Below are 56,883 nucleotides of genomic sequence, written 5' to 3'. Positions count from 1 at the left end.
GCGCTGCTCGCGCTTGGCCCCCAGGTGCCGGCGGCGTAGGGGCGGGGGCCGCTGTCGTTCTGCCAGGCCTCGATCAGCGGCTCGACCCAGCGCCAGGCCTCTTCCTGCTCGTCGCTGCGCACGAAGAGGTTGAGCCGGCCGTCGATCACGTCCAGCAGCAGCCGCTCGTAGGCGCCGACACGCTCGGTGCCGAAGCGCTGGCCGAAGTCCAGGTCCAGTTGCACGGTGGCCAGCGGCTGGGTGCCGTCGCCGCTGCGCTTGCGGCTGTTCTGGGCCTGCGCCAGCAGGTGCAGCTCCAGCCCGTCCTTGGGTTGCAGGTTGATCACCAGCTTGTTGGCACTGGCCCCGGCCGGCGCGCGGAAGATGGCGTGCGGCGTGGGCTTGAAGTTGACCTCGATGCGCGCATCGCGCGAGGCCAGGCGCTTGCCGGTGCGGATGTAGAAGGGCACGCCGGCCCAGCGCCAGTTGGCGATCTCGGCGCGCAGGGCGACGAAGGTCTCGGTGCGGCTGGCCGGGTCGATGCCCGGCTCCTGCAGGTAGCCCTGCACCCGCTCGCCGTAGGCGGTGCCGGCGGTGTACTGGCCCCGTACCGCGTGCATGCCGATGGACTCGGGCGTCCAGGGCTTGAGGGAGCGCAGCACCTTGAGCTTCTCGTCGCGCAGCGCGTCCGCATGGGCATTGATGGGCGGCTCCATTGCCACGGCGCATAACAGCTGCAGCGCATGGTTCTGCACCATGTCGCGCAGCGCGCCGGTCTGGTCATAGAAGGCGCCGCGTTTTTCCACGCCCAGGTCCTCGGCGATGGTGATCTCGATGCTGGCGATGTACTCGCGGCGCCACAGCGGCTCGAACAGCGCGTTGCCGAAGCGCATGGCGAACAGGTTCTGCACCGAGGGCTTGCCCAGGTAGTGGTCGATGCGGAAGACCTGCTCTTCCTTCAGCACGCGGCCCACGGCAGCGTTGATGGCGCGGTTGGAGGCGAGGTCATGGCCCAGCGGCTTCTCGAGCACCACGCGGGTCTTGGGGCCGCCCAGGCCGGCGGCGGCGATGCGCTCGACGGTCTGGGTGAAGAGCGAGGGCGCGGTGGCCAGGTACATCACCACCGTGTCGGCATCGCGCTGCTGGAGCGTCTGCGCCAGGCGCTCGTAGTCCGCCGGCTTGGACAAGTCCATGCGCAGGTAATGCAGCAGGTCGGCGAACTTCTCGAATTCCTCCGGGCTGGGCCGCTTGGCGCCTTCGACGGCCTTGAAGCGGGACTGGATGAGTTCGCGGTACTGCGCATCCGACAGGTCATCGCGCGCCACGCCGATGATGCGGCCACCGGCCGGCAGGCTGCCGTGGCGGAAGGCCTGGAAGAGGGCGGGCATCAGCTTGCGCCAGGCCAGGTCGCCGGTGCCGCCGAAAAGAACGAGGTCGAAACTCATGGGGCAGAACATGCGCGCTGCGCGCGCGGTGGATGCGGGGCCCCGACTGTAAGCGGCGCGCCACATGCCGCATCCACGGATGTACGCCGCATGACGGGTCTTGCTGGCTTGCTGGCCAGGGCCTGCAGAGGGCGGACGACAATCGCGCCATGAACCTGGTCTTCGATCTCGGCGGCGTGCTCATCGACTGGCAACCCGCCGATCACCTGAAAAAGCACTTCCCGCAGCGGGCGGCCGACGACGCCTCGGCCCATGCGCTGGTCCGGGCCTTCTTTCACCATCAGGACTGGCTGGATTTCGACGGCGGCTTGCGGGAAGCCGAGGACGTGGCGGCGCGCACCGCCCAGCGACTCCAGCTTCCGCCGGATGCGGTCAGAGAACTGGTCGTGCCCTTGGGCGAGATCCTTCAGCCCGTGGCCGTCACCGTCGACATGCTGGCCCGGCTGGCCGAGCAGCGCGACGCGGGCGCGTCGCTCAAGCTCTATTACCTCTCGAACATGCCGCTGCCCTACGCGCGGGCGCTGGAGCGTCGCCTGCCCGAACTGTTCGGGCGCTTCGACGGCGGCGTGTTCTCGGGCGACGTCAAGCGCATCAAGCCGAATACCGAGATCTTCGAATTGCTGGCGTGGCGTCATGGTCTGGTGCCTGCCGACACCCTGTTCATCGACGACTCGGTGCCGAACGTGGAGTCGGCGATGGCCCTGGGCTGGCAGGCGCTGCACTGCACCTCGCCGGCTGCGCTCGCTGCGCAACTGCCGCGGATGGTGGACAAGGCGCTTGGCACCTGAGCACGTGCCGCGGGCCTGGGCGCTTGCGTGGCCCGCTCAGGCGGGCGCGTCCTGCGCGCCGCTTCGCACGACCTGGTCGATGTCGAAGCCCAGCGTGCGGGCGTAGTCCAGTTCGGTGGCCAGGCTCGCCTCGTCGAGGTGCTGCACGCGCGAGAGCACCCACAGGTAGTCGCGCTTGGGCGTGCCCACCAGCGCCACCTGGTAGTCGCGGTCGAGCTTGAGGATCCAGTAGTCGCCCCACACGACCGGAAGCCAGCGCAGCCATGCGGGTGCGAAGCTCACCGCCAGACGGCCGGCGCCGGGCAGGCCTGCCACGCGCACGGCGTGGGCGATGCCCACCGACTCGTCCACCTGGCCGTCCTGCCGGAGGCAGCGGTTGCGCACCTCGACCGTGCCGTCCGGCAGCGGGGTGTATTCAGCCGACACGGTACCGCCGCAGGCCTTCTCGAAACGGTTGGGCAGCCGGGCCTGCTCGTACCAGACGCCCGCATAGCGCTTGAGGTCCACCGGCGCGACCACCTGGAGCGGTGCGCGCATCAACGGGGCGCCGTCCGCGGGGCCGGCGGGCAACTGCCGGCGGCGGGCCCACTTCAGGCCCGCCATGGCGGCGATTCCGCCCACGCAGAAGGCGGCCGCGAGCAGCGCGATGCGGTGGCTGGTGGCGTGGTCGTTATCGAGGGCCTGGCTCTCGCTCAGGTCGTGGCCGGTACGGCTCATGGGGTCTCCCGGTGAGTGGATCGGAACAGCATGACAACTTAGCGTCCCCGGCGCGCGTGGCCTGTCAGCCACCAGCCAAAAGCCGCGTGCGCACGCGGGTTGCGCCACAGTCGCGCGACATAATCGTTTGCATGAACCAACTCGACGCCCTCCGCCAATGGACCACCGTGGTCGCCGACACCGGTGACTTCCGTCAGCTCGCCCAGTTCAAGCCGCAGGACGCGACCACCAACCCGTCGCTGATCCTGAAGGCGGTGCAGAAGCCCGAGTACCGGCCGCTGCTCGACGAGGCCCTGTCGCGCCATGCCGGCCGGCCGCTGGACGAGATCGTGGACCGGCTGCTGGTGCGCTTCGGCTGCGAGATCCTGGCGCTGGTGCCTGGCCGGGTGTCGACCGAGGTGGACGCGCGCCTTTCCTTCGACACCACGGCCACCGTGGCCCGTGCACTGCGGCTGGTCGATCTGTACAAGGCCGAGGGCATCGACGTCGAGAAGCGGCTGCTGATCAAGATCGCTGCCACCTGGGAGGGCATCGAGGCCGCGCGCGAGCTGGAGGCCCGTGGCATCCACACCAACCTGACGCTCCTGTTCTCCTTCGCCCAGGCCGTGGCCTGCGGTGCGGCGGGCGTCAAGCTCATCTCGCCCTTCGTGGGCCGCATCTACGACTGGTACAAGAAGAGCGCTGGCGGCAGCTGGGACGAGGCCGCCAATGCCGGCGCCAACGACCCAGGCGTGAAGTCCGTGCGCCGCATCTTCGACTACTACAAGCGCCACGGCATCGCCACCGAGGTGATGGGCGCGAGCTTCCGCAACGTGGGCCAGATCGGTGCGCTGGCCGGCTGCGACCTGCTGACCATCAGCCCCGAGCTGCTGGCCGAGCTGGCCGCCAGCGAGGCACCGCTCGCGCTGGCCCTGGACGCCGCCTCGGCGCGCGACCGCGCCGACATCCCCAAGGTCACGCTCGACGAGCCGGCCTTCCGCTTCGCGCTCAACGAAGACGCCATGGCCACCGAGAAGCTGGCCGAGGGCATCCGCGGCTTCACGGCCGATGCGGTCAAGCTCGACAAGCTGATGGGAGCCGCCTGATGCCCGTGCGCTGCGAGCAGACGCCCGCCTGGGCCCGCCTCCAGGCCCTGCGTGCAGAGCGCCAGGGCTTCGACCTGCGCCAGGCCTTCGCCGGCGATGCCAGCCGCGCCGCTGGCCTGAGCCAGGAGGCGCCGAACATCTTCGCGGACCTGTCCAAGAACCTGATCGACGCCGAGGTCGAGCAGGTCCTGCTGCAGCTGGCCGCCGACTGCGGCCTGGAAGCGAAGCGGGCCGCGCTCTTCGCCGGGGAGCCGATCAACAGCACCGAAGGCCGCGCCGTCATGCACTGGCTGCTGCGCACGCCCGCCGGTGCCACGGGCCTGGCCCCGGCTGCCGCAGCCGAGCTGCCGGCGGTGCACGAGACGCTGGACGCCATGCTGACCTACGCCGAGAAGGTGCGGTCCGACCACACCATCACCGACGTGGTCAACATCGGCATTGGCGGCTCCGACCTCGGCCCGCAGATGGCCGTGCTGGCGCTGGCCGAGCAGGTGGCGCCGGGCAAGCATTTCCACTTCGTGTCCAACGTGGATGGGCATGAACTGGCCGGCGTGCTCAAGGGCCTGGCGCCGGAGCACACGCTGTTCCTGATCGCCTCCAAGACCTTCACCACGGCCGAGACCATGGCCAACGCCCAGTCGGCCAAGCGCTGGTACGAGCAGTCCGGCGGCACCGACATCGCCGGCCACTTCGCGGCGCTCACCACCAACGTCGATGCGGCGCGCGCCTTCGGCATCGACACCACCTTCGGCTTCTGGGACTGGGTGGGCGGCCGCTATTCGATGTGGTCGGCCATCGGCCTGCCCGTCGCGCTGGCTGTGGGGGCCGAAGGCTTCCGCCGTCTGCTGGCGGGTGCCCATGCCATGGACGAGCATTTCCGCACCGCGCCGTTGGCCCACAACCTGCCGGTGCGGCTGGGCCTGCTGGATGTCTGGTACCGCAACTTCCTGGGCTTCACCAGCCGCTGCATCGCGCCGTACCACAGCGCGCTGCGCCGCGTGCCGGCCTACCTGCAGCAGCTGGAGATGGAAAGCAACGGCAAGCAGGTGGACCAGGACGGCCGGCCGCTCGCCGTGGGCACCTCGCCCGTGCTGTGGGGCGAGCCGGGCACCAACGGCCAGCATGCCTACTTCCAGATGCTGCACCAGGGCACGGACGTGGTGCCGCTGGAATTCGTGGCCGTCCGCCAGCCGGCGCATTCGCTCGAAGGCCACCATGCCAAGCTGCTCGCCAACGCCCTCGCGCAGGCGCAGGCGCTGATGGTGGGCAAGGCCGACGCGGGCGGGCATCGCAACTTCCCCGGCAACCGGCCGAGCAGCTTCTTCGTGCTGGACGAGCTTACGCCCGAGTCGTTGGGCGCCTTCATCGCCATGTACGAGCACCGGGTGTTCGTCAGCGGCGCGATCTGGGGCATCAACAGCTTCGACCAATGGGGCGTGGAGCTGGGCAAGGTACTGGCCAAGGACCTGGAGCCGCGGCTCGCCAGCGGCGACGTGCAGGGGCTGGACGCCTCCACGGCCCAGTTGCTGGGTCGGCTGAAACAGGGCTGATCACGCCGCTTTCCCTTCCTCGGCCCGGGCCTGGCGTCCGGGCCGAAGTCCGTCTGGCGACGCCTGCGCCGATCAGAGCGAAAATGCCCGCCGGACCCGATTCCGACCATCTTCTCCAAGGACATCCCAGCGCCATGAGCACGACGTCTCCGACCATCATCTACACCCTGACCGACGAAGCGCCCGCGCTCGCCACCGCCTCCTTCCTGCCCATCGTCCGCACCTTCGCGCAGGCCGCAGGCGTCGACGTGCAGACCAGCGACATCTCGGTGGCCGCCCGCATCCTCGGCCAGTTCCCGGAGTGCCTGACCGAAGAGCAGCGCGTGCCGGACAACCTCGCTGCGCTCGGCAAGCTCACGCTCAAGCCCGAAGCCAACATCATCAAGCTGCCCAACATCAGCGCCTCGGTGGCCCAGCTCAAGGCCGCCATCAAGGAGCTGCAGGACAAGGGCTACAAGATCCCCGACTTCCCTGAGAACCCGCAGACCGACGAAGAGAAGGACATCCGCGCGCGCTACAACAAGTGCACCGGTTCTGCCGTCAACCCCGTGCTGCGCGAAGGCAACTCCGACCGCCGCGCGCCCAAGGCCGTCAAGGAATACGCCCGCAAGAACCCGCACAGCATGGCGCCGTGGAGCCAGGCCTCGCGCTCGCATGTGTCGCACATGCACGCCGGCGACTTCTACCACGGCGAAAAGTCGATGACGCTGGACCGCGCCCGCGACGTCAAGATGGAGCTGATCACCAAGAGCGGCAAGACCATCGTGCTCAAGCCGAAGGTGTCGTTGCTCGACCGTGAAGTCATCGACTCGATGTTCATGAGCAAGAAGGCGCTGCTGGCCTTCTACGAGAAGGAGATCGAGGACGCCCGCGAAACCGGCGTGATGTTCTCGCTGCACGTCAAGGCCACCATGATGAAGGTCTCGCACCCCATCGTGTTCGGCCACTGCGTGAAGATCTTCTACAAGGACGCCTTCGAGAAGCACGGCAAGCTGTTCGACGAGCTGGGCGTGAACGTCAACAACGGCATGGTCGACCTCTACAACAAGATCGCGACGCTGCCGACGGCCAAGCAGGACGAGATCAAGCGTGACCTGCATGCCTGCCACGAGCACCGGCCCGAGCTGGCCATGGTGGACTCCGCCAAGGGCATCACCAACTTCCACTCGCCCAACGACATCATCGTGGACGCCTCCATGCCCGCGATGATCCGCAACGGCGGCAAGATGTGGGACGCCAACGGCCGCCTGAAGGACGTCAAGGCCGTGATGCCGGAGTCGACCTTCGCCCGCATCTACCAGGAGATCATCAACTTCTGCAAGTGGCACGGCGCCTTCGACCCCAAGACCATGGGCACCGTGCCCAACGTCGGCCTGATGGCGCAGCAGGCCGAGGAATACGGCTCGCACGACAAGACCTTCGAGATTCCCGAGGACGGCGTCGCCAACATCACCGACCTGGCCACCGGCGAAGTGCTGATGAGCCAGAACGTGGAGCAGGGCGACATCTGGCGCATGTGCCAGGTCAAGGACGCCGCCATCCGCGACTGGGTCAAGCTGGCCGTCACCCGCGCCCGCAATTCCGGCATGCCCGTGGTCTTCTGGCTGGACCAGTACCGCCCGCACGAGGCGCAGCTGATCACCAAGGTCAAGATGTACCTGCATGAGCACAACACGACCGGCCTGGACATCCAGATCATGAGCCAGGTGCGCGCGATGCGTTACACGCTGGAGCGCGTGATCCGCGGCCTGGACACCATCAGCGCCACCGGCAACATCCTGCGCGACTACCTGACCGACCTGTTCCCGATCATGGAACTGGGCACCTCGGCCAAGATGCTGTCGATCGTGCCGCTGATGGCTGGCGGCGGCATGTACGAGACGGGCGCTGGCGGCTCGGCCCCGAAGCACGTTCAGCAATTGGTGGAAGAGAACCACCTGCGCTGGGATTCGCTGGGCGAGTTCCTGGCCCTGGCCGTGAGCCTGGAAGAGCTGGGCATCAAGAACAGCAATGCCAAGGCGAAGGTGCTGGCCAAGGCGCTGGACACCGCCACCGGCAAGCTGCTGGACAACAACAAGGGTCCGAGCCCCAAGACCGGCCAGCTGGACAACCGCGGCAGCCACTTCTACATCGCGCTGTACTGGGCCCAGGCCCTGGCCGAGCAGACCGAGGACGCCGAGCTGGCGGCCAAGTTCAAGCCCCTGGCCGAGAAGCTGGCCGCCGACGAGCAGAAGATCGTCGCCGAACTGGCCGAGGTGCAGGGCAAGCCGGCCGACATCGGCGGCTACTACAAGACCGACCCGGCCAAGACCGAAGCCGTGATGCGCCCCAGCAAGACCTTCAACGAGGACCTGGCCAGCGTCGCTGCCTGATCGGGTTCCGGGCTGCAGTGCAGCCCCGGCCCATCAACGAGAAAGCCGTCGCATGCGACGGCTTTTTTTCGCCCCGCCGAAGCAGCGCGCAGGCGGGCACCCATGAAAAAAGCCGGGCTCTGCCCGGCTTTTTGATCTGACTTGAACAGAGCCAAATCGAGCGCGCAGCAGCGCGCTCGATTTGAATTACATGTCCATGCCGCCCATGCCACCCATGCCACCGGGCATGGCAGGCGCTGCGGACTCGTCCTTCGGCGCTTCGGCGACCATGCACTCGGTCGTCAGCAGCAGGGCAGCCACGGAAGCGGCGTTCTGCAGGGCGGTGCGGGTCACCTTGGTCGGGTCCAGGATGCCCATCTCGATCATGTCGCCATAGGTGTCGTTGGCGGCGTTGAAGCCGTAGTTGCCCTTGCCTTGCAGCACGGCGTTCACGACCACGCTCGGCTCGCCACCGGCGTTGGCAACGATCTCGCGCAGGGGCGCTTCGATGGCCTTCAGGATCAGCTTGATGCCGGCGTCCTGGTCGGCGTTGTCGCCCTTGATGTCACCGACGGCTTGCTTGGCACGCAGCAGGGCCACGCCACCACCGGCCACCACGCCTTCTTCCACCGCGGCACGCGTGGCGTGCAGGGCGTCTTCGACGCGGGCCTTCTTTTCCTTCATTTCGACTTCGGTGGCAGCGCCGACCTTGATCACGGCCACGCCGCCGGCCAGCTTGGCCACGCGCTCTTGCAGCTTCTCGCGGTCGTAGTCGCTGGTGGCTTCCTCGATCTGGATGCGGATCTGCTTGACGCGGGCTTCGATGTCGGCCGCGGCACCGGCGCCATCGATGATGGTGGTGTTTTCCTTGCCCACTTCGATGCGCTTGGCCTGGCCCAGGTCGGCCAGGGTCACCTTCTCGAGCGACAGGCCCACTTCTTCAGCGATGACCTTGCCGCCGGTCAGGATGGCGATGTCTTCCAGCATGGCCTTGCGGCGGTCGCCGAAGCCAGGTGCCTTGACGGCCACGACCTTCAGGATGCCGCGGATGGTGTTGACCACCAGGGTCGCCAGCGCTTCGCCGTCGACTTCTTCGGCAATGATCAGCAGCGGACGGCCGGCCTTGGCCACGGCTTCCAGCGTGGGCAGCAGGTCACGGATGTTGCTGATCTTCTTGTCGAACAGCAGGACAAACGGGTTGTCCAGCAGTGCGGCCTGCTTCTCGGGGTTGTTGATGAAGTAGGGCGACAGGTAGCCGCGGTCGAACTGCATGCCTTCGACGACGTCCAGCTCGTTGGCCAGGCTCTTGCCGTCTTCGACGGTGATCACGCCTTCCTTGCCGACCTTGTCCATCGCGTCAGCAATGATCTGGCCGACGTCGGTGTCGCTGTTGGCCGAGATGGAGCCGACCTGGGCGATTTCCTTGGAGGTCGTGGTGGCCTTGCTGGACTTCTTCAGCGCTTCGACCAGAGCGGCGACCGCCTTGTCGATGCCGCGCTTCAGGTCCATCGGGTTCAGGCCGGCGGCCACGTACTTGGAGCCTTCGCGCACGATGGCCTGGGCCAGCACGGTGGCGGTGGTGGTGCCATCACCGGCGTTGTCGCTGGTCTTGGAGGCCACTTCCTTCACGAGCTGGGCGCCCATGTTCTGCAGCTTGTCCTTCAGCTCGATTTCCTTGGCCACGGACACACCGTCCTTGGTCACGGTGGGGGCGCCGAAGGAGCGCTCGAGCACCACGTTGCGGCCCTTGGGGCCCAGGGTCACCTTGACGGCGTTGGCGAGGATGTTCACGCCTTCGACCATGCGTGCGCGGGCGTCGCCGCCGAAGACCACGTCTTTTGCTGCCATTTTGTGTTTCTCCTAGATCCGGGGATTGATTACTTCTCGACGACCGCGAACAGGTCGTCTTCCTTCATGACCAGCAGCTCTTCGCCATCGACCTTGACGGTCTGGCCGGAGTACTTGCCGAACAGCACGCGGTCGCCGACCTTGATGTTCAGGACGACGAAGTCGCCCTTGTCGTTGCGCTTGCCGGGGCCGACAGCGAGGACTTCACCCTGGTCCGGCTTCTCGGCGGCGTTGTCGGGGATCACGATGCCCGAGGCGGTCTTGGTTTCGCTTTCAACGCGCTTGACGATCACGCGATCGTGCAGAGGACGAAGTTTCATTAGGAATCTCCTGGAAGAGGGACGGAATGAGGGTTGTGCGACAGGGCAGCGAGGCCCTGCCATCCACTTGGCGCCGGTGCTGTTAGCACTCACCGCCAGCGAGTGCTAATCATAAGGACTTTTGGCGGCGTTTCAACAGGGCGCGGGCCTACAGCGTGTCTGGACAGCAACCGGCAAGTCAGGACTTGACTATTCGTTGCGAACAATCGTGGCTGTTTAATCCATTAATTGTTCGCGTTATGGAAACGTTCCGGCCACGGCTTGGCACGCAGTAACGCGGCTTTGCGGGCGCATCATTCATTCCACGGCGCCGATGAAACCCCAAGCGCCGCCACCGCCCGGCGACGACCCGTCGCCCCGCAGGCTCTCAGTGGGTGACCCATCCTCGCTACAGAAAAGGACAACATCATGACCAAGACTTCCAAGACCCTCGCTGCCGCCGCGCTCGCCCTGTTCGCCGCCGCCGGTGCCGTTCATGCCGAGGAATACGAAGGCGTGCTCCAGTTCAACTCCAACCTCAGCCGCGCCGAAGTGCAGACCCAGGGTGTCGCTGCCGCCCATGGCCCCGATCTCTACGCCGAAGGCGCCCTGGCCCACACCACGCCGGTGATGAGCTCGCCGCGCCTGCGCGCCTCAGTGCAGGCCGAAGCCGTTGCGGCCGCCCATGCGCCCGACCAGAACGTGCAGGTCGGCTCGCGGGGCGACCAGCGCTTCTTCGCCGGCATCGCTCCGAGCACCGTGGTCGGCGGTACCACCTGGGCGATCCGCGGCAACACGAGCGCTGCCCAGCAAGGCGCTGAATAAGCCCACCCTGCGCGGGGAGGCCAGAGGGGCCGGCCCGTGTCTTCCTTCATAGGCGCCTGCGGGCGCCTTTTTCAATGGCGGCCACCATGCATTCCCACAGGCGGCGCCAGCCCATGCCGCAGCGTCAGCATCACGTCAACTTAGAATAAAAATTGTTCTCAGTTGTATTGTTATGAGGGTCGCTTGTCCATGCCTTTCGACGCATCGTTGCCGTCTCCGCGCCGCCCAGGGGTGGTCCAGAGCGCCTGGGTACTTCTGCTGAGCACGGCCACAGCCTCGGCCCAGGTACCCGCGGTTTCATCGGCTGCGAACACCTTGCCGACGGTGCGTGTCGATGCCGAGGCACCGGCCGAGACCGCCACCTCGCCGGTCATCGGCTACCGCGCCAAGCGCAGCGCCACGGCCACCAAGACCGACACCCCCCTGGCCGAGACGCCGCAATCCGTGACCATCGTGACGCGCGACCAGATCGTGGACCAGGGCGCCACGAACCTGCAGGACGCGCTGGGCTATGCCGCTGGCGTGCGCTCGGACGCCTACGGCCTGGACTCGCGCAACGATGCCGTGCGCGTGCGCGGCTCGACGCCGGACGTCTACCTCGACGGCCTCAAGCAGGCCTACGGCTACTACACCAGCACCACCCGCACCGACCCCTACACGCTCGAGCGGCTGGAAGTGCTGCGCGGACCTTCCGGCATGCTCTTCGGCGCCGGCACGGCCGCGGGCGTGGTCAACATGGTCAGCAAGCGGCCGCTGTTCGAGACGCAGCGCGAAGTGGGCGTGCAGTTGGGCAGCTGGAACCGCCGCCAGCTGCAGGCCGACCTGACCGGCCCGCTGAATGCCGAAGGCACGCTGGCCTATCGGCTGATCGCCGTGGCCCGCAAGTCCGACACGCAGGTCGACCATGTGCCGGACGACCGGCAACTGCTTGCGCCCTCGCTCACCTGGCGGCCCACGGCCATGACGTCGCTGACCCTGCAGGGCCTGTGGCAGCAGGACAAGAGCGGCAGCTCGTCGCAGTTCTTCCCGTGGCAGGGCACGATCCTGCCCAACCCGAATGGCCGTTTGCCCACCGACCGCTTCATCGGCGAGGCCGGCGACCACTACGACAGCACCCGCCGCACTTTCGGCTGGCAGTTAGAGCACCGCTTCAACGACCAGTGGGCCGTGCGGCAGAACTTCCGCGTGGCGCGCAACGTGAACGACGCGCACTACAGCTACGGGGACTTCTTCACCATCCCCGGCGGCTGGGGCGCGGACCCGATCGGCCAGCGTCGGCTGGGCCGCTACACCGACAGCAGCCTGACCCGCAACCAGATCGCCAACCTCGACAACCATGTCGAGGGCCGCTTCGCCACCGGCGCGCTGCAGCACACGCTGCTGCTGGGCGCCGACTTCTCCCGCCAGCACGAGCGCGTGTGGAGCGGCACCAGCTACAGCACCATCGACGCCTACGCACCGGTGTACGGCAACGTGCAGTCGCCGGTGCGTGCGCCGCTGCCGCGCACCGAGCAGCGGCAGTCCGGCATCTACGTGCAGGACCAGATGAAGCTCGGCCGCTGGACCTTCGTGGCTGGCCTGCGCCACGACAGCACCCGCAGCCAGTCCGACGGCAGCGAGGCGCAGCGCGACTCGGCCAACACAAGGCGCTTCGGTCTGCTCTACGGCTTCGACTCCGGTTGGGCGCCGTACCTGAGCTATGCCGAGTCCTTCACGCCGCAGTCGCCGCGCCTGGGGCAGACCTTCAGGCCCTTGCGGGGCGAGCAATGGGAGGCCGGTGTGCGCTACGAGCCGCCGGGCCGATCATTGGCCTTCAGCGCCGCCGTCTACGACCTGAAGGAAAAGAACCAGATCGTCCAGACCCTGCCCAATGTCTTCGACCAGTTGGGTGTCACCCGCACGCGCGGCGTGGAACTGGAGGCCAAGGGCTCGTTCACGCGCGACCTGGATGTCGTGGCCCACTACAACTACACCGACCTCGATCCGCTGCTGGAGGGCCTGCCGCGCCACCAGGCGAGCGTCTGGGCCAAGTACCGCTTCGCCATCGCGGGCACGCCCGGCTTCTCGGCCGGCGCGGGCGTGCGCTACATGGGCAGCTTCCGCGACACCTCGGGCGGCGCCGCCGGGCCGCAGATCCCGTCGGTGGCGCTGCTGGACTTCGTCTTCGCCTACGAGACCGACCAATGGCGCTATGCCCTCAATGTGAACAACGCGACCGACAAGGTGTACTACAGCACCTGCCTGTCGCGCGGCGACTGCTGGTGGGGCGCCCGCCGCAACATCGTGGCCAGCGCCACCTACCGCTTCTGATCGGCATCGCCGGGACCCCACGATATGCGCATGGACAGCAAGACCATCAAGACCTGGGCCTGGGTGCACAAATGGAGCAGCCTCGTCTGTACGGCGTTCATGCTCCTGTTGTGCCTCACGGGCCTGCCGCTGATCTTCCACCACGAGATCGGCCACCTGCTCGGCACCGAGGTGGAGGCACCGAAGATGCCCGCCGACACGCCGCGCGTGAGCCTGGACCGCGCGCTCGAAGTGGCGCGCGCCCAGCATCCGGACCGGGTGGTGCAGTTCGCCTCGCACGACGAGGACAGCGAGGACATCTGGTTCGTCACCCTGACGCCGACGCCCGCGCCCACCGACGATTTCCGCTCGGTGGCGGTGGACGCGCGCACCGGCCAGGTGCTGGCCCAGCCGCGCTTCGACCAGGGCTTCATGTGGATCATGTTCAAGCTGCACGTCGACCTGTTCGCCGGCCTTCCGGGCAAGCTCTTCCTGGGACTCATGGGCCTGTTGCTGCTGGTGGCGCTGGTCAGCGGCACGGTGCTGTACGCGCCCTTCATGCGCAAGCTCGAATTCGGCACCGTGCGGCGCGACAGACGGCCGCGCGCCAAGTGGCTGGACCTGCACAACCTGCTGGGCATCGTCACCCTGACCTGGGCCTTCGTGGTGGGCGCCACGGGCATGATCAACACTTGGGCCGACCTGGTGATCAAGTACTGGCAGCACGACCAGCTGAGCGCGCTGCTGGCGCCCTATCAGGGTCAGCCGCTGGTGCCGGTGGCCGAGCGCGCGCCGCTGCAGCGGGCGCTCGAGGCCGCCAAGGCCCAGGCGCCGGACAAGCGCCTGTCCTTCATTGCGTTCCCGGGCACGGCGTTCTCGAGCCCGCACCACACCACCTTCTTCCTGCGCGGGCAGGAGCCGCTCACCTCGCGGTTGCTGCAGCCGGTGCTGGTGGATGCGCGCACGGCAGAGGTCACCGCGGCGCCGAAGCTGCCGTGGTACGTGACGGCGCTGCTGGTGTCGCAGCCGCTGCACTTCGGCGACTACGGCGGCATGCCGATGCAGATACTGTGGGCGCTGCTGGACATCGCGACCATCATCGTGCTGGGCAGCGGGCTGTACCTGTGGCTGCGCAAGGGCGATCCGGCGCATGTGCACCGGTCACAAGGCAAGGCGGGCGCCGCCTCGGCCGGGACCGAATGCCCCGCGTCCCTGCAGCCGCAGCCCGTGCAGGCACGCACGCGCCTGGAGTCCCCGCGATGAGGGCCCGTCCGGCGGATGCCACGGGGCATCGTGGGGCGAGCGTCGCCGATGGCGCTCCAGCGAATCCCGGCGCCGACCATCGACCCTGGGGCGGCATGTGGGGCTGGCCGCTCGTCTTCGGCGTCTCGACCGCCATCGGCCTGGTCTCTTCGCTGTTCAGCGATGGCGGCTTTGGCGACTGGCTGGGCTGGCTGACCCTGGGTGCGCCCGTGGCCGCCTGCCTCTGGTGGGGCTGGCTGCGGCGTTGAGTCGTCTCGATCGATCACCGCACGAGGTGTACGCGGCCGCGCCACCGTCGTGTGTGCCATTGCGCCACAAGGTTGTCCGGCCACGGCAATAGGCGCCTGCACCGACGCGGCCGGGCGTCGGCCTCCCGCAGAATGCCCGCCCATGAACACATGGCGCATGGCGAAGACGGTGGGGGTGGTGGTGGCGACGGCCCAGGCGGGGGTGGCCGCCGCGCAGGTGTCGGTGGCCGGACAGCTGCCCGAGGTGACGGTGAGCACGCCCAGCGGACCACAGCCGGCGTTTGCCGTGCCGGGCTCGGTGGACCGCGTCGAGGGCGCCGATCTGCGCGACAACCGGCTGGGCGCGCAACTGAGCGAAGGCCTGGGCGCCGTGCCGGGCCTGCAGATCCGCGACCGGCAGAACTTCGCGCAGGACCTGCAACTCTCCATCCGCGGCTTCGGCGCCCGCTCCACCTTCGGCGTGCGCGGCGTGCGGCTGTATGTGGACGGCATTCCCGCCACGCTGCCCGACGGGCAAGGCCAGACCTCCAACATCGACATCGCCTCGCTGGAGCGCATCGACGTGCTGCGCGGGCCGTTCTCGGCCCTGTACGGCAATTCGTCCGGCGGCGTGGTGCAGGCCTTCACGGCGTCGGGCGAGGCACCGGCCAGCCTGTCGTACAGCGTGGCCGGCGGCAGCAACGGCACCTGGCGCACGGGCCTGGTCGGCAGCGGCAAGCAGGGCGCCGTCGACTGGCGGCTCAGCGCGAGCCGCTATTCGACCGATGGCTGGCGCGCGCATTCGGCCGCGCAGCGCGACCTGGCCAATGGGCGCGTGGGCATCGACCTCGACCAGGGCGGCAAGCTCACGCTGGTGTTCAACCGCGTGACGGTCGATGCGCAGGATCCGCTGGGCCTGACCGCGCAGCAGTTCGCCACCGCGCCGCGCAGCGCCGATGTGGCGACGCAGTACAACACCCGCAAGACGGTGACGCAGAGCCAGGCCGGCATGGTGTTCGAGCAGCCGCTGGGCGCGCAGCAGTCCGTGCGGGTGATGCTGTACGGCGGCGAGCGCGGCACGACGCAGTACCAGTCCATCCCGCCCTCGGCGCAGCAGAACCCGCGCCATGCCGGCGGCGTGATCGACCTGGACCGCCACTATGCGGGTGCCGATCTGCGCTGGACCGGCAAGTTCGATCTGGCGGGCCGGCCCTTCGAGCTGGTCGCCGGCCTGGGCTACGACAGCCTGCGCGAATGGCGGCGCGGCTACGAGAACTACCTGGGCAGCGCCGCGCAGCCGATGCTGGGCGTGCAGGGCCGCCTGCGCCGGAACGAGCGCAACGAGGTCTTCAACGTCGACCCCTATGCCCAGGCCACCTGGCGCTTTGCGCCCGACTGGTCGGCCGAATTCGGCGTGCGTCGCAGCCGCGTGCACTTCGATTCGCAGGACCGCTACATCACCGCCGCCAATGGCGACGACAGCGGCACCGCCGCCTACAGCCGCACGCTGCCCGTGGCCTCGCTGCGCTGGACGCCGATACGGGACCTGGCGCTGTATGTGTCCGCCGGCCGCGGCTTCGAGACGCCGACGCTCAACGAGCTCTCGTACCGGTCGGATGGCGTGGGCGGCCTCAACTTCGGGCTGCGCCCCTCGGTGAGCGACAACGTCGAGCTGGGCGCCAAGGCCCGGCTGGCCGGTGGCATGCTCACGGCGGCGCTGTTCCAGACGCGGACCCAGGACGAGATCGTCACCGACACCAACGTCGGCGGCCGCTCCACCTTCCGCAATGCCGGGCGCACCAGGCGGCAGGGCGTGGAACTGGGCTGGCAGCACGAGACCGAGGACCACTGGCGCACGCAGCTGGCCTACACCTGGCTCGATGCGCGCTACCAGGACGCCTTCTGCACGCCCTCTCCCTGCAGCGCTGCCAACCTCGTGCCGGCCGGCCGTCGCCTGCCCGGCGTGGCCAGCCAGTCGCTGTATGCGGCCTACGGCTGGATGCCGCCGCAGGGCTGGCGTGCGGGCGCCGAGCTGCGCGCCGTCGCCAAGGTCTGGGCCAACGACCTGAACACCGCCCGGGCGCCGGGCTATGCAGTGGCGGCCATCCACGCGGGTTACGTGCTCAAGCTCGGTCGCTGGGACTTGAATGCCTTTGCCCGCATCGACAACCTGTTCGACCGGCGCTACGCCGGCTCCGTGATCGTCAACGAAGGCAATGCGCGCTATTTCGAGCCGGCGCCGGGACGGACGTGGACGGTGGGGATGGGCGGGACGTACAGCTTCTGACGCTGCGGTTCGCGCAGCGCTTCGGCAGGAGCGCCGTAGCCGATCTGTCCGCACAAAGAAAAAAGCCGCCGGGGCGACCCGGCGGCTTTCTTCATCGGGGGCGCAGGGAAGGGGGCGCCGATCAGTGCGCCTCCGCCTGCCGCGCCGCGGCGATGCTCGCCGCCTCGTCATGCCGCGCGCCGTTCAGGAACAGGTTCAGCACCACCGCCGTGATCGAGGTCAGCAGGATGCCCGACTCGATCAGCGGATGGATGCCGTGCGGCATCCACTGCTTGAAGTTGGGCGCCAGCAGCGGAATCATGCCGATGCCGATGGAGACGGCCACGATCATCGCGTTGTGGCGGTTGGTCTTGAAGTCCACGCCGCTCAGGATGCGGATGCCCGTGGCCAGCACCATGCCGAACATCACCAGGCCCGCGCCGCCCAGCACCACGGTGGGCAGCGACTCCACCAGTGCCGCCATCTTGGGCAGCAGCCCCAGCACGATCAAAATCACGCCGCCGGCCACGCAGACGAAGCGGCTCTTCACGCCGGTCACCGCCACCAGGCCCACGTTCTGCGAGAAGCTGGTGTAGGGAAAGGTGTTGAAGATGCCGCCGATCAGCGTGCCCAGGCCGTCAGTGCGCAGGCCGCGGGCCAGGTCCTGCTGGCCCACCTTGCGGTCGGTCATCTCGCCCAGCGCGAGGAACATGCCGGTCGACTCGATCATCACCACGATCATCACCAGCGTCATGGTGAAGATCAGAACCGGGTCGAAGATCGGCATGCCGAAGTGGAAGGGCAGCACCACGTCCACCCAGGCGGCCTTGGCCACCTTGTCGAAGGTCATCAGGCCCATGGCCGCCGCCGCGATGGCGCCGATGACGATGCCCAGCAGCACCGAGATGTTGGCCACGAAGCCCTTGGCGAACTTCACGATCAGCAGGATGGACACCAGCACCAGCGCCGAGATGCCCACGCCGGAGAGGTCGGCGTACTTGGGGTTGGGCACCGTGGGCATCAGCGCGATGCCCTTGGGCGCCGGTGGCAGCGAGGAGCCGGGCGAGGTGACGTCGGCCAGCCACTTGGCATAAGCCGGATCGACCACGGCCGGAGCCGTCGGGCCCACCGGGTTGCCGAAGATCCAGTTGATGCCCACGCGCATGAGCGTAATGCCGATGACCGCGATGATGGTGCCGGTCACCACCGGCGGAAAGAAGCGCAGCATGCGGCTGACCAGCGGCGCGATCAGGATCGAGACGATGCCCGCGCCGATGATCGAGCCAAAGAGCAATTGCGCCCCGGCCTGGCCCGGGTTGCCGTTGGCGATGGCCACCATCGGCGCCACCGATGCGAAGGTCACGCCCATCATCACCGGCAGGCGGATGCCGAACCACTGCGTGGCGCCCAGCGCCTGGATCAGCGTGACCAGGCCGCAACAGAAGAGGTCGGCCGAGATCAGCAGCGCCACCTCCTGCGGGCTGAGCTTGAGCGCACGGCCCACGATCAGCGGCACGGCGACGGCGCCGGCGTACATCACCAGCACATGCTGCAGGCCCAGCGCGGCCAGCTTGCCACTGGGCAGCTTCTGGTCGACGGGGTGCACGGACAACGAAGCAGACGAACTCATGGGGACGAACTCCTCGCCCTCAATCGTGGGGCTGGCGCGAAGCATAGAGAAAGCCAAAAATCGTCAAAGACGGTCAATCCGATAATTCAATCGCGTCCTTCGATCAATGGGCGCGGAAAGGGCGGTTTCCCTTGGCAATCAAGTCTTCCTTGCCGGAGCTCAGGGTTTTCCTGGCTGTGGCCGAAAGCGGCCATTTCACGCGTGCGGCGGAGCGACTGGGCATGTCGCAGTCCTCGCTCAGCGCGGCGCTGGGCAAGCTGGAGCGGGAACTTGGCGCGCGCCTTTTCGACCGCCACACGCGCGCCTGCCGCATGAGCGATGCCGGCGCCGCGCTGCTGCCGGCCGCGCGCCGGCTGGTGGCCGACTGGGACCACCTGGTGGCCGACGCGCAGGACTTCGGCCGCTTCGCTCGCGGCCGGGTGGCGGTGGCGGCGCCCAACGCGCAGTGCGCGCTGCTGCTGCCGCCGGTGATCCGCGCCTTCGGCGAGTCGCACCCCGGCGTGCGGGTGGTGCTGCACGACGTGCCCGAGCACGAGGTGCACGCCCTGGTGCGCAGCGGCGCGGCCGACCTGGGCATCGCCACGCAGACCGATGCCCGCACCGACCTGGTGGCCTCACCACTGCAGTCGGACGAGTTCGTTGCGGTGATGGCGCCCGACCATCCGCTGGCCGCGCGCCGGTCGCTGGAATGGTCGCAGCTGGCGCGGTCGCCGGTGATCGGCTATCTGCCCGGCAATCCGGTGCGCACGCTGCTGGAGGAAAAGCTGGCCGCCCGCGGCATCGCGCTGGACTATGCCTTCGAGATCGCGCTGCCCTGGACCATGATGGGCCTGGCCCGCGAAGGGCTGGGCGTGGCCGTGGTGACGATGGCGCTGCGGCCGCTGGCGGTCTGGCATGGGCTGGCGGTGCGCACCGTAGGCCGGCCGCAGGTGGCGCGCATGCTCACGCTGCTGAGGGCGCCGGCGCATTCGCCGTCGCCGGCGGTGGCGGCCTTTCGGGAGCAGCTGATGGCGGCGACGGGTGCGCGGCTTTGAGCCAGCCTCAGGCGCCCTCGGCGGCGATGCCCACGCCCAGAAGCCCTTCGAGCAGTGCCGCATCCTGCGCCAGCGTTGCGCTCGGCCCTGAATGCACCACCGTGCCGCGCTCCAGCACGATGGCCTCGTGCGTCATCTCCAGGGCCAGCACCGGATGCTGCTCGACCACCACCGAGGCCAGGCCTTCGCCCTCGCACAGCTGGCGGATGGCGGCGGCCAGTTCCTCCACCACGATGGGCGCCAGGCCTTCCATCGGTTCGTCCAGCAGCAGCAGCGAGGGGTTGGTCATCAGCGCCCGGCCGATGGCCAGCATCTGCTGCTCGCCGCCGGAGAGCTGATGGCCCTGGTTGCCGCGGCGTTCGCGCAGGCGCGGGAAGAGGCCGTACACGCGCGCCAGCGTCCACGCGCCCGGCCGCGCGATCACGCGCAGGTTCTCCTCGACGGTGAGCGAGGGGAAGACCTCGCGTTCCTGCGGTACCCAGCCCAGGCCGGCGCGGGCGCGGCGGTGCGGCGCCCAGTGCGTGATGTCCTGGCCCTGCCAGCGGATCACGCCGCGCGTCACGCGCGTGTGGCCCATCAGCGTCTCCAGCAGCGTGGTCTTGCCCACGCCGTTGCGGCCCAGGATCGCCAGGCTGCGGCCGGGTGCGAGCGAGAAGCTCAGCCGGTCGAGCACCTCCGCCTGGCCGTAGCCGGCGACCACGCCGTCGAAGGCGAGTTGCGCGGTCTCAGCCATGGGCGGGCTCCTGCGTGCGGGCGCCCGGCAGGTGCGCATGGGCGCGGCCCAGGTACACCTCGCGCACCCGCGGGTCGGCGGCGATCTCGGCCGGGCTGCCTTCGGTCAGCTGCCGGCCGGCCACCAGCACCGAGATGCGGCGGGCGAAGCGGAAGACGAGTTGCATGTCATGTTCGATGAACAGCACCGCCACGTCGGCGGGCAGCGCGGCGACGGCATCGAAGATCTCGCCGCTCTCGTCCTTGGGGACGCCGGCAGCGGGCTCGTCCAGCAGCAGCACGCGCGGGCGGGTGGCCATGGCCAGGGCGATTTCCAGCAGGCGCTGCTTGCCGTAGGCGAGCTCGGCGACAGGCACATGAGCCAGGTCGCCCAGCCGCAGCAGGGCCAGCAAGCGCTCGGCCTCGTCATGCAGCGGGCGGTAGCGGCCCATCGGTTTCCACCACACCGCGCCGATGCGCTCGCGCTCGGCCAGGGCCAGCAGCACCGACTGCAGAGGCGTGAGCCGCGGGAAGAGGGCGTTGATCTGGAAGGTGCGCGCCAGACCGCGGCGCACCCGCGCATCGGGCGACCAGGCGGTCACGTCCTGCCCGTCCAACTGCACACGGCCTTCGGAGGGCTTGAGCACGCCGGTCAACAGGTTGATCAGCGTGGTCTTGCCGGCGCCGTTGGGGCCGATGAGCGCATGCCGGTCGCCGGCCGCGAGCGACAGATTGACGCCCGCCACGGCCTGGAAGGCGCCGAAGCGCACGCCCAGGTTGTCCGTCTGGAGCAGCAGGGGCGCCGCGCTCATGTCGTTTCTCCCACTGGCTTGCGACGCCTTTGCGTCAGCCGGGCCAGCAAGCCCATCAGCCCCCCGCGGCCCACCAGCACCGCAGCGATCAGGAACAGCCCCAGCCAGAACATCCAGTACTGCGGATTCATGTCGGCGAAGCGGTCGTGCACCAGCATGTAGACCACCGCGCCCAGCATGCCGCCGTAGAGCCGGCCCGTGCCACCCAGCACAAGGATGATCAGCACCTCGGCCGAGCGGTTGAAGCCGATGGACTCGATGCCGACGAACTGCGTGGTCTGCGCCAGCAGCGCGCCGGCGATGGCCGCCACGCCGGCCGAGAAGGCATAGGCCATGCGCAGCCGCGCATCCACCGGCGTGCCCAGCGCCAGCATGCGCTTGCGGTTGTCGTGGATGCCGCGCAGTGCCATGCCGAAGGGCGAACGCAGCACCCGCCGCACCACCAGGAAGACGGCCAGCACCACCACGAAGCTGTAGACGAAGGCCGTGCGGCCGAAGAAGTCGAACTCGAAACTGCCCAGCAGCGGCGACACCGCCATGCCCTGCAGCCCGTCGGTGCCGCCGGTGATGGCAGACAGCCGGTTGGCCAGCTCGTAGAGCAGCACGCAGACGGCGATGGTGATCATCAGCCGCGCCAGGTCGGTGCCGCGCACGACCAGCCAGCTCAGCAGCCAGCCCAGCGCCAGGCCGACGGCCAGCGCCACGGCCAGGCCGCTGATCGGCTCGCCCCAGCCATGCTTGGCCAGCAGGCCGGCCGCATAGGCGCCGGCGCCGAAGAAGGCCGCATGGCCCACGGTGAGGATGCCCGCGTAGCCCAGCGCCATGTCCAGCGACACGGCGAACAGGCCGAAGATCAGCACCTGACTCATCAGCGTGAGCTGCTCGGGCATCAGGAAGAAGCAACTGGCCAGGACCGCCCAGAAGGCGACTTCGGCCGCAAGCTGAGGTCGCGGCGCGCTCATGCCGTCACTCCCTTGCGCACCACCAGGCCGTGCGGCCGAAGCAGCAGCATCACGATCATCACGCCATAGATCAGGAAGGCGCCCGCCTGCGGCAGGTAGTACTTGCCGGCCACGTCGACGATGCCCACCAGCAGCGCCGCGGCGAAGGGCCCGGTGATGGTGCCGGCCCCGCCCACGCACACCACCAGCAGGAAGTACACGAGGTACTTCAGGGCAAAGCCGGGCTCCAGCCCCAGCACGCCCAGGCTCAGCGCGCCGCCCAGGCCGGCCAGGCCACAGCCCAGCGAGAAGGTCAGCAGAAACAACCGCTGCACATGGATGCCGGTGCCGGCCGCCACGCGCTGGTTGTCCACCGCCGCGCGCACCATGGCGCCGTAGCGGGTGCGGCCCAGTGCCAGCAGCAGCGCGGCCAGCACCGCCAGGCCGCAGCCGATCAGGAACAGGCGGTAGCGGCCCAGCCCCACGCCCGCCACCTCGACCTGGCCCTGCAGCCACGGTGGCAGCGTGAAGGGCTGCAGCGTGGGCCCGAAGAGCCAGGTGAAGGCCGCGATGGAGACGAACACCAGGCCGATGGACAGCAGCACCTGATCCAGCGGATGCGCGCGGTAGAGTCGCCGGTACAGCAGCCACTCCAACACCGCGCCCAGCAGCGCCGAGGCCACGAAGGCCGCCAGCAGCGCCAGGCCGAAGCCCACGCCGTGGGCATTCATCAGCACCGCCGCCGCATAGCCGCCCGCCATGGCGAAGCTGCCGTGCGCCAGGTTGACGAAGTTCATCAGCCCCATGGTCACGGACAGCCCCACCGCCATCAGGAAGAGGAGCATGCCGTAGGCCACCCCGTCGAAAAGCACGACCGCCATCTGCCGCTGTTCCTCCGCGCGCCGCCGGCTCGCCTTACTTGGCTTCCTTGGCCGGGTCCTTCACGCGGTCGAACTTGTCGAACTCCACGTTGACCAGCTGGCCGTCCTTGGTCTTCTCGACCTTGCGGATGTAGACCGTCTGCACGATGTCGCGCGTGGCCGGGTCGATCTCGATGGGGCCGCGCGGGCTTTCGAAGGCGACACCCTTGAGCGCTTCCATCACCTTGTCGCCCGAGGCCTCGGCGCCCGCCTTCTTGTAGGCCAGGTCGATGGCCGTCATGGCGTCGTAGGCGGTGATGGCGAAATAGCTGGGGCGCAGCTGCGTGCCGAACTCGGCCACGAAGTCCTTCACGAACTTCTCGTTCTTGGCCGACTTGTGGGCATAGGAATAGTGATGCGCCGTCACCAGGCCCAGGGCCACGTCGCCGGTGGCCTGCAGATAGCTGTCGTCGGTGGCCTCGCCCGTGGCGAAGAGCTTGATGCCGGCTTCTTCCATGCCGCGCTCCTTCCAGACCTTCAGGAAGGCCGGCGGCATCACGCCCGAGGGAAAGAAGAAGAACACCGCCTGCGGCTTGGCGTCCTTGATGCGTTGCACATAGGCCGAGAAGTCGGGGTTGTTCATGGGCGTGCGCACCTCGCCCACCACCTTGCCGCCGCCTTCGGTGAAGGCCTTCTTGAAGGCCGTTTCGGCATCGGTGCCCGAGGCATAGTCGGCCACCACGGTGTAGGCCTCCTTGACGCCGTTCTTGAGCATCCAGCGGGCCATCGGGTCGGCCATCTGCTGCACGGTGAAGGAAACGCGCGCCACATAGGGCGAGCTGGTGGTGATGCCGGACGAGGCGGCATTCATCACCACCACCGGCACCTTGGCCTGTGCTGCCACGGCGCCCACGGCATAGGCATTGGGGCTGAAGTCCAGCCCGGTCAGCACGCTGACCTTGTCGCGCACGATCAGCTCCTGCGCGATGCGCTTGGCGGCATCGGGCGCGGGGCCGGCCGTGTCCTTCTTGACGATCTCCACCGTCCGTCCGGCGATCTTGCCGCCATGCTCCTTGAGGTAGAGCGCCACCCCGGCATCGAACTGCCGGCCGTAGTCGGCATAGGGCCCCGAGTAGGTGGCGATCAGCCCGATGCGCAGCGGCTCCGCCGCCTGCGCGGCAGCGCCCATGAGCCCCAGGCAGGCGAAGGCGATCGCGCCCAGGGCGCTTCTCTTGGTGACGGTCATCGCGGGTTCCTCGTGATTAGAAAAAGGCAGAAAAGCAACGTGCAGGCCGAACAGCAGTTGGCCGCGGAGCAGGCCATGCGGGTGCACTCGCGGAACTGGCTTCGCCAGGCCGCGGAGTGCGCCCCCTTGAGGGGGGATTCGGCTACACGAAGTGAGCAAGAAACGGGGGTGGGCCTAGTACATATCGAAATACTCGCGGTGCTCCCATTCGGAGACCTCCAGGTTGAACCGCGCGATCTCCGCCTGCTTGATGTGGCAGTAGTAGTCCACGAAGGTGCGGCCGAAGCGCTCGACCAGCACCTCGTCGGCCTGCAGCGCGGCCAGCGCATCGCCCAGCGAGCGGGGCAGCGGCTCGGCCGGCGTCTCGTAGGGCGCGTCGGCGCTGGGGCCGGGGTCGAGGCGGCGGACCATGCCATCGAGGCCGGCGTGGATCTGCGACGCCAGGTACAGATACGGATTGGCCGTTGGCTCCCCCACGCGGTTCTCGATGCGGGTGCCGGCATCGCCCGGGCCGCCCAGCACGCGCAGCATGGCGCCGCGGTTGTCCCGCGCCCAGATGGCCCGATCGGGTGCCAGCGAGAAGGGCCGATAACGCCGGTAGCCGTTGATCGTCGGGCAGGCCAGCACCGAGGCGCCCACCGCATGGGCCTTGAGGCCGGCCAGCCAATGCATGCCCAGCGGGCTCAGGTCTTCCGCGCCTTCTTCCGGGATGAACGCGTTGACGCCATCGCCGCGCCGCCGCAGCGACTGGTGCAGGTGCCAGCCGCTGGACATCACGTTCGGAATCTTCGGCCGGCACATGAAGGTGGCGTGCCAGCCCTGCCGCTGGCAGATCTGCTTGATGGCGCTGCGCAGCAGCACCATGGTGTCGGCGGGTGTCAGCCCCGTGGTGGGACCGAAGGTGAGCTCGAATTGGCTCGGCCCGAACTCGATCTCCAACGAGCGCAACGGCAGGCCCAGCGCGATGAGCTGGTCGTGCAGCACCTGCATCACCGCATCGACGCGGTCGTAGCGCAGCTCGGTGAGGTACTGGTGGCCATGCGACAGCAGCGACACGCGCGGCGGCTCGCCGGGCTGGCCCGAGTCGGCCAGGCCCATGCGCGCATCGTCGAGCTGGAAGACGTGGAACTCCACCTCCAGCCCGGCGACGAAGTCCAGGCCCTCGCGGCCCAGTTCATCCACCGCCTTCTGCAGGATGCGCCGCGTGGCGAAGGGACAGGGGCTGCCGTCGGCCATGTAGGCATCGCACAGCACCCAGCCGGTCTTCTTGGCCCAGGGCAGGATGCGGAAGGTGCCGGGGTCGGCCACCAGGGTGAAATCGGCGCCGCCCTGCAGACCGGGCAACGCGAAGCCGCCGCCGGCGCTGAAGACCGGAAACACCGTCTTGTGCGAGGTGTCCTTGGCCAGCAGGGTGGTGGTGAGGTTGACGCCGCCGCGCAGCGTGCTGCGCGCTTCGCTGGCCACCAGGGTCTTGCCGCGCAGCAGGCCGTGCTGGTCGGGCCAGGCGAAGCGCACCACGTCCACCTCGCCGCTGGCCAGGCGCCGGTCCAGCTCGGCGGCCTGGCGGGCCTGCTCGTCGGTCCACAGGCCGTGGCGGTCCACGAAGCTCGCCATGGCGCTCAGCCCGCCTGGCCGTTGTTCAGCCGGGCGGCGGCCCAGCTGCTCTTGAGGCGGCGCTCTCGGTCGGCCTCGCGCCAGTAGGCGTCGTTGTCGCTGCCGCGGTCGTTCACGCCGTCGATGGAGGGCGGGCCGCTGAAGGCGGCAGCTTGGTCGGCGCCGATCAGCAGGGGCGCCTCGCGCTCGCCGCGCTGCACGCTCTCGATGGCGCGCACCAGCATGCGGCGGAAGGTGATGATGCCCTTGTCGGTGGCGCCCAGGTGCTCGCGGCTGCGGTCCTGGATGGGGCCCTGCGATTCGCAGGCCCACTGGTCGTGCACGTTGATGTCCATGCCCATGCCGGTGAAGGTCTGGCTGGCCTGCTCCTGCACGTCGTAGCCGTACTGGTTGGACTTGTTGCGGCGCGAGACGTAGTCGGGCAGCTCGATGGTGGCCAGGCGCTGCTCGCGCATCTGCTGCTTGTCCACCGGGCCGGTGAAGCTGGTGAAGATGGCATACCAGTAGGTGTGGGTGTCGTCCACCGGCACATGCCACTGGGTGATGGTCATCTCCGCGCTCATCGGGATGACGAAGGCCTGCGGGAACATCACGTTGGTCACGCGCACATGGGTGGCCTTTTCATCGAGCTTGCGCAGCGTGGTCAGGCGCATGCCGTATTCGGTGGGCTCCACGGCGATCTCGGGCCGGTCGTATTCGCGTAGCACCTTGGTGATGGGCAGGTTGGAGTCGGCCGAGGCGCCGCGGAACTGCTTGCCGTAGCTCTCGGAGGTGTCCTCGTCCTCGAAGAAGCGATGCAGGAAGGAGGCATGGGCCGGGTCCATGCCCACCTCCAGCGCCTGCAGCCAGTTGCATTCCCACAAGCCCTTGAAGGCGAAGGTGTGGCTGCCGGGTGCGACGAAGCAGTCGAACTCCGGGAAGGCCGGCGGCTCGCCCGGGCCGATGTATGCAAAGACGATGCCCGAGCGCTCAACCACCGGGTAGGCGCCCTGCTTGATGCGCGTGCACATCTTGCTGCCCACGGGTTCGGCGGGCGTTTCCAGGCACTGGCCGGTGGCGTCGAACAGCCAGCCGTGGAAGGGGCAGCGCAGGCCGCCGTCCTCCAGCCGGCCGAAGGCCAGATCGGCACCGCGGTGCGGACAGTCGCGGTCGAGCAGGCCCAGGCGGCCGGTCTCGTCGCGGAAGAGCACGAAGTCCTGGCCCATCAGCTTGACGGCCTTGAGCGGGCGCGGGCCGTCCAGTTCTTCCAGCAGCGCGACGGGCTGCCAGTAGCGCCGCAGCAGTTCGCCGGCCGGCTTGCCGGGGGCGACGCGGGTCATGAAGTCGTTCTGTTCCTGGGTGATCATGGGTTACTCCATCGAAGGTCTGCACTTCGTTGTATGCAATTGCATGCAGTGTCGGGCCGATCCTTGTGTTCCGTCAATGGCGCGTGTCTGGCCCGGCTGCAAGATGCCGGAGCATTTTTCCCTTTGTTGGTGAGGATGGAGCGAGGGAATGCACCAGCGCCGGGCATCACTGCCGTCGCCGAGGCGATCCTTCTTCTGCATGCAACTTGCGCGCCAAGGTGCGCCATGGGCATGCCGCTGCACGCCGGCGCCTAGAATCCGCCGCAGCTTCGGAACTGCGCCATGGACTCCCAACAATCACGCGTGCTCGTTCAACTCCGGGACATGATCCTCAAGGGCGAATTCGGCCCGGGCGAGCGCCTGGCGGAGATCCCGCTCTCGGAGCGCCTCGGCGCCTCGCGCACGCCGGTTCGGCTGGCGCTGGCGAGCCTGGAGCATGAAGGGCTGATCGAGCCCTCGCCCTCAGGCGGCTACCAGATGCGGGCCTTCACCTCGCGCGAGATCGCCGACGCCATCCGCGTGCGCGGCGTGATCGAAGGCTTCGCGGCCCGCCTGCTGGCCGAGGACGGCGCTTCGCGCCAGCTGCTGCGCCAGCTGCACGACTGCCTGGACGAGGGCGACCGTGCCGTCAACAAGCCCACCATGGAGCTCGACGACTACGCCGCGTACGTGGAGATGAACGACCGCTTCCACCGCCTGATCCTCGAAGGCTGCGGCAATGCGGCGGTGCTGCGCACGCTGGAGATGCTGGCCAGCCAGCCCTTTGCCGCGCCCAGTGCCATGCTGCCCATGCAGTCCTCGATGGAAGAAGGGCAGCAGTGGATGCGCCAGGCCCACCGCACCCACCATGCCCTCGTGCAGGCCATCGAGCGCGGCCAGGGTTCGCGCGCCCAGGCGCTGGGCGAGGAGCATGTGGAAATCGCCCGCATGAACCTGGACTACGCACTGGAGCGGCCCGACCTGGCCGCGCAACTGATGCCCGGCATGCGCCTCGTGGCCGGCAGCCGCGGCCGGAGCTGACAACCGTCGCTCAGCCCGCGGCAGCCCGCGCCGCGCGTTGCTGAAGCAGTTGGACGAACGCGAGGGCCGGCGGCGACAGCGCCAGCCCCCGGCGCTGGTAGATGTAGTAGGGCCGCCGCATCTCCGGCCCCCGCAGCTCGATGAAGCGCAGGCCGAAGTTGTCGGCGAAGGACCGCGCATAGTCCGGCACCGCCGCCAGCCCGGTGCCCACGCCGACCAGCGCCAGGGCGGTGGTCAGGTACTCCACTTCGGCGGCGGTCTGCAGCGAGAGCGAGGCATCGTGCGCATGCAGGTGCCGCTCCAGGTGGCGGTTGAACTCGCTCGAATAGAGCACCCAGCGCTCGTTGCGCAGCTCGTCCCAGGCCACGGCCTTGCGCCCGGCCAGCGGATGGCCGGCGGCGCAGACCAGGCGGATCGGCACGTCCATCAGGAAGGTGCGGGCCACGTCTTCGCCGGTGGGCCGCTCGGGCCCCACACCCAGTTCGGCATCGCCACGGCGCACCGTGCCGACCACCGCATCGGCCGTGGCGTCCGCCATGCGCAGGCCGATCTCGGGATGCGCCGCCTCGAACTCGCCCAGCACGGCCGCCACCCAGGTGCAGGCCAGCATCTGCGGCGCCACGACGCGCAGCAGGCCGGTGCGCAGCGAGCGCAGGTCCGAGGCGCCTTCGGCCATCTGCTGCAGGTCGTCCAGGATGCGTCGGGCCAGCGGCAGCAGCTGGCGGCCGGCCTCGGTCAGCGTCACGCTCTGGCCGCGGTCGAAGAGCGGCAGGCCCAGCGCCTCTTCCAGCTGCTGTACCAGCATGCTGACGGCCGACTGCGTGAGGTTGACCTGCCGCGCTGCGGCCGTGAAGCTGCCCGCGCGGGCGACGGCGGCAAAGGCGCGCATCTGCCGCAGGCTGAGGGCGTTGAGGGTGGGGGAGGGCTGCACCAGCGTGGAACGGGCAAGGCGATGGGAAGCGGCCGATTATCAGAAGTCTTGATGGGCCCATGAAAAGAATTGGCTGGCTTGATGGCCGACAAGCTTTCCAGAATGCCGGCCCATGCACATCGCCGTCATCGGAACCGGAATCGTGGGCAGCTGCACCGCCGCCTGGCTGCAGCGCGACGGCCATCGCATCACCTTCGTCGACCCGCAGGAAGCGGGGGAGGCCTGCTCCTTCGGCAACGCCGGCTCGCTCTCGCCCAGCGCCTGCCTCCCCGTGGGCATGCCCGGCATGTGGAAGAAGGTGCCGCGCTGGCTGCTCGACCCGCTGGGGCCGCTGACGGTGCGCTGGGCCTATGCGCCGGTGGTGCTGCCCTGGCTGCTGCGGATGCTGCGGCATTCCTCGCGCGAGGAGGTCACGCGCATCGCCACCGCGTTGCGCACGCTGCTGGCGCCCATCTTCGACAGCTACGAGCCGCTGCTGGCCCATGCCCAGGCCCAGCATCTGGTGCGGCGCAGCGGCTGCCTGTATGTCTTTTCCTCGCGCGAGACGGCGGCGCAGTGGGCCTGGGGCATGGAGCTGCGCCGTTCGCTCGGCGTGCAGATGCGCGACGTGGAGCAGGACGAGCTGGAGGCGCTGGAGCCGGACCTCAAGGGGCGCTTCCGCTTCGGCATCCTCGCGCCGGAGAACGGCTCGACCACCGACCCTTCCGCGCTGGTGAAGGCGCTGCATGCCCAGTGCCTGGCCGACGGCGCGACGCACCTGCGTCAGCGCGTCACCGGCTTCGAGCGGCAGGGCAGCCGCGTCACGGCCGTGAAGCTGGACGCGGGGGCGCCCCTGGCGGTGGACGGCGTGGTCGTGGCCGCGGGTGCCTGGTCCGGCCGGCTCGCCGCCGCGCTGGGCAGCCCGGTGATGCTGGAGACCCAGCGCGGCTACCACGTCACCGTGCAGAGCTCCAACCTGCAGCTTCGCCACACGGTGATGGCGGTGGAGCACAACCTGATGGTCAACCCCATGGCCATGGGTCTGCGGCTGGCGGGCACGGTGGAATTCGCCGGCCTGGCTGCCGAGCCCAACCTGGCCCGGGCCGACGCGCTGCTGGCGCAGGGCCGGCAGCTCTTTCCGCACCTGGACACCTCGGCCTTCACCCGCTGGATGGGCCATCGGCCCTGCCTGCCCGACAGCCTCCCGGTGGTGGGCACGGCGCGCAGCGCCGACAACGCCTGGCTGGCCTTCGGCCACGGCCACATGGGCATGTGCATGGGCGCCACCACCGGCCGCGAGATCGCGCACCTGGTGGCCGGCCGGCCCACGCAGGTGGACCTGATGCCCTTCTCGCCGGAGCGCTTCCGGTGATGGCAGCGCCCTGGTCGCTGGGCGTGGACATGGGCGGCACCTTCGTCGATGCCGTGGCGCTGCACGAGGACGGGCGCAGCGTGGCGATCAAGCATCCGCGTGCTGGTCGGCGTCTGGCCGAGCCGGTGGTGGAGGCGATCGATCGGCTATGCGCAGAGGCAGGCATCGCGCCGGCCGAGGTCGGCCGGGTGGTGCATGGCTCCACCGTCATCACCAACCTGCTGCTGGAGCTGGACCGGCCGCCCATCGCCTTGCTGCTGACGCGTGGCTTCGGCGATGTGCCGGTGCTGGCGCGGCAGGATCGGCGTGCGCTGTACGAGCCCGTGATCGCGCCAGCGGTGCCCGAGGCGGCGCTCTTTCCGCAGCCGCTGCGCTTCGAGATCGGCGGGCGCATCGATGCCGGGGGCCGCGAGGTCGAGCCGCTGGACCTGACGGCGCTCGACGCCGCCGCAGACGCCATCGCGGCCGCGGGCGTGCAGGCGGTGGCGGTCTGCCTGCTGTTCTCGCACCGCAACCCTTCGCATGAGCAGCAGGTTGGTGAGCTGATGCGGGCGCGTCTGCCGCATCTGCACGTCTCGCTCTCGCACGAGGTCGACCCGGCGCCGCGCGAGTTCGAGCGCGCGCTCACCACCGCGCTGGATGCCTACGCCAAGCCGCTGGCGGCCGGCTACCTGCGGGCGCTGGCCGAGGCGCTCTCCGCCCGTCGGTTGCCTGCACCGATGCTCATGCATTCCGAAGGCGTGGTCCGGCCCTGGCAGGACCTGGCCGCGCGGCCGATCGGGCTGGCCATGTCCGGCCCCTGCGCCGCCCTGCGCGGCGTGGCGGCCTGCCTGGACGAAGGCGCCCGCCGTGGCGCCCTGCTCACGCTGGACGTGGGTGGCACCAGTGCCGACATCGGGCTGCTGCACGGCGGCCAGTCGGCCTTCGCCGAATCGCTGGAATGCGGCGGGCTGGGCATCCGCCAGCGCTGCGTGGACATCGCCTCCATCGCCATCGGCGGCGGCAGCGTGCTTCAGGTGCTGGCGGGCGGGGCGCTGCGCATCGGCCCGCGCTCGCAGGGCGCCTGGCCGGGGCCGGCAGCCTACGGGCAGGGCGGCACCTTGGCGACGCTGAGCGATGCACTGTGCGTGCTCGGCCGTCTGCCTGATCGGTTGGCGGGCGGACTGGCGCTGGACTGCCGTGCCGCCGAGGCCGCGCTCGCGCGCGACGTGGCCGTGCCGCTGGGCCTGCCGCTCGCCGAAGCGGCCGAGGCCGTGGTGCAGGCGGCTGCCGCGCACATGGCCGAGGCACTCAAGACCCATGCCTTCCAGCGCGGGCTGGATCCAGCGGACGCGCTGCTGGTGGCCGTGGGCGGCGGCGGCGCGCAGCATGCCGCGGAGGTCGCGGCGCTCGCCGGCATGGCCGCCGTGCGCGTGCTGCCGCAGGCGGGCGTGATGGCCGCGTTGGGCATGGTACGCGGCCCTGCGGAGTCGGCCACGAGGCCATTGCGCACGGTGCGCGAGGCCTGGGCCGGCATCGCGCCGGAGGGCCATGGTCCGGCTGCGCTCTTTGCGCCGATGACCACGGTCTGGGTGCCTGCTGGCTGGCGCTGGCGGATCGAGGGCGATGGCAGCCTGCAGCTGGCGGTGTCGTCATGAGATCGCCGCGCTGCATCCGCTTTTCAGCGTTCACCGGCCAATGCCGCGAGCGCGCCCTTTCGTTCGCCCGGGAGTGCCCCAGCCGCTCCTCTCCCCTCGCGGGAGAGGGGGCAAGACCGCGTCTCGCTGCCTGTGCAGAAGGTGCCGCCCGATGACCCCGCACGCCGACCCCGCCATCGCCCTGCGCATGGAGCCCTTGCGTCTGGCTCTGCAGGGCGCGGCCGACCGCATGCAGTCGGCCATGATGCGCGCCGCCGTCTCTACCATCGCCCGCGAGGGCGGCGACTGCGCGGCGGCGCTGTTCCTGCCCGACGGCCGCCTGCTGGCGCAGGCGCGTTCGCTGCCGTTGCTGCTGGGCTCGCTGATCCCGGCCGTGGCCGGGGTGCTGGCGCGCTTTCCGGCCGGCGCCATGCGCAACGGCGATGTCTATCTGCTCAACGACCCGTGGTCGGGTGGCACGCACCTGCCCGACATCGCGCTGGTGCATCCCGTCTTCGACGGCCGCGAACTGATCGCCCTGGCGGCCACCAGCCTGCACCACCAGGATGTGGGCGGCATGGCGCCGGGCTCCATCCCGCCCGACGCGATCGAGATCCACCAGGAAGGCCTGCGTCTGCCGCCCGTGCGCTGGCGCGATGCGGCGGGCGTGCTGCCCGACATCGACGCCATCCTGGGCGCCAACACGCGCACGCCCGCCAACCTGCGCGGTGACCTCGAGGCGCAGTGGACGGCGCTGGCCCAGGGCGCGCGTGAACTGCGGCAGATCGCCCGCCACACCGGCGAGCGCTTCGCGGCCGTGTGCGAGGCATTGCTCGCCCAGTCCGCCGACATGACCCGCGCCGCGCTGGCCGCCGTGCCCGATGGCGAGTGGCACTGGCACGACGCGCTCGATGGCGACGGCGAGGGTGCCGAGCCCATCGCTATCGCCGTGCGGCTGCACAAGCAGGGCGAAGCGATCACGATCGACTTCGAGGGCAGTGCGCCGCAGATGCGCGGGCCGCTCAACGCATCTGCGGCTGCCATGCTGTCGGCCGCGCTGTTCTTCATGCGCACGTTGGCGCCGCAGGCGCCCAACAATGCGGGCTGCCTGGCACCGCTGACGCTGCGGCTGCCGCCGCACAGCGTGGTCAATCCCGATTGGCCGGCCGCGGTCAACGCCCGCACGGCCACCGTCAAGCTGGCCTGCAACGCCATCCTCGGCGCGTGGGCCCAGGCCACGGGCGCGCAAGGCGAGGGCGTGGCCCCGCATGCCGGCGTGGCGACCGTGCTCGCGCTCAGCGGCACGCGCGGCGACGGTGAGCGCTGGATGTTCACCGAGATCATCGCCAGCGGTGCCGGCGCCAGCTCCACGGCGCCGGGCCGCGCGGGCGTTTCCACCGACGTGGGCAACGCGCGCAACACGCCCATCGAGGTGATCGAGGCCGAAGCGCCACTGCGTGTGTTGCAGTACGCCATCCGCCGCGGCTCCGGGGGCGCGGGCGCGCAGGCCGGCGGCGACGGTGTGCGGCGCGAATACCTGCTGCTCGACGGCGAAGGCTGGATCGCCTACCGCGGCGAGCGTCACCGCAGCCAGGCCCGCGGCGCCCAGGGCGGCGGCGCGGGTGCCAGCGCGTCGGCACGCCTTCTGCATGCCGACGGGCGCGTGCAGCCGCTGGCCGCGCGCAGTCGCGTGCGCTGGCAGGCCGGTGATCTGCTGTTCATCGAGACCGCAGGCGGCGGCGGCTGGGGTGCGGTGGCCGCCACTGCAGGCACCCCGTCGCCGCCGCCGTCTTCGTTGCTTTCCCCGTCGTCTTCCTTCCATCCCGACCCACGCCAGGAGTGCCCATGAACCGAACGTCCTTCTCCCTTCGTCGCCGCGCTGGCCTGGCCCTGGTGGCGACGCTTGCGACCGGTGCTCTGCTGGCGCCGGTCCTCGGCCAGGCGCAGGGCGCCTATCCGAACAAGCCCATCCACATCGTCGTGCCCTTTCCGCCCGGCGGCAGCACCGACGTGCTGGCGCGGCGCATCGGCGACAAGTTGGCCAGTGCCTGGGGCCAGCCGGTGGTGGTGGACAACCGCGCCGGTGCCGGTGGCACCGTGGGCGCCGACTACGTGGCCAAGTCCGCGCCGGACGGCTACACGCTGCTGATGGGCGTGACCGGCAGCAATGCCATCGCGCAGGCGCTGTACGCCAAGCTGCCCTATGACGTGGTGAAGGACTTCGCGCCGGTCTCGATGGTGGTGAGCGCGCCGCTGGTGCTGGCCGTGAATCCCGACGTGAAAGTGCGCACGGCGCAGGAGTTCCTGGCGCTGGCCAAGTCGAAGCCGGGCGGGCTGAGCTACGGCTCGGCCGGCAACGGCACCTCGATGCACCTGACGGGCGAGATGTACAAGCAGGCCGCGGGCGTGTCGATGGTCCACATCCCTTACCGCGGCAGCGCGGGCATGCTGACCGACCTGATGAGCGGGCAGATCCAGGCCACCTTCGGCGACGTGCTGGTGCTGATGCCGCAGATCCAGGCCGGCAAGCTGCGGGCCCTGGCCGTCACGTCGAAGACGCGGCACCCGATGCTGCCGGACGTGCCGACGCTGGACGAGGCGGGCCTCAAGGGTTTCGAGGCCCTGTCGTGGCAGGGGCTGTTCGCGCCTGCCGGCACGCCGCCCGAGGTGGTGGAGAAGCTGAGTGCCGAGGTGAACAAGGCGGTGCGCTCGCCGGATGTGCGCGAGTATTTCGCGTCGCGCGGCTTCATCGTCGAGGGCACGACGCCGGCGGCCTTCAAGGCGCTGATCGAGGCCGAGGTGAAGAAGTGGACGCCGATCGTGAAGTACTCGGGGGCGCGGGCGGATTGAGCTTTGGTGCGACTGCTGAGTTTGGCAAGGGCGGGGATGGTCGGGTTGGTCTACCTTGGCAACCGCTGCGTTGCGCAGGCGTTTCGATGCCCCATGCCTTTGATGCAGTCCACCGACAGGTGCCCGCGGATGTGGCTTTTGAGTGGGGTTTCCGGGCGCTGGGCGCTCCGCCAGCCCCGGCCCGCCCGGCCGCCTCGCCCACACGCTGCGCCGCTCGCTGAACGCTCGCGGAACCTGCGGTGCTCGCCGGATGAGCGCGCGGCGTAACTCGCTCCGCGCTTCGCGCTGCGCTCAAACAAACGCCGCGAGTCAGTCACAACCGGCCCGCGGGGGCCGCGGGCCTCGCTCATCCGGCTGCGCGCCTCGGCGCATCCTGAGGGCGAGTCGGCCGGGCGGGCCGGGGCCGGCTCCAGGGTGATCGGGTGGACGTGGCCCCTTTGCCGTTCTTCGAACACCTTCAGGGCGGGCCGATACCTGTTCAAGTCGGGAGTTGGTGGACTGCCCAGCGACCACGCTCTTCAATCAACCGTCAAGCCCGGCGGGAGCGGCCCCCAGGGCGCGGCCGTTGGGCGTGCCGAGGCGCGCAGCCTGGCGAGTGAGGTGCGCGAACATCGCGCACCGGCCGTCTCTGACTCGTGGCGCTTGTCCGAGCGGAGCGCGTCAGCGCGCAGCGAGTTGCGCCACGCACTCGCCAGGCGAGCACCGCAGGGGACCCCGAGCGTTCAGCGAGGGGCACGCACATCGGCCGCGCCCTGGGGGCCGTTCCCGCCGGGCTTCTTCGCGGAGGCAACGGTCCTTGGACCCCTCATGCGACCACAGCGAATGCTTCCGCACGCCGTGATGACAGCCCTCGAAAGTCGAGAGGTGCCAGCTGAGCAACTTCAGAGGGCCCCAAACAAAAACGGGGCCCCGAAGAGCCCCGTCACCCATTCAGCGGATGAACCCGATCACAGCCCAGCAGCCGCCTTCAGCGCTGCCGCCTTGTCCGTGCGCTCCCACGTGAACTCCGGCTCCTCGCGGCCGAAGTGGCCGTAGGCGGCGGTCTTGGCGTAGATGGGACGCAGCAGGTCCAGCATCTGGATGATGCCCTTCGGACGCAGGTCGAAATGCTCGTTGACCAGCGCCGCGATCTTGTCGTCGGAGATCACACCCGTGCCTTCGGTGTAGACGGTGATGTTCATCGGCTTGGCCACGCCGATGGCATAGGCGACCTGCACCTGGCACTGGCGCGCCAGGCCCGCAGCCACCACGTTCTTGGCCACGTAGCGGGCCGCGTAGGCGGCCGAGCGGTCCACCTTCGACGGGTCCTTGCCCGAGAAGGCGCCGCCGCCGTGCGGGCAGGCACCGCCGTAGGTGTCCACGATGATCTTGCGGCCCGTCAGGCCGCAGTCGCCCTGCGGACCGCCGATGACGAAACGGCCGGTGGGGTTGATCAGGTAGCGCGTTTCCTTGAGCCACTCCTTGGGCAGCACCGGCTTGATGATCTCCTCGATCACCGCCTCGATGAAGCTGGCCTTCATCTTGGTGGCGGTCTCGCTCTGGTCCGGATGGTGCTGCGTCGACAGCACCACGGTGTCGATGCTGTGCGGCTTGCCGTCCACGTAGCGCATCGTGACCTGGCTCTTGGCGTCGGGACGCAGGAAGGGCAGGCGGCCGTCCTTGCGCAGCTGGGCCTGGCGCTCGACCAGGCGGTGGGCGTAGTAGATCGGCGCGGGCATCAGCTCGGGCGTCTCGTCGCACGCATAGCCGAACATCAGGCCCTGGTCGCCGGCGCCGGTGTTCAGGTGGTCGTCGCTGGCATGGTCCACGCCCTGGGCAATGTCGTTGGACTGCTTGTCGTAGCAGACCATGACCGCGCAGCCTTTGTAGTCGATGCCGTAGTCGGTGTTGTCGTAGCCGATGCGCTTGATGGTGTCGCGCGCGACCTGGATGTAGTCGACATGCGCGTTGGTGGTGATCTCGCCCGCGAGCACCACGAGGCCGGTGTTGGTCAGCGTCTCGGCGGCCACGCGCGAGCGCGGGTCCTGTTCGAAGATGGCATCGAGGATCGCGTCCGAGATCTGGTCGGCCACCTTGTCCGGATGGCCCTCGGACACCGATTCGGAAGTGAAGAGAAAGTCGTTCGCCATGTTCGAGAAAACTCCTGCGTGAAGGATGCGGACCGGGCGTTTGCCGGCAACCTCGGGAGTCTCTGGCGAACGCTTTAGCAGTTGGGTTTAACGTCGCCCTGCAAGTAGTCCTGTAACTCGGCGACAATTTCGATTCTATTCATGCCGGTCCCAGCCCGCTGGGCCGCGCGTCGGTTTTCCACCCACCCGTTTGTCCGACAACACCTGATGATCGCGTTGTTTCGTCTGCTTGCCCGTGCGCCGCTGCCGCTGATGCATGCGCTCGGCGGGCTGCTGGGCTGGCTGGTCTGGGCGTTGGCGCCGGACTACCGGCGGCGTTTTCGCGCGAATGCCGCGCAGGCCGGCCTGACGCCCGAGCAATGGCGCCCGGCCATCGCCGCCGCCGGCCGCATGGCCGCCGAACTGCCCTGGCTCTGGGCCCGCCCGGCGGGCGAGAGCGTGCTGCCCCGTGTGCGCCAGTGGACGGGCGACGAGGCCCTGGGCGCCGCGCTGGCATCGGGCCGCGGCGCCATCGTCATCTCGCCGCATCTGGGCTGCTGGGAGTTGCTGGGCCAGGCCCTGGGCGAGCGCTTCCTGGCTAGCCACGGGCCGATCACCGCGCTGTTCCGTCCGCCGCGCAAGCCGTGGATGGCGGCGCTGATGGAAGGTTCGCGCGACCGGCCCGGCCTGCACATGCTGCCCACCGACGTGTCGGGCGTGCGCGGGCTGATGCGTGCGCTCAAGAAAGGCGGCTACACCGGCATCCTGCCCGATCAGGTGCCGCCGACGGGGCTGGGCGTCTGGGCGCCCTTCTTCGGTCGGCCCGCCTACACCATGACCCTCGTGCCGCGCCTCGCGCAACTGACCGGCGCCCAGGTCTTCCTGGGCGTGTGCGAGCGGCTGCCGCGCGGCCGTGGCTATGCCGTGCACCTGCAGCCGCTGGATGCGCCGGCCCTCTCCGACCCCAAAGCCGCCCCCGAAGAGGCCGCCACCGCCATGAATCGAGGCATCGAGCAATTGATCCTGAGCCTGCCCGGGCAATACGTCTGGGACTATGCCCGCTACAAGGCGCCGCGCGCCGAGATGGAGACGGCGCGATGAGTGTTTCGGCCCGGCTGGGCATCGGCTTCATGCGTGCGCTGGCCCGATTGCCGCTGCCGGTGGTGCGTGGACTGGGCGCGGCCCTCGGCCCGGTGCTGCACGCTCTGGCCAAGCCCCGCCGCCATGTGGTGGACGTCAACCTGGCCCTGTGCTTCCCCGAGAAGACGCCCGAGGAGCGGCGCCGCATCGCGCGCCAGACCTTCGTGTACGTCGCCCAGGCCTGGTTCGACCGCGCCTGGCTGTGGCATGCGCCGGCCGAGGTGATCCGCCAGCGCGTGACGCTCAAAGGCGCGCTGGACGAGATCGACGTGGGCGAGCAGCCCACCATCCTCTTCGCGCCGCACTTCTACGGCCTGGATGCCGCCGCCACGCGGCTGACCATGCACACGCCCAAGCAGTCCACCACCATCTACACCACGCAGCGCAACCCGGTGATGGACGAATGGACGCGCGAGGGTCGCACCCGTTTCGGCAACGTGACGGTGCTGCACCGCATGGACGGCGTGAAGCAGATCGTGGCCAACCTGCGCCGCGGCGGCCTCTTGTATCTGCTGCCGGACATGGACTTCGGTCCAGCACACACGGAGTTCGTGCCTTTCTTCCACACGCTGGCGGCGACCACGCCCTCGCTGTCGCGCTTCTCGCGGCTGGCGCGCGCCAAGGTCGTGCCGGTGCTGTCGCGGCTGACCAAGGACGGCTATGAGATCGAGGTGCTGCCGTCCTGGCAGGACTTTCCGACCCATGACGCCATCGCGGACACGGCGCGCATGAATGCGCAGCTGGCCGAGTGGATCCGCACGATGCCCGCGCAGTACTACTGGGTGCACCGGCGCTTCAAGACGCGGCCGCCGGGCGAGCCCTCGGTGTACTAGGGAGGAACGCTGCTTCCAGGCTTCGACAGGCTCAGCTCGAACGGTCTTCGTTCACAGGCTCAGCCCGAGTCTTCGTTCGACTGGACGTCCCTGCATGCAAAGGCTGCTTCTCAGGCCGGATGGCGCCGGATGAAGGCGCCGATGCGTGCCATCACCAGTTCAGGCTGCTCGTGCACCACCCAGTGCGTGGCGCCTTCCAGCCGCTCGACCTCGAGCTGGGGCACGTAGTCCCCCAGGCCATCGAGCAGGCCTGGGCGCAGCGCGATGTCGGCCATGCCCCATAGCACCAGGGTTGGGATGTCCACCGTCACGCGCTCGCGCGGGATGTCGGGAATGTCGGCGCCAGGCTTGAGCGGCGTGACGCGGTAGAGGTTGCAGGCGCCCACCAGTCCCTGCGACCACACATCCCGGTACTGCGCCTTCACGTCCTCGGTGAGCCAGTCGGCATTGCCAGCACCGGCCTGCATGGACGACAGCATGCCGAAGAGGCGCGCGAAGTCGTCGCGCGCCAGCACCTCCTCGCTGCCGGGGCGCGCCAGCCAGTTCATGTAGGCGCTGGCTTCCTGCTGCTCGGAGCTGTTCTTCAGCTCGCGCGCGAAGGTGCCGGCATGCGGCGAATTGATGATCACGAGCCGGCCGATGCGCTCGGGCATCGCGTTGGCCATGCCCCAGCCGAAGGCGCCGCCCCAGTCGTGGGCGATCAGCGTGTCGATATGCCCGCCGGCCGATTCGCTCTCGGCCAGGGCGCGCAGGTCCTGCATGAGGCGGTGGGCCTGGTAGGCCTCCACCTCCGCCGGCGCGCTGGAGCGTTCGAAGCCACGCAGGTTGGGCGCCACGCAGCGATAACCGCCGTTCTCCGGCCGGGCGAAGTGCGCCAGCAGCGGGTCCCAGATGAAGGCCGCCTCCGGAAAGCCGTGGAGGAAGAGCATCAGTGGCCGCCCCGGCTCGCCCGCCGCGCGACAGCTGAGCGTGATGCCGTGCGGCAGCGCGCGTTCGAAGGTCTGGATGTTGGTCATCGCACATGTCTCCTGTCTGTGGGGCCGGACGACATGCGCGGTCGGGCAGGCGCGTCAGGCGGCGTCGGGGTGCGTCCAGCGCCAGATGATCTCGGCTGCCTCGTCCACACCCTGCTTCTTGAGGGCGGAGAAGAGTCTGACCTCGCCGCCGCCGGCCTGCAGTCGCGCAATCGACAGTGCCTTGTTGGCCTCTGCCCGCGTGAGCTTGTCGGCCTTGGTCAGCAGCACCAGGAAGTTCAGGCCCTGCTCCACGCGTGGGCGGATCACTTCCAGCAGCACCTCGTCCAGCTCGGTCATGCCCAGGCGCGGGTCGCACATCAGCACGACACCGGACAGCTGCTCGCGGGTCATCAGGTAGTTGCCCATGACGCGCTGCCAGCGCAGCTTGGCCTCGCGTGGCACCGCGGCATAACCATAGCCGGGCAGGTCGGCCAGCACGGCGTCGTCCACCTGGCCCTTGCCCACGCCGAACAGGTTGATGTGCTGCGTGCGGCCGGGCGTCTTGGACGCGAAGGCCAGCCGCTTCTGCTGGGTCAGCGTGTTGATGGCCGTCGACTTGCCAGCGTTGGAGCGGCCGACGAAGGCGATCTCGGGCAGACCCAGCGGGGGCAGGGTGTCCAGCCGCGGCGAGCTGAGCAGGAAGTGGGCGGTGTGCATCCAGCCCAGGGCGGTGCGGGCGCGCTCGGCAAAGCTGGCGGCGGGTGCGGGCGTCGCAGGGACGGTGGAGGCGGGCGGACTGGCGTTCTCCGCCGATCCGCTGGCGGGTGCCGCTGCGGCGTCGGCCGCGTCATCCGCAGGAGAGGGCGGAAAAGTTTGATCCATTCGGTACAGGGTTCTCAAGGAGGCCGTGGAAAGGGAGGGCGATTGTAGAATTGCCCGGTTTTGCGCCAGTCAGCGTACAAGTGAAGAAGCCCACGATATGAAGTTGTTCGCGCCTTATCTGCTTGCTGCCGTGCTGGGGACCGTTCTGGGGGGAACGGCCATGGCGGCAGATGCTCCGGCCACCGCGGCCAAGCCCGCCAAGCCGGATCCGGCCAAGGGCGATACCCTCTTCACGACAGCCCCGTCCAATGGTGTCGCCTGCGCCTCGTGCCACAACGCCGACGGCAATTCGGCCATCGCCGCCAACCCCAAGCTGGCGCAGCAGCATCCCGAGTACATCCTCAAGCAGCTGCACGAGTTCAAGTCCGGCAAGCGCAAGAGCGCGATCATGCAGCCCATGGTCGCCAACCTGAGCGAACAGGACATGCGAGACATCGCATGGTTCCTGGGCAGCAAGACGGTCAAGCCCGGCTTCGCCAAGGAGAAGGACCTCGTCGTGCTGGGCGAGCGCATCTACCGCGGCGGCATTGCCGACCGCCAGGTGCCCGCGTGCGCCGGTTGCCACAGCCCCACCGGCGCCGGCATCCCCGCCCAGTACCCGCGCCTGGGTGGCCAGCATTCCGACTACACGGAGGGCCAGCTGAAGGCCTTCCGTGATGGCATCCGCGCCAACAGCCCGCAGATGACGGGCGTGGCCGCCAAGATGAACGACCGCGAGATCAAGGCCGTGGCCGACTACATTGCCGGCCTGCGTTGACTTAACGCAAGTCAAAAAACCGTCGAACCAACCGCCGACAATCCAACTCAACAAGGGCGGGCCGATCCCTGGGGATCGCCCGCCCTTTTTCCTGCCCATTGCTGCCTTCCGTCATGAGCGTCTCCACCCACGGCCTTCGCCTTCGAACCGGCTCGCAGTCCTTGCGCGCCGCCGTGGAGCTGCTGTCGTCGATGCGCTTCGCCATCGCGCTGCTGACGGTGATCTGCATCGCATCCGTGATCGGCACCGTGCTCAAGCAGCAGGAGCCGATCAACAACTACATCAACCAGTTCGGGCCCTTCTGGGCGCAGGTGTTCCGCAGCGCGCGGCTGGACACCATCTACAGCGCCTGGTGGTTCCTGCTGATCCTGGCCTTCCTGGTGATCAGCACCTCGCTGTGCATCGCGCGCAACACGCCGCGCATCATGAGCGACCTGCGCAGCTACAAGGAAGACCTTCGCGTGCAGGGCCTGAAGGCCTTCGGCCTGCGCGCCGAGACGGTGTTGGCCGAGTCGCCCGACGCCGCCGCCAACCGCATCGGCCAGCAACTGGTTGGGGGCGGCTGGAAGGTCAAGCTGCAGAAGCGCGAGACGGCCGGCGCGCCGGCGGGCTGGATGGTGGCGGCCCGTGCGGGCGGCGCCAACAAGCTGGGCTACATCGCGGCCCACGGCGCCATCGTGCTGATCTGCCTGGGCGGCCTGCTCGACGGCGACCTGATCGTGCGTGCACAGACCTGGCTGGGCGACAAGTCGGTCTACACCGGCGGCGGCATGATCGCGGACGTGCCCGCGCAGCACCGCCTCGCGCCGACCAACCCGACCTTCCGCGGCAACATCCTGGTGCCCGAGGGCGCGCAGTCGTCGGTGGCCATCCTCAACCAGGCCGATGGCGTGCTGCTGCAAGAGCTGCCCTTCGCCATCGAGCTCAAGAAGTTCATCGTCGACTACTACGCGACCGGCATGCCCAAGCTCTTCGCCAGCGAGGTGGTGCTGCACGACCGCGCCAGCGGCGAGACCAAGACTGCGCGCATCGAGGTCAACCATCCCGCGAGCTGGAAGGGCATCGAGATCTACCAATCCAGCTTCGACGATGGCGGCTCGCGCGTGAAGCTGCGCGCAGTGCCCATGGGCGCGGCGGCCAAGCCCTTCGAGGTCGAGGGCACCATCGGCACCAGCACCGAGCTGACCAACGGCAAGGACAAGCTCACGCTCGAATACACCGCGCTGCGCGTGATCAACGTCGAGAACTTCGCCGGCGCCAACGGCGGCAGCGGGGCCGACGTGCGCAAGGTGGATCTGGTTGGCAGCCTTGAGTCGCGTCTGGGCGCGGCCCACAAGGTGGACAAGCCCAAGGAGCTGCGCAACATCGGCCCGAGCATCGGCTACAAGCTGCGCGACGCGGCCGGTCAGGCGCGCGAGTACCAGAACTACATGGTGCCGACGGTGATGGAGGAGGGCGCGCCGCCGGTCTTCCTGCTGGGTGTGCGGGAGCAGCCCGACCAGCCTTTCCGCTACCTGCGCGTGCCCGCCGACGACGAGATGGGCACGGCGGGCTTTACCCGCCTGCGCGAGGCGCTGGCCGACCCGGCCGTGCGCGCCCAGGCCGTCGACCGCTACGTGGCCCAGGCCATCGGCCCCGATCGGCCGGAGCAGGCGCAGCAGCTGCGTGCCTCGGCCCTGCGCGCCATCGGCCTGTTTGCCGGTGCCGAGCAACTGCAGGCCGGCACGGCGCGCGCGGATGGGCGCAATGCCTCCGGCTGGCAGGCCATCGCCGAATTCATCGACCAGCAGGTGCCCGGAGCCGAGCGCGAGCGCGCGGGTCAGATCCTGGTGCGCGTGGTCAACGACGTGCTCTTCGAGCTGCTCAACCTGAGCCGCACGCAGGCGGGTCAGCCGCCACTGCAGCGCGACGAGAAATCCCAGGCTTGGCTCACGCAAGCCGTGCTCTCGCTGAGCGACGCCGCCTTCTACCCAGCGCCCGTGGCGCTCATGCTGACCGACTTCACGCAGGTGCAGGCCAGCGTCTTCCAGGTGGCCCGCGCGCCGGGCAAGAGCGTGGTCTACCTGGGCTGCCTGTTGCTGATCGTGGGCATTTTTGCCATGCTCTACGTCCGCGAGCGGCGGCTGTGGGTGTGGCTGGCGCCCCGTGCCGACGGAACCGGCGCCGAGGCGTCGATGGCCCTCTCGGTCAACCGCCGCGGCCTGGACACCGACAAGGAATTCCACCGCCTGCGCGAGCGCCTGCTGGGCCTGCCCCCGGCCGACACGCCTTCTTCTGCGGAGACACCATCCCGATGAACACCGTCACCAGCACCACCACGCTGAGCCTCAACGAAGGCTGGTTTTCCCGCCGCAGCCTGACCGACTGGTTGTTTGCCGCCTTCGTGCTGGCGGGCGGGCTGTTCGCGCTGGCGCGCTATCACGGCGCGATGGACGGGTACGAAAAGGCAATCCTGCTGGGCACGCTGCCGGCGCTGGTGTGGCTGGGCTGGTTCTGGCGGCCGCTGCAGCGCCTGGGCGTCGTGGTGGCCGCCGCCTCGGTGCTGGCCATCGTGAGCTACCAGGGCGACCTGGCGCGGGCTGACACCGTGTTCTGGCTCAAATACTTCATCTCCAGCCAGTCGGCCATCCTGTGGATGAGCGTGCTCTTCTTCATGAGCACCGTCTTCTACTGGCTGGGCTTTTTTGCCAGCGGTCAATCCGACGCCATGGAGCGCATCGGCTCGCGCCTGGCCTGGGCGGCCGTCACCATGGCGCTGATCGGCACCATGGTGCGCTGGTACGAGAGCCACCAGATCGGCCCCGACATCGGCCACATCCCGGTGAGCAACCTCTACGAGGTCTTCGTGCTCTTCTGCTGGATGACGGCGGCCTTCTACCTCTACTACGAAGAGCGCTACCGCACCCGCGCCCTCGGCGCCTTCGTCATGCTGGTGGTGAGCGCGGCGGTGGGCTTCCTGCTCTGGTACACGCTGGTGCGCGGCGCGCACGAGATCCAGCCGCTGGTGCCTGCGCTGCAGAGCTGGTGGATGAAGCTGCACGTGCCGGCCAACTTCATCGGCTACGGCACCTTCTCGCTGGCGGCCATGGTGGCCTTCGCCTACCTCATCAAGCAGCAGGCGGCCGAGACCCGCTGGTGGCGCCTGACACCCATCTGGCTCCTGGGCGCGGCGCTGTGCTTCGTGCCCATCGCCTTCCGCCAGCGTGGTGTGGCCGAGGCGGGCGGCAGCTATTGGGTGGGCTATGCCCTGATCTCGGCGCTGATCGCGGCCGGCATCCTGCTGGGCCGCCGCCGCATCGCCGCCCGCCTGCCGGCCTTCGAGGTGCTGGACGACGTGATGTACAAGGCCATCGCCGTCGGCTTCGCCTTCTTCACCATCGCCACGGTGCTGGGCGCGCTGTGGGCCGCCGACGCCTGGGGCGGCTACTGGAGCTGGGATCCGAAGGAGACCTGGGCGCTGATCGTCTGGCTCAACTACGCGGCCTGGCTGCACATGCGACTGGTCAAGGGCCTGCGCGGCACGGTCGCCTCGTGGTGGGCGCTGATAGGCCTGGCGGTGACCACCTTCGCCTTCCTGGGCGTCAACATGTTCCTGTCGGGCCTGCACAGCTACGGCACGCTGTAGGCCACGGCCGCCGGCCCGCGTGCCGGCCCAGCCCCACCCGCGGCGGGGGCAGGGCTTTTGGGGCAGACTGAAATCCAGGTGGAGCCCGCCTGCGTAACCAAATGGACGTGGGCACCGAACTCCTCAGGGTCCACCTGTGTCCCACCGCCTGCGAAAGGGCTCCCCCATGCTGATCCGTTCCCGCGATGACGGCTTCGTTCATCCCATCTCCAGCGAAATCACGCCGCGCGCGGTGTACGAACAGCGCCGGCAACTCCTGCGCCTGATGGCGACCGGCGCCGCTGGTGCGGCCCTGGCCGGCTGGGCCGGCCGCGAGGCGATGGCGCAGGCCCAGAACTCCGGCGGCAAGCTGGCTGCCTTGCCGGGTGCCAAGTCGAACGTGGCGGGCGCGCAGGTGATGGAAAAGGTCACCGACTACAAGGACGCGACCACCTACAACAACTTCTACGAGTTCGGCACCGACAAGGCCGACCCGGCCAAGAACGCCCACACCCTCAAGACCCGGCCGTGGACGGTCGAGGTCGAGGGTCTGGTCAAGAAGCCCGGCAAGTACGGCATCGAGGACTTGCTCAAACTTTCCGCGCAGGAAGAGCGGGTCTACCGCCTGCGCTGCGTCGAGGGCTGGTCGATGGTGATCCCGTGGGTCGGCTATTCGCTGGCCGAGCTGATCAAGCGGGTCGAGCCGCAGGGCAATGCCAAGTACGTGGAGTTCGTGACGCTGGCCGATCCGAAGACCATGCCCTTCGTCGGCTCGCGCGTGCTCGATTGGCCCTATGCCGAGGGCCTGCGCATGGATGAGGCCATGCATCCGCTGACGCTGCTGACCTTCGGCATGTACGGCGAGGTGCTGCCCAACCAGAACGGCGCGCCGGTGCGCATCGTGGTGCCCTGGAAGTACGGCTTCAAGTCGGCCAAGTCCATCGTCAAGATCCGCTTTGTCGAGAAGGAGCCGGGCACGGCCTGGAACAAGGCGGCGGCCAACGAATACGGCTTCTATTCCAACGTGAATCCCGAGGTGGACCATCCGCGCTGGAGCCAGGCCACCGAGCGCCGCATCGGTGAGCCCGGCGGCCTGTTCGCCAAGCGGCGCAAGACGTTGATGTTCAACGGCTACGAGGCGCAGGTCGGCCAGCTCTATGCGGGCATGGACCTGAAGAAGTTCTACTGATGGCGACGGCTGCACAGGCGGGCCGCAGGCCGGCAGCCCGGCCCGCGGGCGGTCACGGGCTCAACCGGCTGCTGATGCATCCGGTTGCCAAGCCGGCGGTGTTCGTGCTGTGCCTGCTGCCCTTCGCGTGGCTGCTTTATGGCGCCGTGGCCGACCAACTCGGCGCCAACCCGGCGGAGTACCTGCTGCGTGCCACGGGCGACTGGGCCCTGCGTTTTCTCTGCATCGTGCTGGCCGTGACGCCGCTGCGCGTCATGGCCAGGCTCACCGCGATCGCGCGCTGGCGCCGCATGCTGGGGCTCTTCGCCTACTTCTACGTGGTGGTGCACCTGCTGTGCTACTCGTGGTTCGACATGGGCTTCGACCTGCCGGCCATCGTGGCGGACATTCCCAAGCGGCCCTTCATCCTCGTGGGCTTTGCGGCCTTCGTGCTGCTGACGCTGCTGGCCGCCACCTCCTTCAACCGCGCGATCAAGGCGCTGGGCGGCAAGCGCTGGCAGCGGCTGCATCGCCTGGTCTACCTGTGCGCCGGGCTGGGGCTGCTGCACTTCTTCTGGATGCGGGCCGGCAAGAACAACTTCGGCGAGGTCGGCATCTACGCGGTCGTCATTGCGGTGTTGCTGGGCTGGCGCGTGTGGCATGCAGTTGCCACGCGCAGAGCAAGCGCCACGCGGTAGCGCCATGAAAGAAGGCGGCCTGGGCCGCCTTTGTCATGTCAAAGCAGTTGCTCTGCGCGCAACTGGTCTTCCACCGTCTCGCGCCGGCGGATGAGTCGGGCCTCGGTGCCACTGACCAGCACTTCGGCCGCGCGGCCGCGGGTGTTGTAGTTGCTGGCCATGCTCATGCAATAGGCCCCGGCCGAGAGCACGGCCAGCAGGTCGCCGGACTGCACCGCGAGGTCGCGGTCGCGGCCCAGCCAGTCGCCGCTTTCGCACACCGGGCCGACCACGTCGTAGCGCACCGGCTCGGCATCCGCCTTCAGCACCACCGGTTCGATGCGGTGGAAGGCCTCGTACATGGCGGGCCTGGGCAGGTCGTTCATGGCTGCGTCGACGATGCAGAAGTTCTTCTCTTCGCCGGGCTTGGTGTAGAGCACCTCGGTCAGGCAGACGCCTGCGTTGCCCACCAGCGAGCGGCCGGGCTCGATGACCAGCTTGCGGTCGCCGAAGCCACGGGCGTCCAGCCGGGCCAGCAACTGCTGCCACAGCGCATCGGCGGCGGGTGGCGTGTCGCCGTTGTAGTCGATGCCCAGGCCGCCGCCGAAGTCCAGATGCTGCAGCCGGATGTCCTGGGCCTCGATGGCCTGCACCAGGTCGAGCACGCGCTCCAGCGCATCCAGGTAGGGCGAGGCCTCGGTGATCTGCGAGCCGATGTGGCAGTCGATGCCGACCACGGCCAGCCCCGGCAGCGACGCGGCATGCCGGTAGACCTCGACCGCGCGATCGTGGGCGATGCCGAACTTGTTGCCCTTGAGGCCGGTGGAGATGTACGGATGCGTCTTCGCGTCGACGTTGGGATTGATGCGCAGGCTGACCGGCGCGCGCTTGCCGGCGGCCACGGCCACTGCGCTCAGCACGTCGAGCTCGGCTTCGCTCTCGACGTTGAAGCAGGCGATGCCGGCGTCCAGGGCCTGGCGCATCTCGGCGCGGGTCTTGCCCACGCCGGAGAAGATCACCTTGCGCGCATCGGCGCCTGCCGCCAGCACACGGGCCAGTTCGCCGCCGGAGACGATGTCGAAACCGCAGCCGGCTTCGGCGAAGACGCGCAGCACGCCGAGCGAGGAGTTTGCCTTCATCGCATAGCAGACCAGCGCGTCGCGACCTTCGAGGCCGCGGCGGTAGGCGGACAGCGCATCGAGCATCCACTGCTTGGAATAGACGAACAGCGGCGTGCCATGTTCGCGCGCGAGCGCCTGCAGGTCGGCCTGTTCGACACGCAGCGTGCCGCCCTCGCGGGCAATATGGGGTTGGCCCGGCAGCACGGTGCCGGCGAAAGCGGGAGAGGCGGTCATTGACGGGAAGCGGGAGCCGAGGTGGAGGCCGGTGCGCTGGCGGCGTCGGCAGGTGCTGGCGCGGCCTTGTTGCCGGAGCCGGTGAGCACCTGCGGCAGGGTGGCGCGCTGGGCGGCAGCGGGCTCGGTCGGCAGGTAGAGCGCGCCCCGCTGGCCACAGGCCGACAGGGCGGCGAGGGCCGCGAGCGCAAAGGCCTTGGCGAGGTGGCGCAAGGGGGCGCTCACTAGAATTTGCCGAGCATTCAACATCGCGAAATTTTATCCAGTCATGACCGACGCCCAGTACCTCGATCTCGCGGAATCCGCCCTGGCAGCCATCGAACGCAGCTGCGACCAGATCAACGAGAACACCGACGCGGACATCGACAACCAGCGGGTCGGCGGCATGATCACGCTGACCTTCGCCAACCGCAGCCAGGTGGTGGTGAACCTGCAGCCGCCGCTGCACGAGATCTGGCTGGCGGCCCGCACCGGCGGCTACCACTTCCGCCACGACGGGCAGCAGTGGGTGGACACCAAGACCGGCGAGGAGCTCTTTGCCCGGTTATCGCAGGAGTGCAGCCTGCAGGCGGGCGAGCCCCTGGGCTTCAGGGCGGGCTGAGCCGCAGGCGCCCCGGCGGGCCTCCGGCCGCGTCGGGGCAGCCGGGAAGCCCGCGGCCGCCGGCCTAGTTGCGGAACAGGTCGAGGATCCGGTTGCGCTCTTCGCCGCCCGAGGGGGCGCCGGCCGGGTGGGTGCTGCCGTCGATGCCCGGCACCGTCACGGGCTCGACGCCCAGCGTGCTCACGGCCCGGCCGGGCGTGTAGTCGTCGTAGTAGACCTCGCCGCCGATGTTGACCACCCCCGGCGGCGACTGAATCTCGCTCACCGGCACGCCCTTGAGGGCGGTCTGCATGAAGCTGATCCAGATCGGCAGGCTCAGGCCGCCGCCCGTCTCACGGTCGCCCAGCTTGCGTGGCGTGTCGTAACCCATCCACACCACGGCGGTGAGCGTAGGCTGGAAGCCGGCGAACCAGGCGTCCAGCGAATCGTTGGTGGTGCCCGTCTTGCCGTAGAGGTCGACGCGCTTGAGCGTGGCCTGGGCCTTGGCCGCGGTGCCGCCGCTGGCCACGGACTGCAGCAGGCTGTCCATGATGTAGGCGTTGCGCTGCGGAATGGCGCGCGAGGTCTCGCCCCGCAGCGGTGGCTGCACATCGACCAGCACCCGGTCCTTGTGGTCGGTGATGCGGGTGATCAGGTAAGGATTCACGCGGTAGCCACCGTTGGCGAACACCGAATAGGCGGCCGCCATCTGCATCGGCGTGACCGAGCCTGCGCCCAGCGCCATCGGCAGGTAGGCTGGGTGCTTTTCACGCTCGAAGCCGAAGTTGGTGATCCAGTCCTGCGCGTAGCGGGTGCCGATGGACTGCAGCACACGGATGGACACCATGTTCTTGGACTTCATCAGCGCCCGGCGCAGCGGCATCGGGCCCTCGAAGTTGCCGTCGTAGTTCTTCGGCTCCCAGGGCTGGCCGCCGGTGGTGCCGGCATCGAAAAACAGCGGCCCGTCGTTGACCACGGTGCTGGGCATGAAGCCCTTCTCCAGCGCGGCCGAGTAGATGAAGGGCTTGAAGCTGGAGCCTGGTTGCCGCCACGCCTGCGTCACGTGGTTGAACTTGTTCTTGCCGAAGTCGAAGCCGCCCACCATCGCCTTGATGGCGCCGTCGCGCGGGTCCATGGCCACGAAGGCGCCTTCCACCTCGGGCAACTGTGTGATCTCCCAGGTCCCCTTGGCCGTCTTGGCGACGCGGATGACGGCGCCGCGGCGGATGCGCACGTTGGGCGCCGCCTTGTCCGACAGGCCCGACTGGGCCGGGCGCAGGCCTTCGCCGCTGATCTGCAGTTCTTCGCCACTGGCGCGGACGGCGGTCACTTCCTTGGGGCTGGCCTTGAGCACCACGGCCGACATCACGTCGCCGTTGTCGGGATGCTCGGCCAGCACGTCGTCCACGGCCTCGTCGAGCTCCTTGGGGTCACTCGGCAGGTCGATGAACTTCTCGGGGCCGCGATAGATCTGGCGCCGTTCGTAGTCCATGATGCCGCGGCGCAGGGCCGAGTAGGCCGCCGATTGCTGCGACGCGACCAGCGAGGTGTAGACCTTCAAGCCGCGCGTGTAGGTGCTGTCGCCGTACTGCGCGTACATCAGCTGGCGGACCGTCTCGGCCACGTATTCGGCATGCAGCCGGTCAGGATCGTTGGCGTTGCGCAGGTGCAGGCGCTCGGCACGGGCCTCCTTGGCCTGCGCCTCGGTGATGAAGCCGGCCTCGACCATGCGGTCGACGACGTAGAGCTGGCGCGCTCGCGCACGAGAGGGGTTGTTGACCGGGTTGTTGGCGCCCGGTGCCTTGGGCAGCCCGGCCAGCATCGCGGCCTCGGCAATGGTGATGTCCTGCAGCGGTTTGCCGAAGTACGACTCGGACGCAGCGGCGAAGCCGTAGGAGCGGTTGCCCAGGTAGATCTGGTTGAGGTAGATCTCGAGGATCTGGTCCTTGCTGAGCTGGTGCTCCAGCTTGAAGGCCAGCAGGATCTCGTAGATCTTGCGGGTGAGCGTCTTCTCGGAGCTGAGGTAGACGTTGCGCGCCACCTGCATGGAGATGGTCGATGCGCCCTGGCTCTTCACCCGGTTGAGGTTGGCGAGGCCGGCGCGGATCACGCCCTTGTAGTCCACCCCGCCGTGGTCGTAGAAGCGGGCATCTTCCGCCGCCAGCACCGCCTCCTTCATCACCTTGGGCACGGTGGCGATGGGCGTGAGGTTGCGGCGCTCCTCGCCGAACTCGCCGATCTGGATGCCTTCCGCGGAGAAGACGCGCAGCGGCAGCTTGGGCCGGTAGTCGGCGAGTTCCGAGACGTCCGGCAGGTTGGGATAGGCGACAGCCAGGGCCACTGCCCCCACCAGCAGCGCGCTGGCGACGGCGGCACCCGCAATGCCCAGCATCCACAGGAGGATGCGCGTGGTCCAACGCAGCCAGGCGTGCCCGGGAGGGCGCTTCTGGGCCTTGTCTTCTCGGGGGGAGGGCGCCGGCGCGCGTGAGGAGGGGGGCATGGGGCGAGAGGCTCTTGGGGCCGCGGATTATAAAAACCGGGTCGCTTCTCACCCCTGGTTACACTGATCGTTACTTTGGGTTGAGGATGCGGCGGTGTGCCTTCGTATTCTTTTAACAACTAATGCAATTTCGTTAAAAAAAGCCGACGGCGGCTGTTGGTGCGTGGGGCGTTGCGCTGATAGCATCTATTCACACGCATTTTTTGCCAAGTGTTACAAGCACGTGAACGGCTGAGCGTCCTCCGATGGCCCTTGGATCACTTTTTCGTCGACAGCCGCCGCCTCTTCTGGGCCTGGACGTCTCTTCGTCCAGTGTGAAGCTGGTGGAACTCGAGCGCAACCCCGCAGGCAAGCTGGTGCTCCTGCGCTGCGCGATCGAGCCCCTGGAGAGTGGCTGGATCACCGACGGCAACGTCGAGAAGTTCGACGAGGTGGCCGAAGCCGTCCGTCGGGCCGTCCGCAAGAGCGGCGCCAAGACCCGGAATGCCGCCCTGGCGCTGCCGCCGTCGGCCGTGATCACCAAGAAGGTGATCCTGCCGGCCGGCCTGAGTGAGACGGAGCTCGAGGTCCAGGTCGAGTCCGAGGCCAACCAATACATCCCCTTCTCGCTGGACGAGGTCAGCCTCGACTTCTGCGTCATGGGCCCGAGCCCGGGCAGCCCCGAGGACGTGGAGGTGCTGATCGCCGCCTCCCGCAAGGAGAAGGTGCAGGACCGCCAGGGTCTGGCGGAGGCGGCCGGTCTGAAGGCGGTGATCCTGGACGTGGAGTCCTTCGCTTCCCGGCTCGCCGCGGCGCGGCTGATCGAGCAACTGCCCGCCCAGGGCCGCGACGCCGTCGTCGCGCTGTTCGAGGTGGGAGCCAGCACCACGAGCATGCAGGTGCTGCGCAACGACGAAGTGCTGTACGACCGCGACCAGGCCTTCGGCGGCGCGCAGCTCACCCAGCTGATCGTGCGCCAGTACGGCTTCTCGGCCGAGGAGGCCGAGGCCAAGAAGCGCAGCGGCGACCTGCCCGAGGACTACGAATCCGCCGTGCTCAAGCCCTTCGTGGCCAGCATCGCGCAGGAGATCGCGCGGGCGCTGCAGTTCTTCTTCACCAGCACGCCGCACAACCGCGTGGACTACGTGCTGCTGGCCGGCGGCTCCGCGGGGCTGCCGGGGCTCACCCATGCGGTGACGCGCCAGACCTCCTTCGCCTGCTCGCTGCTCAATCCCTTCGAGGGCATGGAGTTCGATTCGGGCGTGCGTGCCAAGCGGCTCCAGCGCGAGTCTGCCTCCTACCTCACGGCCTGCGGGCTGGCGATGCGGAGGTTCCTGCAGTGATCCTGATCAACCTGCTGCCGCACCGTGAGGCGGCCCGCAAGCGGCGCAAGGAGAACTTCTATGCTTCGCTGGGCGCAGCGGCCCTGGCCGGTGGCCTGATCGCCGGCGTGGCCTTCCTGTACCTGCAGGCACTGATCCTCGACCAGCAGACGCGCAACGCGCTGCTGAGTTCGGAGATCCAGAAGCTCGACACCGAGATCAAGGAGATCGCCACGCTGCAGGCCGAGATCGCCGGGCTGCGCGCGCGCCAGAAGTCGGTGGAAGACCTGCAGGGCGACCGCAACCTGCCCGTGCACCTGCTCAATGAGCTGGTCCGGCAGCTGCCCGACGGCGTCTACCTGACCAGCATGCGCCAGGAAAACCAGACCGTGACGTTGCAGGGCGCGGCCCAGTCCAACGAGCGGGTCTCGGAGTTGCTGCGCAACCTGGGCAACAGCAGCCCCTGGCTGGTCAAGCCCGAGTTGGTGGAAATCACTGCGGGCGTGGTCACGCTCAGTCCCCGGGATCAGCGCCGGGTGTCGAATTTCACGATGCGCGTGGGCGTGCGCCGTCCGACGGAGGCCCAGAAGCCGACGTCGCCGGCGCCCGCGGCATCGACCAAGGGTTGAAAGGGCGAGCGGAGATGGCGTCGCGCATTTCATTGCCACGCGCGGATGTGGGTGCGGCACTGCGCGCGGCCGCGCGGCAGTTCCGTGGCCTCGATCCCAACGATCCGTCCCGCTGGCCGGCTGTGCCGCGCTACGCCCTGTGCGCCGTCGTCGCGGCGGCGGTGGTGGTGGTGCTGTGGTTCGTCTGGCTGGGTGGCGTGGACGAGGAGTACCAGGCCGACCTCGGTCGTGAGCAGTCGCTGCGCGAGGACTACCGGACCAAAGTGGCGCGGGCCGTCAACCTCGAGCAGCTGAAGAAGCAGCGCGAGCAGGTGCAGCAGTACGTGCTCGTGCTCGAAAAGCAATTACCCAGCAAGGCCGAGATGGATGCCTTGCTGTCCGACATCAACCAGGCCGGCCTGGGCCGCAGCCTGCAGTTCGAGCTCTTCCGCCCGGGCCAGGTCGAGGTGCGTGACTACTACGCCGAGCTGCCGATCGCCGTGCGCGTCACGGGGCGCTACCACGACATGGGTGCCTTCGCTGCCGACATTGCCAACCTGTCGCGCATCGTGACGCTCAACAACCTGTCCATCGTGCCCCAGAAGGACGGCGGCGGGCTGACCATGGACGCCACCGCCCGCACCTACCGCTACCTGGATGCCGACGAGCAGGCCGCGCAGCGCAAGGCGTCCGCCGCCCAGGCCAAGAAATGATGAAGAAGACCGGCCTCCTGCTGCTGGCCTGTTCGGCAGCCGTCCTGCTCACCGGCTGCCTGGGATCCGATCAGGACGACCTGGTGGAGTGGATGCGCCAGGAACGCGCCAACGCCAAGCCGCGCATCGAGCAGATTTCCGAGCCGAAGAAGTTCGTGCCCCAGGCCTACACCGAGACCGGCGCCGTCGAGCCCTTCGACAACCAGCGGCTGCTGCAGGCCCTGCGACGGGACAGCACGAGCCCTGCCGTGCGCTCGGACCTGATCGCGCCCGAACTCAACCGGCCCAAGGAGCCCCTGGAGGCCTATCCGCTGGATTCGATGGCCATGGTGGGCAGCCTCAAGCGCGGGGGTCAGCAGATGGCGCTGGTGATGGTGGACAAGCTGCTCTACCAGGTGCGGGTGGGCAACCACCTTGGACAGAACTACGGGCGCGTGATGCGCATCGACGAGACGGAGCTGGCCTTGCGCGAGATCGTGCAGGACGCCGCGGGTGAATGGATCGAGCGCACGGCGACGCTGCAGCTGCAAGAGAGGTCGAAATGAAGTCATTGGTCAGCACTCCCGCACTGGGTTGGCTGCGGCGCGCGGGCATGGCGATGCTCTGCCTGGGAAGCATGGCGCTGGCGCAGGCGCAGAACGCGATCCAGGCCGTGACGGGCTCGGTGCAGTCGGGCTCGGAGGTCGTGCGCATCGACTTCGCCCGGCCGCTCGCCGCGCCACCCACCGGCTTCACCGTCCAGAACCCGGCGCGCATCGCGCTGGACTTTCCGGCCACCACCAATGCCCTGGGCCGGTCCTCGGTCGACGTGAACCAGGGCAACCTGCGGTCGGTGAACGTGGTGCAGGCGGCCGATCGCACGCGGCTGGTGCTCAACCTGAAGCAGGCCACGGCCTATCGCACGGACATCCAGGGGAGTTCGCTGCTCGTGGTGCTCAGCCCCGCGCCCGGCCAGGCGCTGGCCGCGCCGGCCCAGCAGTCCTTTTCCGAGAACTTCAACCGCGACAGCCAGCCGCTGCGCGACATCGACTTCCGCCTGGGCCCGGACAACACGGGCCGCGTGATCGTCGAACTCGCCAACAACCAGGTCGGTGTGGACGTGCGCCAGCAAGGCCGCGCGCTGGTGGCCGAATTCACCAAGTCGACCCTGCCCGAGGGCCTGCGCCGACGGCTGGACGTGACGGACTTCAACACGCCGGTGCAGTTCGTCAACGCCCAGCAGGTGGGCGATCGCGTGCGCCTGACCATTGACGCGCGCGGCGACTACGAGCACAGCGCCTACCAGAGCGACAACCAGTTCGTGGTCGAGGTGCGCGCCCGCAAGGTCGACCCGACCAAGCTGACCCAGGGCGTGGGCTATACCGGCGAGAAGCTGTCGCTGAACTTCCAGAACATCGAGATCCGCTCGCTGCTGCAGGTCATCGCGGACTTCACCAACTTCAACATCGTCACCTCCGACTCGGTGACCGGCTCGCTGACCCTGCGCCTGAAGGATGTGCCCTGGGACCAGGCGCTGGACATCATCATGCAGGCGAAGAACCTGGGCATGCGCAAGAACGGCTCGGTGCTGTGGATCGCGCCCAAGGACGAGATCAACGCCAAGGAGAAGATGGAATACGAGGCCAAGGCGGCCATCGAGAACCTGGAGCCGCTGCGCACCCAGTCCTTCCAGCTCAACTACACCAAGGCGATCGTGATCGCCCAGGGCCTGACCGGCACCGGCACGGCCGCCGGCGGCGGTGGGGGGGGCACGGGGACTGCCACGCGCATCCTGAGCGCCCGTGGCAGCGTGATCGCCGAATCGCGCACCAATCAGCTGTTCGTCTCGGATGTGCCGTCCAAGCTGGCCCAGGTGGCCGAGCTGATCCAGAAGCTGGACGTGCCGGTGCGCCAGGTGATGATCGAGGCGCGCATCGTCGAGGCCACCGACACCTTCGGCAAGTCGCTGGGCGCGCGCCTGGGTGGCAGCTTCATCAACAGCCGTAGCTCCTTCGGCACCTATCCGACCGTGACCGGCGGTGGCACCACCTCCACCAGCACCACCACGGGCGGCACCACCACGACCACGTCGACGACGACCAGCCCCACCGTGAGCTTCGGCACCGCCACGCTCAACAACTTCATCAACCTGCCCGCCGGCGACGCTGGCGGCACGGGCAATGCAGCCGGGGCTTTCACGCTGGCGCTGTTCAACTCCAGCTTCTCGCGCATGCTGAACCTGGAGATCTCGGCGCTCGAGGCCGACGGCAAGGGCCGCGTGATCTCCAGCCCGCGCGTCATCACCGCCGACCAGACCAAGGCGCTGATCGAGCAGGGCGAAGAGATTCCCTACCAGCAGGCCACCTCCAGCGGCGCAACCTCGATCTCCTTCCGCAAGGCGGTGCTGAAGCTCGAAGTGACGCCGCAGATCACGCCCGAGGGCAACATCATCCTGACGCTGGACGTGAACAAGGACTCCCGCGGCGTGAACACCTCGGCCGGCCCCGCCATCAACACCAAGCATGTGCAGACCGAAGTGCTGGTCGAGAACGGCGGCACGGTGGTGATCGGCGGCATCTTCGAGCTGACCGAGACCAACGACGAGTCGCGCATCCCGGTGCTGGGCGAGGTGCCGGTGGTCGGCGCCCTGTTCCGCAAGCGTGATCGCGTGTCGAACAAGACCGAAATGCTGGTGTTCATCACGCCGAAGATGATCACCGACCGCAACGCCGCGCGTTGATGTCGGCCGAGGCTTTGCCGGGCAGGAGCACCCGGCAGGGCCGCTGATACACTGCCGCGCGTTTTCGCATCCTGCGGGGGCCACCAGGC

Annotated in this window: 47 protein-coding genes (1 of these 47 running past the window's edge); 28 read left to right on the top strand and 19 right to left on the bottom strand. The window is 68.8% G+C overall.

Annotated elements, in window-relative coordinates:
• On the bottom strand, positions 1 to 1,424 hold the 5' portion of the coding sequence (gene zwf, locus KBC94_RS13130; protein WP_294370648.1) for a glucose-6-phosphate dehydrogenase. The gene continues 43 nt to the left of window position 1, outside the view; the window shows 1,424 of its 1,467 coding nt (coding positions 1–1,424); the start codon lies at positions 1,422 to 1,424; its stop codon lies beyond the left edge, outside the window.
• Positions 1,425 to 1,573: 149 nt separating this feature from the next.
• Here zwf and KBC94_RS13125 point away from each other — a divergent pair, with 149 nt between their 5' ends.
• Complete coding sequence (locus KBC94_RS13125; RefSeq protein WP_294370646.1) at positions 1,574 to 2,212, top strand: HAD family phosphatase; 639 nt, start codon at positions 1,574 to 1,576, stop codon at positions 2,210 to 2,212.
• Positions 2,213 to 2,248: 36 nt separating this feature from the next.
• Here the strand turns inward: KBC94_RS13125 and KBC94_RS13120 are convergent, their stop codons facing one another.
• A complete protein-coding gene (locus KBC94_RS13120) occupies positions 2,249 to 2,929 on the bottom strand; it encodes a lipocalin family protein (RefSeq protein WP_294370644.1) in 681 nt (226 codons plus the stop codon).
• 131 nt (positions 2,930 to 3,060) lie between these two features.
• On the opposite strand from KBC94_RS13120, the gene tal reads away from it, so the two are divergent.
• The 3 genes from tal (at position 3,061) to KBC94_RS13105 (ending at position 7,936) form a co-directional block, all read left to right on the top strand.
• Complete coding sequence (tal, locus tag KBC94_RS13115; RefSeq protein ID WP_294370642.1) at positions 3,061 to 4,014, top strand: transaldolase; 954 nt, start codon at positions 3,061 to 3,063, stop codon at positions 4,012 to 4,014.
• Positions 4,014 to 5,564: a glucose-6-phosphate isomerase gene (pgi, locus tag KBC94_RS13110; RefSeq protein ID WP_294370640.1), complete on the top strand. Its 1,551-nt coding sequence runs from the start codon at positions 4,014 to 4,016 to the stop codon at positions 5,562 to 5,564. Before tal ends, pgi begins: the two co-directional genes overlap by 1 nt.
• 134 nt (positions 5,565 to 5,698) lie before the next feature.
• Positions 5,699 to 7,936, top strand: coding sequence for an NADP-dependent isocitrate dehydrogenase (locus KBC94_RS13105; protein ID WP_294370639.1), 2,238 nt, complete (start codon positions 5,699 to 5,701; stop codon positions 7,934 to 7,936).
• Positions 7,937 to 8,122: 186 nt separating this feature from the next.
• Here the strand turns inward: KBC94_RS13105 and groL are convergent, their stop codons facing one another.
• Both groL and groES read right to left on the bottom strand, forming a co-directional pair.
• Entirely contained in the window at positions 8,123 to 9,763 is a 1,641-nt protein-coding gene (gene groL / locus KBC94_RS13100) for a chaperonin GroEL (RefSeq protein ID WP_043113290.1), read from the bottom strand.
• 29 nt (positions 9,764 to 9,792) lie between these two features.
• Positions 9,793 to 10,083: a co-chaperone GroES gene (groES, locus tag KBC94_RS13095; protein ID WP_017757321.1), complete on the bottom strand. Its 291-nt coding sequence runs from the start codon at positions 10,081 to 10,083 to the stop codon at positions 9,793 to 9,795.
• Positions 10,084 to 10,491: 408 nt separating this feature from the next.
• On the opposite strand from groES, the gene KBC94_RS13090 reads away from it, so the two are divergent.
• From KBC94_RS13090 to KBC94_RS13070, 5 genes are all read left to right on the top strand, one after another.
• Positions 10,492 to 10,887 (top strand): hypothetical protein, encoded by a 396-nt coding sequence (locus tag KBC94_RS13090; protein ID WP_114802262.1) that lies wholly within the window; start codon positions 10,492 to 10,494, stop codon positions 10,885 to 10,887.
• A 189-nt stretch (positions 10,888 to 11,076) separates the two neighbouring features.
• A complete protein-coding gene (locus KBC94_RS13085) occupies positions 11,077 to 13,197 on the top strand; it encodes a TonB-dependent siderophore receptor (protein WP_294370772.1) in 2,121 nt (706 codons plus the stop codon).
• Between the two features lie 30 nt (positions 13,198 to 13,227).
• The gene (locus tag KBC94_RS13080) at positions 13,228 to 14,439 is read left to right on the top strand and encodes a PepSY domain-containing protein (protein ID WP_294370631.1); all 1,212 of its coding nucleotides are present in this window, start codon (positions 13,228 to 13,230) and stop codon (positions 14,437 to 14,439) included.
• Positions 14,436 to 14,687: a hypothetical protein gene (locus KBC94_RS13075; RefSeq protein WP_294370779.1), complete on the top strand. Its 252-nt coding sequence runs from the start codon at positions 14,436 to 14,438 to the stop codon at positions 14,685 to 14,687. Before KBC94_RS13080 ends, KBC94_RS13075 begins: the two co-directional genes overlap by 4 nt.
• A gap of 157 nt (positions 14,688 to 14,844) precedes the next feature.
• On the top strand, positions 14,845 to 16,953 hold the full coding sequence (locus KBC94_RS13070) for a TonB-dependent receptor (RefSeq protein ID WP_366934701.1): 2,109 nt from the start codon (positions 14,845 to 14,847) through the stop codon (positions 16,951 to 16,953).
• Positions 16,954 to 17,074: 121 nt separating this feature from the next.
• Here KBC94_RS13070 and KBC94_RS13065 read toward each other — a convergent pair whose 3' ends face one another.
• Positions 17,075 to 18,562 carry a nucleobase:cation symporter-2 family protein gene (locus tag KBC94_RS13065; protein WP_294370627.1) on the bottom strand — a complete coding sequence of 496 codons (1,488 nt, stop codon included), beginning with the start codon at positions 18,560 to 18,562 and terminating at the stop codon, positions 17,075 to 17,077.
• A gap of 131 nt (positions 18,563 to 18,693) precedes the next feature.
• Here KBC94_RS13065 and KBC94_RS13060 point away from each other — a divergent pair, with 131 nt between their 5' ends.
• The gene (locus tag KBC94_RS13060; protein WP_366934693.1) at positions 18,694 to 19,596 is read left to right on the top strand and encodes a LysR family transcriptional regulator; all 903 of its coding nucleotides are present in this window, start codon (positions 18,694 to 18,696) and stop codon (positions 19,594 to 19,596) included.
• A 7-nt stretch (positions 19,597 to 19,603) separates the two neighbouring features.
• Here KBC94_RS13060 and KBC94_RS13055 read toward each other — a convergent pair whose 3' ends face one another.
• The 7 genes from KBC94_RS13055 to KBC94_RS13025 form a co-directional block, all read right to left on the bottom strand.
• A complete protein-coding gene (locus tag KBC94_RS13055) occupies positions 19,604 to 20,329 on the bottom strand; it encodes an ABC transporter ATP-binding protein (RefSeq protein WP_294370622.1) in 726 nt (241 codons plus the stop codon).
• A complete protein-coding gene (locus KBC94_RS13050; RefSeq protein WP_294370621.1) occupies positions 20,322 to 21,119 on the bottom strand; it encodes an ABC transporter ATP-binding protein in 798 nt (265 codons plus the stop codon). Before KBC94_RS13050 ends, KBC94_RS13055 begins: the two co-directional genes overlap by 8 nt.
• On the bottom strand, positions 21,116 to 22,081 hold the full coding sequence (locus tag KBC94_RS13045) for a branched-chain amino acid ABC transporter permease (RefSeq protein ID WP_294370620.1): 966 nt from the start codon (positions 22,079 to 22,081) through the stop codon (positions 21,116 to 21,118). The genes KBC94_RS13050 and KBC94_RS13045 overlap by 4 nt, the downstream gene beginning before the upstream one ends.
• Positions 22,078 to 22,941 carry a branched-chain amino acid ABC transporter permease gene (locus tag KBC94_RS13040; RefSeq protein WP_294370619.1) on the bottom strand — a complete coding sequence of 288 codons (864 nt, stop codon included), beginning with the start codon at positions 22,939 to 22,941 and terminating at the stop codon, positions 22,078 to 22,080. Before KBC94_RS13040 ends, KBC94_RS13045 begins: the two co-directional genes overlap by 4 nt.
• Before the next feature lie 34 nt (positions 22,942 to 22,975).
• Complete coding sequence (locus KBC94_RS13035) at positions 22,976 to 24,166, bottom strand: ABC transporter substrate-binding protein (protein WP_294370617.1); 1,191 nt, start codon at positions 24,164 to 24,166, stop codon at positions 22,976 to 22,978.
• A 174-nt stretch (positions 24,167 to 24,340) separates the two neighbouring features.
• On the bottom strand, positions 24,341 to 25,780 hold the full coding sequence (locus KBC94_RS13030) for a glutamine synthetase family protein (RefSeq protein WP_294370614.1): 1,440 nt from the start codon (positions 25,778 to 25,780) through the stop codon (positions 24,341 to 24,343).
• Between the two features lie 5 nt (positions 25,781 to 25,785).
• Positions 25,786 to 27,126, bottom strand: a complete 1,341-nt coding sequence (locus tag KBC94_RS13025) for an aromatic ring-hydroxylating dioxygenase subunit alpha (RefSeq protein ID WP_294370612.1) — start codon at positions 27,124 to 27,126, stop codon at positions 25,786 to 25,788.
• 282 nt (positions 27,127 to 27,408) lie between these two features.
• Between KBC94_RS13025 and KBC94_RS13020 the strand changes: the two genes are divergently transcribed.
• Positions 27,409 to 28,146 carry a GntR family transcriptional regulator gene (locus tag KBC94_RS13020; RefSeq protein ID WP_234194497.1) on the top strand — a complete coding sequence of 246 codons (738 nt, stop codon included), beginning with the start codon at positions 27,409 to 27,411 and terminating at the stop codon, positions 28,144 to 28,146.
• Positions 28,147 to 28,156: 10 nt separating this feature from the next.
• On the opposite strand, the gene KBC94_RS13015 is transcribed toward KBC94_RS13020, so the two are convergent.
• Positions 28,157 to 29,077: a LysR family transcriptional regulator gene (locus KBC94_RS13015; RefSeq protein WP_294370607.1), complete on the bottom strand. Its 921-nt coding sequence runs from the start codon at positions 29,075 to 29,077 to the stop codon at positions 28,157 to 28,159.
• A gap of 112 nt (positions 29,078 to 29,189) precedes the next feature.
• Here KBC94_RS13015 and KBC94_RS13010 point away from each other — a divergent pair, with 112 nt between their 5' ends.
• The 4 genes from KBC94_RS13010 (at position 29,190) to KBC94_RS12995 (ending at position 34,894) form a co-directional block, all read left to right on the top strand.
• A complete protein-coding gene (locus KBC94_RS13010; protein WP_294370606.1) occupies positions 29,190 to 30,428 on the top strand; it encodes an FAD-dependent oxidoreductase in 1,239 nt (412 codons plus the stop codon).
• Positions 30,428 to 32,065, top strand: a complete 1,638-nt coding sequence (locus KBC94_RS13005) for a hydantoinase/oxoprolinase family protein (protein ID WP_294370605.1) — start codon at positions 30,428 to 30,430, stop codon at positions 32,063 to 32,065. The genes KBC94_RS13010 and KBC94_RS13005 overlap by 1 nt, the downstream gene beginning before the upstream one ends.
• Before the next feature lie 151 nt (positions 32,066 to 32,216).
• A complete protein-coding gene (locus KBC94_RS13000; protein ID WP_294370603.1) occupies positions 32,217 to 33,893 on the top strand; it encodes a hydantoinase B/oxoprolinase family protein in 1,677 nt (558 codons plus the stop codon).
• The gene (locus KBC94_RS12995) at positions 33,890 to 34,894 is read left to right on the top strand and encodes a tripartite tricarboxylate transporter substrate binding protein (RefSeq protein WP_294370602.1); all 1,005 of its coding nucleotides are present in this window, start codon (positions 33,890 to 33,892) and stop codon (positions 34,892 to 34,894) included. Before KBC94_RS13000 ends, KBC94_RS12995 begins: the two co-directional genes overlap by 4 nt.
• A 947-nt stretch (positions 34,895 to 35,841) precedes the next feature.
• On the opposite strand, the gene metK is transcribed toward KBC94_RS12995, so the two are convergent.
• On the bottom strand, positions 35,842 to 37,023 hold the full coding sequence (gene metK, locus KBC94_RS12990) for a methionine adenosyltransferase (RefSeq protein ID WP_294370601.1): 1,182 nt from the start codon (positions 37,021 to 37,023) through the stop codon (positions 35,842 to 35,844).
• Positions 37,024 to 37,230: 207 nt separating this feature from the next.
• On the opposite strand from metK, the gene KBC94_RS12985 reads away from it, so the two are divergent.
• On the top strand, positions 37,231 to 38,103 hold the full coding sequence (locus tag KBC94_RS12985; RefSeq protein WP_294370600.1) for a lysophospholipid acyltransferase family protein: 873 nt from the start codon (positions 37,231 to 37,233) through the stop codon (positions 38,101 to 38,103).
• Positions 38,100 to 38,975: a lipid A biosynthesis acyltransferase gene (locus tag KBC94_RS12980; RefSeq protein ID WP_294370598.1), complete on the top strand. Its 876-nt coding sequence runs from the start codon at positions 38,100 to 38,102 to the stop codon at positions 38,973 to 38,975. Before KBC94_RS12985 ends, KBC94_RS12980 begins: the two co-directional genes overlap by 4 nt.
• A gap of 110 nt (positions 38,976 to 39,085) precedes the next feature.
• Here the strand turns inward: KBC94_RS12980 and KBC94_RS12975 are convergent, their stop codons facing one another.
• Entirely contained in the window at positions 39,086 to 39,991 is a 906-nt protein-coding gene (locus KBC94_RS12975; RefSeq protein WP_294370596.1) for an alpha/beta fold hydrolase, read from the bottom strand.
• A 54-nt stretch (positions 39,992 to 40,045) separates the two neighbouring features.
• A complete protein-coding gene (gene yihA / locus KBC94_RS12970) occupies positions 40,046 to 40,648 on the bottom strand; it encodes a ribosome biogenesis GTP-binding protein YihA/YsxC (protein WP_294370771.1) in 603 nt (200 codons plus the stop codon).
• A 262-nt stretch (positions 40,649 to 40,910) separates the two neighbouring features.
• Here yihA and KBC94_RS12965 point away from each other — a divergent pair, with 262 nt between their 5' ends.
• From KBC94_RS12965 to KBC94_RS12945, 5 genes are all read left to right on the top strand, one after another.
• Complete coding sequence (locus KBC94_RS12965; RefSeq protein WP_294370594.1) at positions 40,911 to 41,570, top strand: c-type cytochrome; 660 nt, start codon at positions 40,911 to 40,913, stop codon at positions 41,568 to 41,570.
• Between the two features lie 113 nt (positions 41,571 to 41,683).
• The gene (locus tag KBC94_RS12960) at positions 41,684 to 43,867 is read left to right on the top strand and encodes a cytochrome c biogenesis protein ResB (RefSeq protein WP_294370592.1); all 2,184 of its coding nucleotides are present in this window, start codon (positions 41,684 to 41,686) and stop codon (positions 43,865 to 43,867) included.
• Positions 43,864 to 45,195 (top strand): c-type cytochrome biogenesis protein CcsB, encoded by a 1,332-nt coding sequence (ccsB, locus tag KBC94_RS12955; RefSeq protein ID WP_294370590.1) that lies wholly within the window; start codon positions 43,864 to 43,866, stop codon positions 45,193 to 45,195. The genes KBC94_RS12960 and ccsB overlap by 4 nt, the downstream gene beginning before the upstream one ends.
• 166 nt (positions 45,196 to 45,361) lie before the next feature.
• The gene (gene msrP, locus KBC94_RS12950) at positions 45,362 to 46,363 is read left to right on the top strand and encodes a protein-methionine-sulfoxide reductase catalytic subunit MsrP (protein WP_294370588.1); all 1,002 of its coding nucleotides are present in this window, start codon (positions 45,362 to 45,364) and stop codon (positions 46,361 to 46,363) included.
• The gene (locus KBC94_RS12945) at positions 46,363 to 47,040 is read left to right on the top strand and encodes a sulfite oxidase heme-binding subunit YedZ (protein ID WP_294370586.1); all 678 of its coding nucleotides are present in this window, start codon (positions 46,363 to 46,365) and stop codon (positions 47,038 to 47,040) included. Before msrP ends, KBC94_RS12945 begins: the two co-directional genes overlap by 1 nt.
• Positions 47,041 to 47,078: 38 nt before the next feature.
• Here KBC94_RS12945 and lysA read toward each other — a convergent pair whose 3' ends face one another.
• Entirely contained in the window at positions 47,079 to 48,374 is a 1,296-nt protein-coding gene (gene lysA / locus KBC94_RS12940; protein ID WP_294370585.1) for a diaminopimelate decarboxylase, read from the bottom strand.
• Positions 48,371 to 48,622 (bottom strand): lipoprotein, encoded by a 252-nt coding sequence (locus KBC94_RS12935; protein ID WP_294370583.1) that lies wholly within the window; start codon positions 48,620 to 48,622, stop codon positions 48,371 to 48,373. Before KBC94_RS12935 ends, lysA begins: the two co-directional genes overlap by 4 nt.
• A gap of 19 nt (positions 48,623 to 48,641) precedes the next feature.
• Here KBC94_RS12935 and cyaY point away from each other — a divergent pair, with 19 nt between their 5' ends.
• Positions 48,642 to 48,974, top strand: a complete 333-nt coding sequence (gene cyaY, locus KBC94_RS12930) for an iron donor protein CyaY (protein WP_294370581.1) — start codon at positions 48,642 to 48,644, stop codon at positions 48,972 to 48,974.
• 64 nt (positions 48,975 to 49,038) lie between these two features.
• On the opposite strand, the gene KBC94_RS12925 is transcribed toward cyaY, so the two are convergent.
• Positions 49,039 to 51,345 carry a penicillin-binding protein 1A gene (locus tag KBC94_RS12925; RefSeq protein ID WP_294370768.1) on the bottom strand — a complete coding sequence of 769 codons (2,307 nt, stop codon included), beginning with the start codon at positions 51,343 to 51,345 and terminating at the stop codon, positions 49,039 to 49,041.
• A gap of 353 nt (positions 51,346 to 51,698) precedes the next feature.
• Between KBC94_RS12925 and KBC94_RS12920 the strand changes: the two genes are divergently transcribed.
• From KBC94_RS12920 to pilQ, 5 genes are read left to right on the top strand one after another with little or no spacing between them, the layout of a single operon-like run.
• Complete coding sequence (locus KBC94_RS12920) at positions 51,699 to 52,775, top strand: pilus assembly protein PilM (protein ID WP_294370580.1); 1,077 nt, start codon at positions 51,699 to 51,701, stop codon at positions 52,773 to 52,775.
• Positions 52,772 to 53,383, top strand: coding sequence for a PilN domain-containing protein (locus KBC94_RS12915; RefSeq protein WP_294370577.1), 612 nt, complete (start codon positions 52,772 to 52,774; stop codon positions 53,381 to 53,383). Before KBC94_RS12920 ends, KBC94_RS12915 begins: the two co-directional genes overlap by 4 nt.
• Before the next feature lie 14 nt (positions 53,384 to 53,397).
• A complete protein-coding gene (locus tag KBC94_RS12910; RefSeq protein WP_114802285.1) occupies positions 53,398 to 54,075 on the top strand; it encodes a type 4a pilus biogenesis protein PilO in 678 nt (225 codons plus the stop codon).
• A complete protein-coding gene (locus tag KBC94_RS12905) occupies positions 54,075 to 54,620 on the top strand; it encodes a pilus assembly protein PilP (protein WP_294370766.1) in 546 nt (181 codons plus the stop codon). The genes KBC94_RS12910 and KBC94_RS12905 overlap by 1 nt, the downstream gene beginning before the upstream one ends.
• The gene (gene pilQ, locus KBC94_RS12900) at positions 54,617 to 56,794 is read left to right on the top strand and encodes a type IV pilus secretin family protein (RefSeq protein ID WP_294370572.1); all 2,178 of its coding nucleotides are present in this window, start codon (positions 54,617 to 54,619) and stop codon (positions 56,792 to 56,794) included. Before KBC94_RS12905 ends, pilQ begins: the two co-directional genes overlap by 4 nt.
• Positions 56,795 to 56,883: the final 89 nt, after the last annotated feature.

The organism is Pseudacidovorax sp., assembly GCF_017991995.1.
Lineage (GTDB): Bacteria > Pseudomonadota > Gammaproteobacteria > Burkholderiales > Burkholderiaceae_C > Xenophilus.
This window is presented reverse-complemented; position numbering and strand designations above follow the sequence as displayed.

Coding starts and splice junctions, on each gene's coding strand:
- KBC94_RS13125 (WP_294370646.1), top strand. CDS start 1,574: ATGAACCTGGTCTTCGATCTCGGCGGCGTGCTCATCGACTGGCAACCC.
- KBC94_RS13120 (WP_294370644.1), bottom strand. CDS start 2,929: ATGAGCCGTACCGGCCACGACCTGAGCGAGAGCCAGGCCCTCGATAAC.
- tal (WP_294370642.1), top strand. CDS start 3,061: ATGAACCAACTCGACGCCCTCCGCCAATGGACCACCGTGGTCGCCGAC.
- pgi (WP_294370640.1), top strand. CDS start 4,014: ATGCCCGTGCGCTGCGAGCAGACGCCCGCCTGGGCCCGCCTCCAGGCC.
- KBC94_RS13105 (WP_294370639.1), top strand. CDS start 5,699: ATGAGCACGACGTCTCCGACCATCATCTACACCCTGACCGACGAAGCG.
- groL (WP_043113290.1), bottom strand. CDS start 9,763: ATGGCAGCAAAAGACGTGGTCTTCGGCGGCGACGCCCGCGCACGCATG.
- groES (WP_017757321.1), bottom strand. CDS start 10,083: ATGAAACTTCGTCCTCTGCACGATCGCGTGATCGTCAAGCGCGTTGAA.
- KBC94_RS13090 (WP_114802262.1), top strand. CDS start 10,492: ATGACCAAGACTTCCAAGACCCTCGCTGCCGCCGCGCTCGCCCTGTTC.
- KBC94_RS13085 (WP_294370772.1), top strand. CDS start 11,077: ATGCCTTTCGACGCATCGTTGCCGTCTCCGCGCCGCCCAGGGGTGGTC.
- KBC94_RS13080 (WP_294370631.1), top strand. CDS start 13,228: ATGGACAGCAAGACCATCAAGACCTGGGCCTGGGTGCACAAATGGAGC.
- KBC94_RS13075 (WP_294370779.1), top strand. CDS start 14,436: ATGAGGGCCCGTCCGGCGGATGCCACGGGGCATCGTGGGGCGAGCGTC.
- KBC94_RS13070 (WP_366934701.1), top strand. CDS start 14,845: ATGGCGAAGACGGTGGGGGTGGTGGTGGCGACGGCCCAGGCGGGGGTG.
- KBC94_RS13065 (WP_294370627.1), bottom strand. CDS start 18,562: ATGAGTTCGTCTGCTTCGTTGTCCGTGCACCCCGTCGACCAGAAGCTG.
- KBC94_RS13055 (WP_294370622.1), bottom strand. CDS start 20,329: ATGGCTGAGACCGCGCAACTCGCCTTCGACGGCGTGGTCGCCGGCTAC.
- KBC94_RS13050 (WP_294370621.1), bottom strand. CDS start 21,119: ATGAGCGCGGCGCCCCTGCTGCTCCAGACGGACAACCTGGGCGTGCGC.
- KBC94_RS13045 (WP_294370620.1), bottom strand. CDS start 22,081: ATGAGCGCGCCGCGACCTCAGCTTGCGGCCGAAGTCGCCTTCTGGGCG.
- KBC94_RS13040 (WP_294370619.1), bottom strand. CDS start 22,941: ATGGCGGTCGTGCTTTTCGACGGGGTGGCCTACGGCATGCTCCTCTTC.
- KBC94_RS13035 (WP_294370617.1), bottom strand. CDS start 24,166: ATGACCGTCACCAAGAGAAGCGCCCTGGGCGCGATCGCCTTCGCCTGC.
- KBC94_RS13030 (WP_294370614.1), bottom strand. CDS start 25,780: ATGGCGAGCTTCGTGGACCGCCACGGCCTGTGGACCGACGAGCAGGCC.
- KBC94_RS13025 (WP_294370612.1), bottom strand. CDS start 27,126: ATGATCACCCAGGAACAGAACGACTTCATGACCCGCGTCGCCCCCGGC.
- KBC94_RS13020 (WP_234194497.1), top strand. CDS start 27,409: ATGGACTCCCAACAATCACGCGTGCTCGTTCAACTCCGGGACATGATC.
- KBC94_RS13010 (WP_294370606.1), top strand. CDS start 29,190: ATGCACATCGCCGTCATCGGAACCGGAATCGTGGGCAGCTGCACCGCC.
- KBC94_RS13005 (WP_294370605.1), top strand. CDS start 30,428: ATGGCAGCGCCCTGGTCGCTGGGCGTGGACATGGGCGGCACCTTCGTC.
- KBC94_RS13000 (WP_294370603.1), top strand. CDS start 32,217: ATGACCCCGCACGCCGACCCCGCCATCGCCCTGCGCATGGAGCCCTTG.
- KBC94_RS12995 (WP_294370602.1), top strand. CDS start 33,890: ATGAACCGAACGTCCTTCTCCCTTCGTCGCCGCGCTGGCCTGGCCCTG.
- metK (WP_294370601.1), bottom strand. CDS start 37,023: ATGGCGAACGACTTTCTCTTCACTTCCGAATCGGTGTCCGAGGGCCAT.
- KBC94_RS12985 (WP_294370600.1), top strand. CDS start 37,231: ATGATCGCGTTGTTTCGTCTGCTTGCCCGTGCGCCGCTGCCGCTGATG.
- KBC94_RS12980 (WP_294370598.1), top strand. CDS start 38,100: ATGAGTGTTTCGGCCCGGCTGGGCATCGGCTTCATGCGTGCGCTGGCC.
- KBC94_RS12975 (WP_294370596.1), bottom strand. CDS start 39,991: ATGACCAACATCCAGACCTTCGAACGCGCGCTGCCGCACGGCATCACG.
- yihA (WP_294370771.1), bottom strand. CDS start 40,648: ATGCACACCGCCCACTTCCTGCTCAGCTCGCCGCGGCTGGACACCCTG.
- KBC94_RS12965 (WP_294370594.1), top strand. CDS start 40,911: ATGAAGTTGTTCGCGCCTTATCTGCTTGCTGCCGTGCTGGGGACCGTT.
- KBC94_RS12960 (WP_294370592.1), top strand. CDS start 41,684: ATGAGCGTCTCCACCCACGGCCTTCGCCTTCGAACCGGCTCGCAGTCC.
- ccsB (WP_294370590.1), top strand. CDS start 43,864: ATGAACACCGTCACCAGCACCACCACGCTGAGCCTCAACGAAGGCTGG.
- msrP (WP_294370588.1), top strand. CDS start 45,362: ATGCTGATCCGTTCCCGCGATGACGGCTTCGTTCATCCCATCTCCAGC.
- KBC94_RS12945 (WP_294370586.1), top strand. CDS start 46,363: ATGGCGACGGCTGCACAGGCGGGCCGCAGGCCGGCAGCCCGGCCCGCG.
- lysA (WP_294370585.1), bottom strand. CDS start 48,374: ATGACCGCCTCTCCCGCTTTCGCCGGCACCGTGCTGCCGGGCCAACCC.
- KBC94_RS12935 (WP_294370583.1), bottom strand. CDS start 48,622: ATGTTGAATGCTCGGCAAATTCTAGTGAGCGCCCCCTTGCGCCACCTC.
- cyaY (WP_294370581.1), top strand. CDS start 48,642: ATGACCGACGCCCAGTACCTCGATCTCGCGGAATCCGCCCTGGCAGCC.
- KBC94_RS12925 (WP_294370768.1), bottom strand. CDS start 51,345: ATGCTGGGCATTGCGGGTGCCGCCGTCGCCAGCGCGCTGCTGGTGGGG.
- KBC94_RS12920 (WP_294370580.1), top strand. CDS start 51,699: ATGGCCCTTGGATCACTTTTTCGTCGACAGCCGCCGCCTCTTCTGGGC.
- KBC94_RS12910 (WP_114802285.1), top strand. CDS start 53,398: ATGGCGTCGCGCATTTCATTGCCACGCGCGGATGTGGGTGCGGCACTG.
- KBC94_RS12905 (WP_294370766.1), top strand. CDS start 54,075: ATGAAGAAGACCGGCCTCCTGCTGCTGGCCTGTTCGGCAGCCGTCCTG.
- pilQ (WP_294370572.1), top strand. CDS start 54,617: ATGAAGTCATTGGTCAGCACTCCCGCACTGGGTTGGCTGCGGCGCGCG.